Below are 57,671 nucleotides of genomic sequence, written 5' to 3'. Positions count from 1 at the left end.
GTGCCCACCGCCCGGGCCGCCGAGCCGCGGGACGGCCAACTCGCCGATCTGGTCGACCCGTTCATCGGAACGGAGAGCGGGGGCAACACCTATCCCGGTGCGGCCGTGCCGTTCGGCATGGTGCAGTTCTCGCCGGACACCGGTCACCCGACCGGCTACCACTACTCCCAGAACCACATCCGCGGCTTCTCCCTGGTGCATCTGTCGGGCGTCGGCTGCCGCCTCGGCGGCGACCTGCCCGTGCTGCCGACGGTCGGTGACGTCACTCGGACGGACTACGCCCAGTACCAGGCCGAGTTCGGCCACGACGCCGAGACGGCGAGCCCGGGCTACTACAAGGTCGGACTGAAGACCGGCATCGACGCCGAGCTGACCGCCACCGAGCGCACCGGCGTGCAGCGCTACACCTTCCCCGCCACGGACAAGGCGAATGTCCTGCTGAACGCCGGCCAGTCGCTGCACAAGACCGTCTCCACCAAGGTCGAGATCCTCGACGACCGGACCGTGCGCACGACCATCACGGGCAGCGGCTTCTGCCGGGCCACGAAGCCGTACACGGTGTACACGATCACGCGCTTCGACAGGCCCTTCACGACCTCGGGCACCTGGAACGGCGACACCGTCACCGAGGGCTCCAAGGAGTCGGTGAGCACAGGGCGCAACGGCGCCTTCGTGCGCTTCGACACCACCAAGGACCGTACGGTCGAGGCAACCACCGCCCTGTCGTACGTGGATGCCGGCGGCGCGGCCGTCAACCTCCGCTCCGAGGGCGGTCGTCCCTTCGACGCCGTCCGCGCCGCGGCCCGTGGCGCGTGGGAGGACCGGCTCGACGACGTACGGGCACAAGGCGGCAGCGACACCCTGCGCCGCGCGTTCTACTCGTCGCTCTACCGGTCCTTCCTCGCCCCCAACATCGGCAGCGACGCCGACGGCCGCTACACCGGCTGGGACCACAAGATCCACCGCGCCCAGGGCTTCACGTACTACCAGAACTGGTCGCTGTGGGACACCTACCGCACCCAGTCGCAGCTCCTGGCCCTGCTCGCGCCGCGCGAGGCACGGGACATGGCGATTTCCGTCATCAAGATCGACGAGGAGAGCGGCTGGCTGCCCAAGTGGGGCTACGGCACGGTCGAGACGAACGTCATGACCGGCGACCCGGTCACCCCGTTCCTCACCAACGCTTACCAGCAAGGGCTGCTCAAGGGGTACGAGGAGCAGGCCTACCGCGCCCTGAAGAAGAACGTCGACGGGGTGCCGCCCGCCGACTCCCCGGCGGTCGGTCGCGATGCCAACAAGGAGTACATCGCGAACGGTTTCGCGCCCTACATCAAGGGCCGCCCGCACACGAAGCAGGGCGACTCGGACTACGACCACGGCGCGTCCGCGACGCTGGAGTACGCCCTGTCGGACGCGATGCTCGGCGCGATGGCGCGGGACCTGGGCCATGACGCGGACGCGGCGCGTTATGCCGCGCGGGGCCAGAACTACCGCAAGATCTACGACAGTTCGACCGGGTTCTTCCGGGCGCGGGACGCCGCCGGGGCCTTCACCGGACCGGCGGACCCGGCCCAGAGCGAGGGCTTCCACGAGGGCACGTCCTGGCAGTACCAGTGGCTCGTGCCGCAGGACCTGCCGGGCATGGTCGACCTGATCGGCGGCAAGCAGGCCGCCAACGCCCGGCTCGACTCGTTCTTCGCGTACGAGCAGCTGCTGAAGGACCCCGCGAAGACCGCCCGTGAGGTGTGGGTCGACGGCGCCTACGCGTACTACGACGCGGACAAGTACAACCCTCGGAACGAGCCCGACCTCATCGCGCCGTACGCCTACCTCTCGACCGGCATGCCGTGGAAGACGACCGATGTGGTGCATGCCGCGTTGACGCTGTTCACGGACACGCCGAGCGGAATGACGGGCAACGACGACCTGGGCACGATGTCCGCCTGGAACGTGCTCTCGTCCATCGGGATCTTCCCGGTCCAGCCCGGCTACGACACGTGGGGCCTGTCGACGCCGGTCTTCGAGCGGGTCGACCTGACGCTCGACCGGCTCTACTACCCGCACGGCGCTCTGACGGTGACGGCGCCGGGCACCTCGGACAGTGACCGGTACATCCGGTCCGCCCGGGTGGACGGGGCTTCGTACGGTCGTACGTATCTGACGACCGAAGCGCTGCGAGGTCTGCGCTCGCTGTCCTTCACGGTCGGTACCGAGCCGTCCGAATGGGGGACTTCGGCCGGGGCCGCGCCGCCTGTCCTGAACTGACCGCGGACGGCCCGGACATACTCGGACGCACCTCGGACGCACATCGCCCGCACCTCAGGCACCCCTTGAGGCCCATGAGTCCCGCCCCTCGCACGAGGGGCGGGACTTAATCTGCTGTTAACTGTGCGTAGCTTGATCGTACTTGACCGTAATCGCTTATCCGAGGTTGACTGCTTGCCCACCCACCGTCGACGCGAGAGCAAGCCTTTGACTTCTGACCTCCTCGCACCACTCGACCTGGCGTTCTGGAACATCGAGTCCGCCCAGCACCCCATGCATCTGGGCGCTCTCGGTGTCTTCGTGGCCCACTCGCCCACCGCGGGCGCGCACGCCGCCGATCTGCTCGCGGCACGCGCGGCCGCGGTGCCGGGGCTGCGCATGCGGATCCGTGACGTGTGGGAGCCACTGGCCCCCCTCGCCTTCGGGAGCGCGACCCGGGAGCCCGCGCCCGACTTCGAGCCGCTCGACCATGTCCGGCTGCACGCGCCGACCGGGGACTTCCACGCGGTGGCGGGCCGGCTGATGGAACGCCCGCTGCAGCGCGGCCGGCCGCCGTGGGAGGCGCATGTACTGCCCGGCGAGGACGGTGTGTCCTTCGCCGTGCTCTTCAAGTTCCATCACGCGCTGGCCGACGGACTGAGGGCGCTGATGCTCGCGGCCGCCATCATGGACCCGATGGACATGCCGGAGCCCCGCCCGCGCCCGGCGGAGCCGCCCCGGGGGCTCTTCCCGGACGTGCGCAAGCTGCCGGGCCTGGTCCGCGGCACCCTCTCCGACGTGGGCCGCGCCCTCGACATCGGCACCTCCGTGGCCCGCGCGACCCTGGGCGTACGGTCCTCGCCCGCCCTCACCTCGCAGCCCACGGGCACCCGGCGCACCGCGGGCGTGATCCTGGACCTCGATGAGGTGCACCGCGTCCGCAAGGCCGTGGGCGGCACCGTCAACGACGTCCTGATCGCCGTCGTCGCGGGCGCTCTGCGCCGCTGGCTCGACGAACGCGGTGACGGCAGCCACGGGGTCGCGCCGCGCGCCCTGATCCCCGTCTCCAAGCGCCGCCCGCGCACCGCCCACCCACAGGGCAACCGGCTCTCCGGGTACTTGATACGGCTTCCCGTCGACGATCCGGACCCGCTCGGACGGCTGCGTACGGTGCGTACGGCGATGGACCGCAACAAGGACGCGGGGCCCAACAGGGGAGCGGGCGCCGTGGCGCTGCTCGCCGACCATGTGCCGCCGCTCGGGCACCGGCTCGGCGGGCCCGTCGTCGGCCAGGCGGCCCGGCTGCTGTTCGACATCCTCGTCACCAGCGTGCCGCTGCCCAGCCTCGGCCTGAAGCTCGGCGGCTGCCCACTCGCCGAGGTGTATCCGTTCGCCCCGCTGGCCCGTGGGCAGGCGCTGGCGGTGGCCGTCTCAACCTACCGAGGGCGCGTCCACTACGGGCTCGTCGCCGACGCGGAGGCCGTGCCGGACCTCGATCTGCTGGCCCGTGCGCTGTCCGAGGAGGTGGAGACACTGACCGCCGCATGCGGTTCCTGACGGCCGTTGATCATCTCGGGTTTGGTGCCGCGCACCATTGCTCCGTAAAATTCCGCCTTCGAAAGCGAGCGCGGTTCGAACGCGGCGCACAACCCGAGGAACGGCAACGGCGATGACGGTGACAGAGGACGGCCAGGCGGCTCTCGCCGTGGACACGGCAGGGGACGACCGGGCGACTTCCGCCGTCGACACGGCAGAGGTCTCCTACGGGCCCGGCATCGACCCCGAGCGGCTGGCCGTCTGCCTCGGCGTGCTCGACGAACTCGAGAAGATCGAGGTCGACCACCCCGACGCCATCGCGGTGCGCCGCGCCACCGCGGGCATCTACCGCATGGTCAAGCAGCGCCGCCGTCAGGAGCGCCGGGCCGCGAAGACCGCCCACGACAAGGCGGTCACGGAGGCCACCGCGACCGGCTCCGCGCAGCGCATCGACGACGAGACGGAGGGCATCCTGCCCTCCTCCGTGACCGAGGCGGGCGAGATCGCGGGGATACTCCAGCGCCCGCGCTCCTGCTACACCTGCAAGACGAGGTACGTCGAGGTCGACTACTTCTACCACCAGCTCTGCCAGAACTGCGCCGCCGAGAACCGGGCCCGCCGCGAAGCCCGCGCCGACCTCACCGGCAAGCGCGCACTGCTCACCGGAGGCCGCGCCAAGATCGGTATGTACATCGCGCTGCGGCTGCTGCGCGACGGCGCGCACACCACCATCACCACACGGTTCCCCAAGGACGCCATCCGCCGCTTCAAGGCCATGGACGACTCGGCGGACTGGATCCACCGTCTCGAGGTCGTCGGCATCGACCTGCGCGACCCGGCTCAGGCCGTGGCCCTCGCCGACCAGATCGCCGAGGCGGGACCGCTCGACATCCTCATCAACAACGCGACGCAGACCGTACGCCGTCTGCCCTCCGCCTACGCAGCCCTGGTCGAGGGCGAGAGCGCCCCGCTGCCTGTCGGGGAGCTGCCCGCCCACCATGTCATCGGCGCCTTCAACTCCGGCGCGGTCGACGGCCTGGCCGCGCTGCCCGTCGGCATCAGCGGTCTCGATGCCCAGCAGGTCGCCGACCTTGCCCTGGTCGCGGGCAACGCCAGCGTCGCCCGGCACCTCGACGGCACCGCCATCGACGCGGGCGGCCTGGTCCCGGACGTCGTCGACACCAACACCTGGGTGCAGACCATCGAGCAGATCTCCCCGGTGGAGCTCCTCGAGACCCAGCTGTGCAACTACACGGCGCCGTTCATCCTGATCGGCAAATTGCGGCCGGCCATGGCCGAGGCCGCCAGGAAGGCGACGAGTGGACGCGCGTACGTCGTGAACGTCTCCGCGATGGAGGGCGTCTTCGGCCGCGGCTACAAGGGCGCGGGCCACCCGAACACCAACGCCGCCAAGGCCGCCATGAACATGGTCACCCGGACCAGCGGCCAGGAGATGTTCCAGACCGACGGCATCCTCATGACCTCGGTCGACACCGGCTGGATCACCGACGAGCGCCCCCACTACGACAAGCTGCGCCTGGCCGAGGAGGGCTTCCACGCACCGCTCGACCTGGTCGACGGGGCCGCACGGGTTTACGATCCGATTGTGCGCGGAGAGCAGGGCGAGGATCTCTACGGCGTCTTCCTCAAGGACTACGCGCCCGGCAAGTGGTGATCCGCCGGCCGTGACGTGTACCCCGGCCCCCGTGGGGTGACCGGACCCTGGTGAGTACCGCGCGGGGAGTTCCGATGGGCAGTCCACACGACATAGATCCGCGGGCCTTCGAAGATCCGCGCAACCACTACCCGACCGACGAAGAGTTCTACGCGAGCGGCCGCCCGGCCCATCCCACGTTGCCCGAGGACCGGCCCCGCGGAGGCGGGGGCACGGCTCCGGTCAAGCACCGGGGGACATGGGCCACGGTCGCCCTCGTCGTCGGCATCGTCCTGCTGGTCCTGGTAGGGATCGCTCTGTTCCCGTGAGGGACATCGGGCCGCCGTCATGAGTGAGGTGGTGCGTATGACCGTAGACGGTCGCGGACGGCGTACCCGCCCGAGTACGCCGTCCTGACCTGTGTGTCGCGGTCGTGGCTGCCCTCGGCGGTGGCTCGCCCTGGTGGTGTGCCTGCCGCCGGACACTCATGGTGACCCTTCGACCCCCCCGAGGTAGCGGTTTTTGGCCCCGCGGAGCCGGTGCGTCGTGCGGGGCCCGTCGTGCGGGGCCGGCGGTGTCCGCACGTGGTTCTCCGGGGCGGGCGGGCCCCCAAGCGGCGTCCAGCGGAGCCGGAGGGGTCTCTAGACGTCCGGAGCCCGCGTCCGTAGACGCTCGTGCACGGCGTGGCCGCGAGGGGCGGTGTGCGCGGCTCTGACCCGGGTACCGCCGTCGACCAGCAGATCGGCGCCGGTGATCCACTCGGCCGCGTCCGAGGCCAGCCAGGTGACCGCCCGGGCGATGTCCTCGGGCCGGCCTATGCGGCCCAGGGGCAGTCCGGCACCCAGTTCGTCCTCGGCGTGCTCCCACACGAAGCGGGCCATCTCGGTGCGGACGAGACCGGGGGAGACGGAGTTCACCCGCACCTTCGGGGCCAGCTCACCGGCGAGCTGCTGGGTCAGGTGCAGCAGGGCGGCCTTGCTGGTGCCGTATGCGCCCACCTGCGGCCCGACGTGCCCGGCGCCCTCCGTGCAGACGTTCACCACCGCGCCACCGTGCTCGCTCATCCACGCCCGCCACGCGCACTGCACCAGCCGCAGCGGTGCCTCGACGTTGACCGTGAACGCCTCGCGCCAGCGGTCCGGGTCGGTGTCCATCAGCGGGCCGTACGGCTGGTTGGTCGCCGCGTTGTTCACCACGACGTCGATGCGCCCGAACTCCCGCAGCGCCAGCTCGGTCAGCTCCCACAGATGTGCGGGGTCGGCCACCGAACCGGCGAGCCCGACGCCGCCGAGCCGCTCGGCGGCCCGGGCCACCCCGTCGGGATCCCGGGCGGTCACGCATACACGCGCTCCGGCCTCGCTGAGCGCGGCGGCGACGGCGAGGCCGATCCCGCGCGAGGCCCCGGTGACGATGGCGGTCCTGCCTTCGAGCCCGTACGGCGACGTCATCCGCGTACGATCTCATGACGGACCGTCAGCCGACAGCCCTCGGCCGTGCCGGCCGACAGCCCTCGGCTGTGAAAGCGGGGTCCCCGCTGTGCAAGCCGACGTCCCCGGCGCCGTGGAAGCCGTCGGTCAGGCCCCCAGTCGCGAGTGCTGCGCCGCCACCAGCTCCAGCACCGTGCGCCAGTCCTCCATGACCCCGGCGTCCAGTCCGACGACCTTGCCCGCGTCGTCGGCCTGCCGCAGGGTCACCGCGTCCTCCCCGAGTGGATCGTGCTCGAACGCGGCCGCCTCCCGCGGTGTCATGGCGCCGCCCTGCACGGTCAGGGTCAGCGCACTCTGCGGAGAGAGCCCGCGGCCCGGCGACGTGGTCGCCAGATAGCGCTTCGCCGCCACGTGCAGCCGTACGAGGCGGGAGACCCGTTCGCCGAGCAGTGGACGTACCGCGTCGGCCGCGTGGTCGGCGTGTCCCGCGTCGTCGCCCGGCCTGAGCAGATGTCCTATGTCGTGCACCAGGCCCGCCACCTGGAGTTCCTTGTCGCTGGGATGGCCGCGGCGCAGTAGCGCGGCGGTCTGCAGTGCGTGGTCGTGCAGATCGACCGGGTCGCCCGACCGGTCCGGGGTGTCCCAGGCGCCCCGGCAGGCGTGCAGCAGATCCATCAGCTCCTCGACGCTGCGCAGCTCCATGCGTCAGTCCTCCCGCGAGAAAAGCCGTTGCCGGGCGTCAGCAGATCATGGCCGCCTTGCGAATCGGCCAACGGGACCTGAACTGCACACCCGTGTTCAGTGCCGGTGGTCCTGGTCCGCCGGTTCCGGTGCCCCGCCCATCATCCGCAGCATGGCCGGCCCTCCCGTACGCAGGAATCGCCACACCAGAACGGCGGCCACCAGCAGGAAGACGATGTTCAGCCAGGTCGTGTAGTTCCAGGAGACGCCCTCCATGGGGATCATCGCGTCGGCTTGATCGGGGATGAGCCCGAGGCCGCCGAAGACGAACTCCACGAGGTATCCGGCGAGCACGATGGCGGTGTAGAAGGTGACCAGCAGAAAGGCGGTCATGCGCGGCCCGTAGTACTTTCGGTAGATGTTCAGGATCGGCAGGATCAGCAGGTCCGCGAAGATGAACGCGACCACGCCGCCGAAGCTGATGCCGCCCTTCCAGAGGACCACGGCCAGCGGCACGTTTCCGATGGAGCAGACGAACGAGGCGATCGCCACCAGCGGTCCGACGAGCGGGCCGATCAGCTTCGCGGCGAGCGGATGCCCGTCCAGGAAGAGCGAGCTCCAGAATGCGTCGGGCACCCAGGCCGCGATCGCGCCCGCGATCAGCAGACCGATCACCAGGTCCCGCAGGATCGCCGCCCACTCCATGACGAAGACGTGCGAGACCGAGGTGAAGCCGTCGTCGGAGAGCAGCCGCCGCAGGAAGGACCCTTTCCGCCGGACTGACATGTCCATGGCTGCATGTCCTTCCATGGACCCGGCGATCCCGCGCTCCGCCTGCTCCCGGGCCTGCCGCAGCAGCCGCTCGCGCAGAAAGAGCCGGAACAGCGCGGCCAGCAGCACGATCATGACCGGTCCGCCGACGAACTCCGCGAGCGTGAACTGCCATCCCATCAACAGGGCGAGGATCACCCCGAGTTCGACCACCAGGTTGGTCGAGGCGATCTCGAAGGCCATGGCCGCCGTGAAGTCCGCACCCTTACGGAACAGCGAGCGCGCGAGCGCGACGGCCGCGTACGAGCAGGACGAGGACGCGGCTCCGAGCCCGGCGGCCAGCGCAAGCGTCCGGGGGCGGTCATCGCCGAGCAGCCGTACCACCGTGGTCCGCCGTACCACCGCCCGGACCACGGCGGACAGACCGAAGCCGAGGATCAGCGCCCAGGTGATCTCCCAGGTCATCGATCCCGTGAGGGACAGTGCGTGCAGGATCGCGTTCATCGGTTCGACTCTCTCCGGGGCGGTGGGATCAGGGATGACCCGGGGGCGGTTCAGTGACCCTGCCCACAGTCGGTATTGAGCCGAATGGGTGGCACCGAAGTGGGCATCGTGTTTCAAATCGCCGCAGATCGGGTCCTGATGGGCGCTGAGCGACTCGAGACAGTAACCTCTTGTTTTCAGCCCCATCGAGCGGGCACCCGCTCATTTGGTTACCCTGTACCAGACGGACAGCTTTTCCGGGTTCCACCCACGCCCACGGTCCGTCCCGGGACAAGCCGGTCATCACGGCCTGCTCTGGTACGAGTTACCGGCGCCACCGCGTCCTCTCACTGCCTTCGACTCAGACCCGAGCGGGCGTCAGGCGACCGGAGCGGACCGGCCCTGTACGTCCCGAGGGTGACCCGACACATAAGGAGTGCGCGGTGACACCGGAGAAGACGAATCGCGATCAGCGCCCCAAGGAACGCACGGAGCGTGCGGGCCGTGGGCCCGAGAAGGAACTCGGCAGCCTGGATGTGTGGGCCAGGTCAGCCCCGATCCGTCTCGCGGGCTACGAGGACGACCTCGCCGAGCCCCACATCCTGCCCAGCGTCGACTGACCGAGCAGGACCCATCGCGATCGACCCCCGGTAGGACCCATCGCGATCGCTGACAGCATGGGCGTGCCAGACTCACGCCCATGCTGATCAGAGAAGCCGCGGCCGACGACTGGCCGCGGATCTGGCCTTTCTGGCACCGGATCGTCGCCGCCCGCGAGACCTACGCCTGGGACCCGGACACCTCCGAGGAAGCCGCCCGCGCCCTGTGGATGGGCCCGGGCAAGCAGGTGTACGTCGCCGAGGACGACACCGGAGCGATCGTCGGCTCCGCCTACGTCACCCCGAACTTCGGTGGTCCCGCCGCCCGGATCGCCAACGCCGGATTCATGGTCGACCCGGACCGGTCCGGACAGGGCATCGGCCGTGCGCTCGCCGAACACATCCTCGCCGTGGCGAGGGCCGACGGCTATCGCGGCATGGTGTTCAACGCCGTCGTGGAGACCAACCCGGCCGTCACGCTGTGGACTTCGCTCGGCTTCACGATCCTGGGCACCGTGCCGGAAGCGTACGAGCACCCACGGCACGGGCTGGTGGGGTTGCACATCATGTACCGGGCGCTCTGACCGGGACGAGCGAGGCCCCCGACCGGCTCTCTTCTGCAGCGGAGGCGTTCGCTAGTCGAGCGGCGCCGTACGTGGCCACGGGCGTAGTTCCTCCAGGTGTCCCGCCACTTCCAGGAGAGTCGATTCGGACCCCGGACGGCCGACGAGCTGTACGGCGCACGGGGCGCCGCTCGGCAGCGTCCCGAACGGCACCGACATCGCGGGCCAACCGGTCAGGTTCCACGGTGGCGTCAGCGGTGAGTAGTTCGTGTTGGCCACCAGATTGCGCAGCCAGCCCCGCTCGTGCCAGGCCGCGGCGGCGGGCCCGCGTCGGGCGAGCGCCGGGGTGAGCAGCACGTCGTGCTCCGCGAAGAACGGCTCCAGGCGCCCGCGCAGCTGCTCGCGGCGGCCGCTCTTGCGGACACCGGCCAGGAAACGGCGACCGACGGCGGCGTGCACGCGGGTACGGCGGGTGAGCCGGCGCGGGTCGAGATCCTCGGCGTCCACCGCGGTGCCCGCCGTCCAGTGCGCGAGCGACGTCGTGCTCAGCCAGAGCGGGTACGGCGGCTCGGCGGGCCGCACCCGATGGCCCGCCCCGGCCAGCAGCTGAGCCGCTGCCCGGGCGACGGTCGTATACGGACGGCTGACGCTCACGCCGGCCAGCGGGCTGCGCACGGAGAGGGCGACCTTCCGGGTGACGGTCTCCGAGGGGCGTACCACCTCGGTGTCCGCGAGGACCGAGAACATCAGCCGCGCGTCCTCGACCGTGGTGGCCAGCGGACCGTTCTCCGACATCCCGAACCAGTCTCCGTGACCGATCCCGGCGGGCACCACGCCGTGGCCCGGCTTCAGGGCGACCAGACCGCAGTTGGCGGCCGGGATGCGCAGTGAGCCCATCCCGTCGTTGCCGAGCGCGATCGGCACCATGCCGGCGGCGACCGCTGCCGCGCTGCCGCCCGACGAACCGCCAGCCGTGCGAGTCAGGTCCCACGGGTTGCGGGCGGTTCCGTGCGCACCGTCCGTGGTGCCGAAGACACAGAGCTCGGGCACGTTGGTCAGGCCCACGACCACGGCGCCTGCCGCACGCAGTCGGGCCACCGTCGCGTGGTCGTGGTCGGCGGGCGTGTCCTGGGTGGCGGCGGAGCCGTTGCGGTTCGACTCGCCCCGCACCGGGAGGTTGTCCTTGACCGCCACGGGCACGCCCGCGAGGGGGAGTTCGCCGAGATCCTTCGTGGCCAGCTCGTCGGCCTCGGCGAGGGCCGCCTGTGCCCGCAGGGTGCGGAAGGCGCCTACGCGGCCGTCGAGCCGCTCGATCCGCGCGAGGTGTTCGGCCACCACTTCGCGGGGCGTGGCCCGCTTCTCGCGTACGGCTGCGGCGATCTCGGCGGCGGTCCGGCCGACCCAGGTGGTCACGGGCGCTCCTTGTCGTGCTCGGTGGTCCTCGTGGTCGTACTCGTGAGTAGTACGGGAAGCACTCTGCCCGGGGGCGGGGTGCCGCGTCGAGAGCCGTCTGCCTTGGACATTCGGTGCGGTCCTCTTGGACTTTCGTGCGGGGGCTGCCCGGTATCTCCCCAGAGCGGGAGATCATCCGATCACTTGCTCAACTTCCATGACTGCAGGCCCCATTGACACGGTTTCGCGGCAGATCAATCATCAGACATCCGATGAATGGGAGCCGCTCATGAGTTTGCATCCAAGACGTCAGGTACTGGGAGCCGCGGCCGGAGCCGCCGTCGCGGCCACTCTTCCCCTCGCCGCCCCTGCCGAAGCGCGGGCCGGTGCGGCAGCCGGGGCGCCGACCGGAGCCGCGGCCGGAGTGCGGGCCGCCGCCGGAGAGCAACAGGGCCCGTGGGTGCCCGTCCCCGACCCGATAGCCGTGCCGCTCGACGCGTACCTCGACAACGACGGCATCGACTCCGCGGCGGCGCGCGGCGGGAACTTCGACGGCTCGGGCTACACGTTCCCGGGCGAGGAACTGCCCGCCGGACGAGTGGAGGTCGACGGGATCTCCTTCCTCTTCCCGTCATCCGCCGCGGGCGCCAAGAACAACGTGGTGGCCCTTGGGCAGCGCATCGATCTGCCCAAGGGACGTTACCTTTCGGCCCTGTTCCTCACGGCGGGCAGCTACGGCAACGCCACCGGCAAGGCCACCGTCCACTACGCCGACGGCTCGACGACCAGTGCCGGGCTGGGCGGCGCGGACTGGTACTCGGCGGGCGGCTCGCTCTCGGCCCCGTACCGCTACAAGCCGGACGGCACCAAGGACGAGCACGGCGTCGGCATCGGCACGGCCGAAGTCTGGATCGATCCGCAGCGTGACGCGGTCGCCCTGACCCTGCCGGTCACCAACCCGGCCGAGGAGAACAAGGCGTCCTTGCACGTCTTCGCCCTGTCCCTCCAGCCGGCCGCCCAGGGACGGGCGCTGGCCCTGCGGGACGCGCACTCGACCTTCTCCCTGCTGGAGTCGAGCGGCGCCCAGAGCGTCGAAGCCACCGTCGTCAACGCGGGCACGGTCGTCGTCCTCGCCGATGACCTTGTGTCGGTCGGCGTCGACGTGCCGGGCGCCCGCACCGTCGAGACCGCGCCGGTGACCCGCCTCGACCCGGGCGAGCAGGCCCGCGTCCGTATCGGCATCCGCAGCCGCGTCGGCACGGCACCCGGCACCGCACAGGAGGGCAAGGTGGTCGTCAATGGACGCGGCGGGCAAGTCACCTCCAGCAGCCGCAAGCTGACCCTGGGGATCCCCGACTACCGGCCGACCGAGGAGTCCCTCTCCGGCCACCAGGCCCCCTACTGGTTCCACCGCGCCAAGTTCGGCATCTTCATCCACTGGGGCGTCTACTCCGTGCCCGCCTGGTCGCCGGTCGGCAAACAGTACGCCGAGTGGTACTGGAACCACATGCAGAGCCCGGACAACGCGGTCTACGCGTACCACCGGGAGAAGTACGGCGAGAACTTCGCCTACGACGACTTCATCCCGATGTTCACGGCGGAGAAGTTCGACCCGCGGGCGTGGGTGGAGCTGTTCCGGGACGCGGGAGCCCAGTACCACGTCCTGACCTCGAAACACCACGAGGGTTTCGCCCTCTGGGACACCAAGGTCGCCGATCGCAACGCCGTGAAGATGGGCCCGAAGCGGGACCTGATCCGTGAACTCTTCGACGCGTCGAAGCGGTTCACGCCCGAGCTGCACCGCGGGCTGTACTTCTCCATGCCCGAGTGGTTCAACCCCGACAACCCGTGGATGGGCCACGCGCCGCGTAATCCGTACACCCTGGAGCAGCTTCCGTATACCGGATACACCGCGGGCAAGGACTATGTGAAGGACTACCAGGCCCCGCAGATGCTGGAACTGATCCACGGCTACGACCCGTCCGTCCTGTGGTGCGACATCGGCGGGGCGAACGACAGCGTGCATGTGCTCGCCGAGTACTTCAACCACGGCAAGAGCCGGCCGAAGCCGTACGAGGTGACCGTCAACAACCGCTCCGGCATCGGCTTCCACGACTTCACCACCCCCGAGTACACGACATACGAGAACACCGTCGTCGCGAAGTGGGAGTCCAGCCGGGGCCTCGACCCGTTCAGCTACGGCTACAACCAGGCGACGCCCGACGCCGAGTACATGACCGCCGAGGAGGTCGTGCGCAGCCTGGTCGACATCGTGTCGAAGAACGGCAACTTCCTGCTGGACATCGGTCCGCGCGCGGACGGCACCATCGCGGAGATCATGCAGACCCGGCTGCGGGAGACAGGCCGGTGGCTGAAGACCAACGGCGAGGCGATCTACGACACCACGTACTGGTCGCGCATGGCCCAGCTCGGCGAGGACCTGCGGTTCACGGTCCGGCAGAACAAGGCCTTCTACATCCACTCGCTGACTATGCCCGGCAGCAAGCTGACCGTCGAGGCGCCTGTGCCGGTCCGCAGCGGCGACAAGGTCACGATGCTGGGCCACGACCGGCCGCTGACCTGGACGGTGAGCAACAGCTCGTTGGTGATCGACGTCCCGGAGGCGGCCCGCAAGTCCGGCCAGTACGTGTGGGTGTTCAAGGTGGAGTGGAATGCCTGAAACGCGTGGCGGACGGTCTCGGCTCATCGGTGTCGCGGCGGCGCTGCTGCTGTTCGCCGCGCCCCTGCCGGCGGCGGCCCGGACAGAGACACCCGCGCCCAGCACGGTCCCGGCGCTGTCCAACTGGGAGGCCGCACAGGGGAGTTATGCCCTGGGCCGGGATGCCCGCATAGTCGCGCCGGACAAGGCCGCACGGGAGGTCGCCGACACCCTCGCCGACGACTTGCGTGCGGCCGGGCACGGCTCGGTTCCCGTCGTGCGCGGGGGTGCCCGCCCCGGCGACGTGGTGATCGACGTCGATCCGTCGGCGGCGAAGCTCGGCACCGAGGGATACGAACTGAGCGCGGGCCAACGCCTGTCGGTGACCGGCGCCACCGGAACCGGCGCCTTCTACGGCACCCGCACGCTTCTCCAACTCCTCGCCCAGAACGACCGCGTGCCCGCCGGACACACGGTCGACGTGCCCCGGTACAAGGAGCGCGGTGTCGGCGTCTGCGCCTGTTACATCCACATCTCGACGGCCTGGCTGGAGAACCTCGTACGCGACATGGCGTACCACAAGCTCAACCAGCTGCTGCTCGAACTCAAGGTGAAGAGCGACATCCACCCCGAGGCCAACACCTGGGGCTACTACACCAAGGACGAGATACGGCGGCTCGTCGCCCTGGGCGAGAAGTACCACGTCGAGATCATCCCCGAGATCAACTCACCAGGCCATATGGACCCTTGGATCGAGAACCGGCCGGATCTGCAGCTGACCGACTCCGACGGGAACAGGCAGCCCGCCCGCCTCGACATCACCAAGCCGGAGGCCTTCGCCTACTACACAAGCCTCATCGACGAGTACGCGCAGGTGTTCAGGGCCGACTCCTGGCACATGGGTGCCGATGAGTACATGCTCGGCTCGGACTTCGCCAAGTATCCCCAGATCCTCCAGTACGCACAGGCGAAGTACGGGGCGAATGCCACGCCTCAGGACGCGTTCATCGACTTCGTCAACCGCGTGCACGCCTACGCGCGCAGCAAGGGAAAGAAGCTGCGCATCTGGAACGACGGTCTGACCGGCGCCAACACCGTGCCGGTCGCGGCCGGCACCACCGTCGAGCACTGGTTGAACGTGACCACGAAACCCAGCCGACTCATCGCCCAAGGTCACCCGTTGATGAACGCGGCCTACTCCCTCTACCTCGTACGCGGCGGCTTCCACACGAACACCGAGGCGCTGTACGACCAGAGTTGGGACCCGCGCAGCTTCGAGGGCGAGAAACTCCTCTCGCGCGACGGGATCACCGGGGCGAAGATCAGTCTCTGGCCCGACAACGGGCGCGGTGAGACCGAGAACGAGGTCGAGAGTGGCCTGACCCCGGCGCTGGGGCACATCGCCCAGGCGACCTGGGGGTCGCCGCACCCCGACCCCACCTATGCCGAGTTCGCCGCCCGGGGCACGGCCGTGGGGCACGCTCCCGGATGGCGCGGCCTGGCCCGGGTGCCGGTGGCCGACGGGAAGTACACCTTCAGCAGCGGGAAGGTGAGCGGGGCCTTCCGGGTGCGGCGGACTCCGGACGGCTACGTGACCTTGCAGTCCGTCGCGAACGGCCGTTGCCTGGAGACCCGTAGCGGCAAGCTCACGCTCAGCGTTCCGCTGGAGCCCGGAAGTTCGGTGACCGAGGAGGTCTGCGCCGCCTCGGACACCCTGCAGCGCTGGGAGGTGCAGCGCGCGGACGGTGGCTACCGACTCGTCAACGCGATCACGCGGATGGCGGTGCACGCGAACGACGACGGTCGCCTCGTCCAGTATCCGCCGGACCAACAGCAGCCCGCCCTGTGGAGGTTGACCACATTCTGACCGGAGGAGATCCACCCGCATGGCCCTCTCCAGACGCCTGTTCGTCACGGCGGCCGCCACCACCGCCGCGTCCGTCAGTACGTCCACCGCGCTCGCCGCGTCCGGCGGCCGCCCGCCGGCACCGGCCGCATCTCACTTCCCGGAAGAGCACGGCTACCGCATCCCCGTCAGTCCCGACGACAGCCAGGAGGAACTGGTCCGCAAGGCCTCACGCGTCCGCCCCACCGCCCGACAGATCGCCTGGCAGCGCCTGGAGCGCACCGCCTTCCTGCACTTCGGCGTGAACACCTTCACCGGTCTGGAGTGGGGGACCGGTGACGAGGACCCCGACGTCTTCCAGCCCGTCGGCCTCGACACCGACCAGTGGGCGCGCGCCCTGCGCGACGGCGGCTTCAAGCTCGCGATCCTCACCGTCAAGCACCACGACGGCTTCGTGCTCTACCCGTCGCGCTATACCAACCACTCGGTGGCGGCCGGCAGTTGGCGTGCCGGACGGGGCGACGTCCTGCGCTCGTTCGCCGACTCGATGCGCCGGTACGGCATCAAGGTCGGCGTCTACATCTCACCAGCCGACGAGAACCAGTACCTGCACGGAGTGTACGCCAACGGAAGCGCCCGCTCCGAGCGCACCATCCCCACGCCCGTCGCCGGGGAGAACCGCGCGGATCAGCCGTCCTTCGCGCTGCAGGCCACCGACTACGGCGCCCACATGCTCAACCAGCTCCATGAGGTGCTCACCGAGTACGGGCCCATCGACGAGGTGTGGTTCGACGGGGCCCAGGGACGCATTCCCCCCGACAAGGTGGAGAAGTACGACTGGGACAGCTGGTGCGCCCTGGTGCGGGCCCTCGCGCCGGATGCCTCGATCGCGGTGTCGGGGCCCGATGTGCGCTGGGTCGGCAACGAGGGCGGCCTGGCCCGCGAGGACGAGTGGAGTGTCATACCCGTCAAGGAGAAGGACTACGGGCGGACGGACTACGCGCTGGCCTATGACGCCCCCGACGAGGGGAGCCGCGAGGCGCTGCTCGCTGCCCGCCCGGTGGCCGACCATCTGCAGTGGTGGCCGGCCGAGTGCGATGTGTCCATCCGGGACGGCTGGTTCTACCACCCCGACCAACAGCCCAAGAGCGTCAAGCAGTTGACCGACATCTACTTCCGGTCGGTCGGGCGCAACTCGGTGCTGCTGCTCAACATTCCTCCGGACACCCAGGGGCTGCTGCACGCCGCCGATGTGGCCCGGCTGCGGGAGTTCCGCGAACGGGTCGACCGGGAGCTTCCGGAGGATCTCGCCCGCGGTCGCCTGGTCAGGGACTCCTCGACCGTCTACACCGTCGACCTCGGTGCCGAACAGGAGGTGGACCGGATACGGCTCGCGGAGGACATCCGGCACGGACAGCAGGTCGAGGGCTTCGTCGTCGAGGCCTACAGCCGCGGCACCTGGACCCGAGTGGCCGGGGCCGGGACGGTCGGGGCGAGCAGGATCCTGCTGCTGCCGGCGCCCGCGCGGGCGAGGCGATGGCGGCTTCGGGTGACGCAGACCCGAAGCGCGGCGCGGATCGCGGAGTTCGGGCTCTACCGCTCACGGGTCTGACGCCCGGGAGGAAGACCGGGACGGGCGGCGCCGGGCGCCGTCATGGGGGTGGACGTCGGACACGACGTCCACCCCTGCCGGATGACGTCCACGCCCGCCGTATTACGCCCCGCAGCGCCCGGTGCTGTCCCGCTCGATCAACCGCGGCACCGGCACCTGCACCGTCCGCGCCGGGCCGCCGTCCAGCAGCACGATCAGCTCCCGTGCCGCCGTGCGGCCGAACTCCACGGTGTCGCGGGACAGCGCGGACAGCCAGGGCTTGACCATGCGGCACAGGACGGAGTCCTCCCAGGCCACGACGGACACATCACCCGGCACGGAGAAGCCCAGTTCCGTCGCGGCGGCGACCCCGGCGACGGCCATCACGTCGTTGTCGTAGACCAGCGCGGTGGGTGGTGTGCCGCTCTCCAGGACACGGCGCGTGACGGCCGCGCCCTCCGCGTCCGAGTAGTCGGTCGGCACCGAGCGCACCTCGGTCAGACCCCGCCGCTCGGCCTCCGCGCGCAGGGTGCGGATCCGGCGCTCGGTGTGGGCGAGACCCGGCAGGCCCGCGATGTGCACGATCCGGCGGTGGCCGAGCGAGTGCAGCTCGTCCACGACCGCGGCCATCGCGCCCGCGTCGTCCGCCCAGACGATGGACAGCCCGGGATGCCGGGCGTCCGGCGCACCGCCGGTGACCACGGCGGGCAGGCCCAGCTCGTCGAGGAGATCCGGACGAGGATCGTCGACGCGCGGATCCACGACCAGCACGCCGTCCACGCGGTGCTCGGCCCACCAGCGCCGGTAGACCGCGCACTCCGCGTCCACGTCCTCGACCACCTGGAAGAGCAGCCCGAGGTGACGCTCCGCCAGCACTTCCTGGATGCCGGAGATCAGCTGGAGGAAGAACGAGTCCACGCCCAGCGTGTCGGCGGGGCGCGCGACGACCAGACCGACCGTGGCCGCACCCTCGCCGGACAGCTGGCGGGCCGCCGTACTGGGCCGCCAGCCCAGCTGCTCGGCGACCCGGCGGACCCGGTCGCGGGTGACCTCGGAGACTCCGGGCCGGTCGTTGAGCGCGAAGGAGACCGCGCTCTCGGAGACCCCGGCGCGCCGCGCGATGTCCTTCATCGTCGGCCGGCGCGCGGGAGACCGCTTGGCTGGCACGTTGGCTCCCCATTTCTCCGAGCTGAGTACTAATGCGCTTGAGTGATAGAACCCTAAAGCGCATTAGTCCTGATCTGCAAGTGTCCTTGGATACGGCGTTGACCTGCACTAATGCTAGACGGATTCAATTAGCTGGAACGAATCCATTGACTTTCCGCGAGCACGGCGGGCATGGTCGCTGGCGCCACCACTCGCCGACGCCGCAAGGGAGCCGTGTCACCGTGCCCATACCCCGCAGAGCACTAGTCGCCGCCGCCGTCGCCCTCGTCCTGCCGCTGAGCGCCTGCGGCTCCGGTGACGACGGCGGCGGTTCGACGGACGCCTCTGGCAAGGTCGAGGGTGACATCACCTTCCAGACCTGGAACCTGAGGGCCAACTTCAAGCCGTACTTCGAGGGCGTGATCGCCGACTTCGAGAAGAAGTACCCCGGCACCCATGTGAAGTGGATCGACCAGCCCGCCGAGGGCTACGCCGACAAGATCAGCGCGGACGCGGCGGGCGGCACCCTGCCGGATGTCGTCAACGTCTCCCCGGACCTGGTCGCACCGCTGGCCAAGGCAGGCCTGGCGCTCGACCTCGACAAGGCGGCCGCGCAGTACAAGAAGGAGTACCTTGACGGCGCCTGGGCAAGCCACCAGATCCCGGGCATGACGGGAACGTACGCCTTCCCCTGGTACCTCAACACCGGCCCGCTCTTCTACAACAAGTCCCTCTTCAAGCAGGCCGGACTCGACGCCTCCAAGCCGCCGACGACGTACGACGAACTCTTCGCCGACGCCCTGCAGTTGGCGAAGAAGAGCAACGGCAAGGTCGCCACGCTCGCCAATGTGCCCACCATCGAGGACTTCGGCCGCTACGGCGTCGAGCTGATGAACAAGGAGGGCACCGGCTTCGCCTTCAACGATGCCAAGGGGGTCGAACTCCTCACCAAGTACAAGGAGCTGTACGACGCCAAGGCGCTCGACCCGCAGGCGCTGACCGCGACCCCGGAGTCGTCCGGCAAGAAGTTCCTCACCGAGGCCGTCGCCATGAACCCGGGCAGCGCCCTGGACCTCGGCAACTTCAAGAAGCAGGCGCCGAACCTGTACAAGAACATCGGCATCACGGACCAGATCACCAGCACCGGCAAGGTGAACATGTATGTGATGGGCGTGATGGTCAACTCGCGCACCAAGCACACCCCGGCCGCGGTCGCCTTCGCGCACTACGTCACCGACGCGCAGAACCAGATGTCGTTCGCCAAGAAGGTGGCGATCTTCCCGAGCACCGCCGGATCACTCGACGACCCGTACTTCACCAAGGAGGACGGGACGGACGAGACGCGGGTGCGGATCGCGGCCGCGAAGTCTCTGAAGAACGCCGTCAATTACACCCCGGTCCTGTTCAGCGAGCAGATGAAGACCGCGCTGCGCAACGAGGTGGCCAAGGCGCTGCAAGGCAAGGAAAGCCCCAAGGCGGCTCTTGACAACGCTGTCAAGGCCTGCGACCGGCTCCTCCAGCAGCAGGGCTGATCCGACATGGCGAGTTCCTCCACCGCTGCCGGGGTGAAGCGTCCGTCGAGGGTGCGGCGTCCGTCGGGGGTGCGGCATCCGCAGGGGATGGGGCGCCCGTCACGGACGCCGCGTCCCCTGCGGGTGCGGCGCCACCTGCCCGCCAGCCCCTGGCTGTTCGCCGCTCCCGGGCTGGTGATCACCGGCATCTTCATCCTGTACCCGTTCGTCTCCACGCTGGTCAACGCCTTCACCGACCGCCGGACCCTGATCCCGGGCACATTCGTGGGCCTCGACAACTTCCGAGAGCTGCTGCACGACGACATGTTCTGGATCGGGCTGCGCAACAGCACGCTGTACGTCCTCGGGGTCGTCCCCGCGCTCGTCCTGCTGCCGCTGCTGCTCGCCCTGCTGGTCCAGAAGAACATCCCCGGCATCACCTTCTTCCGGTCGGCCTTCTACACCCCGGTCGTCGCGTCGATCGTCGTGGTCGGGCTCATCTGGGTGTGGCTGCTGGACGAACGCGGCCTGGTGAACTCGCTGTTGGAGACGATCGGCGTCGGCAGGGTCGGCTTCCTCAGCGACCAGTGGCTGCTTCTGCTGAGCGCCATGGCCGTCACGGTGTGGCGGGGCCTCGGCTACTACATGATCATTTATCTGGCGGCGCTGGCGAACGTGCCGCGCGAGCTGCACGAGGCCGCCATGGTGGACGGCGCCGGCGCGGTGCGTCGCTTCTTCACGGTCACCGTGCCCGCCGTGCGCTCCACGATGGTCCTGGTAGGGGCGCTCTCCTCGGTCTCCGCCTTCAAGGTGTTCTCCGAGGTCTACCTGATGGCGGGCCCGGACGGCGGCCCGGCAGGAGAGGACACCACCCTCGTGATGCTCGTCCAGCGCACCGGCACCGGCCTGACCGGCCGCGTCGGCTACGCATCCGCCATCTCGGTGGTCGTCTTCGTCGTCACCGTCGTCCTGATGCTGCTGGTGCTGCGCGCCGACCGGAAGGAGGAGGCGTGAGCGTCGCCGAGAAGACACGACCGGTGGAGCGTCCGACGGCCGCGCGGGAGCCCCGCATCGCCGACGAGCACGGCCGCCGCATCCGCGCCTGGGAACTCGCCCTGCGCTACCTGCTGTTGCTCGCCGTCCTCGCACTGACGGTCGGACCGTTCCTGTGGCAGCTGTCGACGTCCCTCAAGGGGTCGCACGAGGACATCTTCAGCTCGCCGCCCACGTTCCTGCCGGACGAGCCGACTCTGCACAACTACAAGCGAGTTGCCGACACCATTCCGGTCTGGGACTACGCCCTCAACTCGTTGAAGGTCGCCACGGCCAACGTCGTGACGAACTGCGTCGGTTCGGCGCTCGCGGGCTACGCACTGGCCCGGCTGCGCTACCGTGGCCGGCGCGTCGCGACACTCGTCTTCATCCTGGCGATGCTCGTGCCCGCAGAGAGCATCATCATCGCCCAGTTCACAACCATGCGGGAACTCGGTCTGAACAACACACTGATCGGTGTCGTGCTGCCCGCCTGCATCAGCGCCATGAACGTGCTGCTGATGCGCAACGCCTTCCTCAACCTCCCGTACGAGATCGAGGAGGCCGCCTTCGTCGACGGGGCGAATGCCTGGCAGCGTTTCCTGCGGATCGCGCTGCCATCGGTGCGGGGCACCCTCGCCGTGGTCGCGATCTTCGCCTTCATGGGTGCCTGGGACGATTTCCTGTGGCCGCTGATCGTCCTCAGTGACCCGTCGAAGTTCACTCTCACCATCGGACTCAACTATCTGCACGGGACCTTCGCCAATGACGAACGGCTCGTCGCCGCGGGCACGATCATCGCCGTGGCGCCGCTGATAGCCCTCTTCGCCTGTCTCCAGCGGTACTTCTTCCGCGGCGTGGGCGAGGGTGCCGTCAAGGGCTGACCCCTCCCCGTACTTCCGATTCGCAAGGACCCCGCATGCCCACTGCCGTGCGCTTCGGCGTCAACTACACCCCCAGCGAAGGGTGGTTCCACCACTGGCTCGACTTCGACCTCGACGCCGTGCGCGCCGATCTCGACTCGATCGCCGCGCTCGGCCTCGACCACATCCGGGTCTTCCCGCTGTGGCCCTACTTCCAGCCCAACCGCACCCTGATCCGCCCACGAGCCGTCGAGCAACTCGTCGCACTCGCCGACGCGGCCGCCGAACGCGGGCTCGACGTCAACGTGGACGGACTGCAAGGGCACTTGTCGAGCTTCGACTTCCTGCCCGCGTGGACGCAGACCTGGCACCGGCGGAACATCTTCACCGATCCGCAGGTGGTCGAGGCGGAGGCCGCGTACCTGCGCACCCTCGCCGCGGCGCTCGCCGACCGGCCGAACTTCATCGGTATGACCCTCGGGAACGAGGTCAACCAATTCGCCGCCGGGCCGCACCCCGACCCGGACCGCATCACACCGGAGCAGGCGGAGGCGTGGCTTCGGCGTCTGCTCGCCGCCTGCGAAGAGGGCGCCCCCGGCAAGCTGCATCTGCACGCCTCGTACGACGCCGCCTGGTACCAGGACGACCAGCCGTTCACGCCCGAGCACTCGGCCCGGCTCGGCGCCGTCACCGCCGTGCACTCGTGGGTGTTCAACGGGACGGCGCAGCGGCACGGCCGTACGGGCGTCGCCACCGAACACCACGCCGCGTACCTCATCGAGCTGTCCAAGGCCTGGGCGGACGACCCGCACCGCCCGGTCTGGCTCCAGGAGGTCGGCGCCCCGGCCCCCCTGATCCCGGCCGAGCACGCGGCCGCCTTCACGGAGGCGACCGTGGCGAACGCCCTCGACTGCCCCGACATGTGGGGCGTGACCTGGTGGTGCTCGCACGACGTCAGCCGTGACCTCGCGGACTTCCCCGAACTGGAGTACAGCCTCGGCCTGTTGACCAGCGACCGGCAGACCAAGCCCGCCGGGGAGGCGATCGCCCGGATCGTCAAGGAGGGCCGGCCCCACGCGCCCGCCACGCGCACCACCGCGCTGGTCGTCGACACCGGGCCGGGCCGTTCCGTCTGTGCTCCCGGCGGCACGGTCTTCGAGGCCTTCGCCCGGCTGACCGCCGAGGGGGCCCGTCCCACCACGGTTCTCGCGAGCCGCGCCGACGACAAGGAGCACCGCGAGGCCCGGGGCATCACCGAGGTCGTCACCCCTGAACAGGTCACCCAATGACCGCAGGCACCACCGAAAGCACCGTAGTCCGTCCCCCAACGATACGGAGCACACAGTGAACCTCAGCAGACGCAGCGTCCTGCTCGCCGGAGCCGGCGTCGCCGCGGGACTCGTCCCCGGCCTGTCGGGTACGGCGGCCGCGGCCACCCGTGACCTGCAGCCTTACGCCTCCTACTGGTACCCCGAATCACTGCCCTCTGGCACACCCGGCACCGGCATCACCTGGCGCAGCCTGAAGGCCTGGCGTGCCGAGAGCGACGCGGACCTCGCGTTCAACGCGGCGTCGGTGCCGCTCGCCGCGCGCTTCACGCCGACCCCCGCGAACACCACGGCCCGCTCCGGGCAGGCCCGCATCCAGTCCCTGGTCTCCTTCGGCCCCACGTCGAGCAACCCCTCGCAAGGGGCGCCCACCGCCGACTACTACGCCCTCACCCACTGGGCCTACGTGGACGAACTGGTCTTCTGGGGCGGCTCGTCCGGCGAGGGCCTGATCCTCGCGCCGAACGCGCCGATCGTGGACGCGGCCCACCGGCACGGCGTACCCGTCCTCGGCAATGTCTTCCTGCCACCCGTCGCCTACGGCGGCCGGCTCCAGTGGACCCGCGACCTGGTCCAGAAGGACTCCACCGGCCACTACCCGCTCGCCGCGCAACTCGTCGCCGTCGCCGCGGCGTACGGCTTCGACGGCTGGTTCATCAACGCCGAGACCGACGGCGGGAACACCGCGCTCGCCACCGACATGCTCGGCTTCCTGCGCACATTGAAGACGCTCGGGGCGGCGAAGGGGCAGCGCGTCACCTGGTACGACTCGATGACCGTGAACGGATCGGTGAGCTGGCAGGGGGCGCTGAACAACCGGAACAAGACCTTCTTCCAGGCCGCCGACTCCATGTTCATCGACTTCCGCTGGTCCCCGAGCAGCCTGGCCTCCTCCGGGACGACGGCCCAGCAACTCGGTCGCAGCCGCTACGAGTTGTGGGCGGGCGTCGACGTGGAGGCCAACGGCACGAACACCTCGGTCAATTGGGACGCCATCGTGCCGACCACCAAGGCTCACGTCACGTCCATCGGCTTCTACCGGCCCGAGTGGACCCGCAACCACCTCCCCGCGAACCGCACGCCCGGCGACTTCCACGCCGCCGACGACAAGTTCTGGACCGGCGCCTCGCTCGACCCCGCCAAGCCGGACACGACAACCGGTTGGCGCGCCCCCGCCGTGTCCGTCGCCGACCGCTCGACGGTCACCGCCGTGCCCTTCGCCAGCTCCTTCAACACGGGCCACGGACTGAAGTGGTACGACAAGGGCAAGGCCACCTCGGACACCGCATGGAACCACCTGGGCCTCCAGGACCGGCTGCCGTCCCGCCGCTGGGTCGTACGCACCACCGGCGGGCGCCCCTTGGTCACCTTCGACTTCGCCGACGCCTGGCGCGGCGGCAGCAGTCTCCTGGTCGACGGCGCTCTCGACGCGCCGACCACGCTGGACCTGTACGCGACGCGGCTGCCGCTCGGCGCGGAGACGGTGGTCGAGCTGACCCACCGTACCGATGCGGGCAGCGTGTCCCTGGAGCTGGCCGTCGCCACTGCCGAGCCGGGCGCCGCGGGTGGCGCGCCGCCGTACAGGTACTTCCCGGTGACCGCGACCTCCGGCAACGGCTGGCAGACCTCCACCGTCCGGCTCACGGGTCTGTCGGGGAGCGTGCGCGCGATCGGCGTCCGGCTGACCGCCACCACCGGGCCCGTGCGCTGGCGCCTCGGTGGGCTCGCCGTCCGGGACGCGGTGGTGAACCCCGCCGCCCCCACCGACCTGCGCATCACCGACGCCGACGGAGGCAACCTGCGTTTCGCGTGGCAGGGCGCCCCCGGCCCCGTACGCCACTACGAGCTGTACCGGACGCTCCCCGACGGCACACGCCGCTTCCTCGGCGGCACCTGCCAGCACGCGTTCTACGTCGGTGCTCTCGCCCCCGAACAGGGCGAGTCGGCCGCGCGGTTCGAACTGCGCGCGGTGGGGGAGCTGTTCACCGTCTCGACGCCCGCCACGACCACCCACACCTGGTAGCCCGCACCCTCACCCCACGGAGCACTCTCATGCATGACGACCGCACCCTGGTCGAAGCCCGCCTCAAGCGCGTCCTCGACGAGCGCATACGCCCCGCCGTGTACCCCGAGTCCGTACCGCTGGACGTGGCGGTGTGGCACGCGCCCGGCGAGCCCGTGCCGGTCGCCGAAGGGCTCGCGGCCGCGCCGGAGCCGATCGAGGTGGGCGCGCGCTGGGGTGCTCCGTGGGGGACCAGCTGGTTCTGCGTGACCGGGACCGTGCCGGAGGCCTGGGCGGGCAGGACCGTCGAGGCGCTGCTGGACCTCGGCTTCGACGAGAACATGCCCGGGTTCCAGTGCGAGGGGCTGGTCTACCGGCCCGACGGCACTCCGGTGAAGGGCCTCAACCCGCGCAACCAGTGGGTGCGCATCGGCGCCCCGGTGGAGGGCGGCGAGCAGGTCCGGCTGCACATCGAGGCGGCCTCCAACCCGGTGATCCTGGACTACCACCCGTTCCTGCCCACGCAGCTGGGCGACAAGGAGACGGCGGGCAGTGCGCCGCAGTACCGCTTGGAACGCATGGACCTGGCGGTCTTCGACGAGACCGTGTGGCAGCTCGTCATCGATCTGGAGGTCCTCGGCGAGCTGATGGCCGAGCTGCCGGTGGAGTCGGCGCGGCGTTGGGACATCCTGCGGGCCGTGGAGCGCGCCCTGGACGCGGTGGACCTCCAGGACGTGGGCGGCACGGCGGCCGCGGCCCGTGCGCTCCTGGCGGAGGTCCTGTCCGTGCCCGCTGTCCCCTCCGCTCACCGCATCAGCGCCGTCGGACACGCGCACATCGACTCGGCGTGGCTGTGGCCGCTGCGCGAGACCGTCCGCAAGGTGGCGCGCACGACCTCCAACATGACGGCCCTGATCGAGGACGAGCCCGACTTCGTCTTCGCCATGTCCCAGGCCCAGCAGTGGGCCTGGGTGAAGGAACACCGGCCCGAGGTGTGGGCACGGGTGAAGAAGGCGGTGACCGACGGGCGCTTCGTGCCCGCCGGTGGCATGTGGGTCGAGTCGGACACGAACATGCCGGGCTCGGAGGCGATGGCCCGTCAGTTCGTGCACGGCAAGAGGTTCTTCCTCGACGAGTTCGGCATCGAGAACGACGAGGCCTGGCTGCCCGACACCTTCGGCTTCGCCGCCGGGCTGCCCCAGATCGTCAAGGCGGCCGGCTCCAAGTGGCTGCTCACGCAGAAGATCTCGTGGTCGCAGACCAACAGGTTCCCGCACCACACCTTCCAGTGGGAAGGCATCGACGGCACCCGCATCTTCACGCACTTCCCGCCCGTCGACACCTACAACTGCTCCATGAAGGGCAGCGAAATAGCCCACGCCGCGCGCAACTTCAAGGACAAGGGCGTCGCCCGGCACTCCCTCGCGCCGACCGGCTGGGGTGACGGAGGCGGCGGCACCACGCGCGAGATGATCGCCAAGGCGGGCCGGCTCCGCGACCTCGAAGGCTCCGCGACCGTGGTGTGGGAGACCCCCGAGAGGTTCTTCGAGAAGGCGGAGGCCGAATACCCCAACGCGCCCGTGTGGGTGGGCGAGTTGTACCTGGAGCTGCACCGCGCCACGCTCACCAGCCAGGCGAAGACCAAGCAGGGCAACCGGCGCAGCGAACACCTCCTGCGCGAGGCCGAACTGTGGGCGGCGACCGCGACCGTACGAACCGGATTCCCCTATCCGTACGAGGAGTTGGACCGCATCTGGAAGACGGTCCTGCTCCACCAGTTCCACGACATCCTGCCCGGTTCGTCCATCGCCTGGGTGCACCGGGAGGCGCGCCGGACGTACGAGAAGGTCGCCGAGGAACTGGACGGCATCATCGACGCGGCCCAGCGTGCGCTGGCCGGCGAGGGCTCGGCGGCACTGCTGTTCAACTCCGCGCCGCACCGCCGGGAGGGCGTGCCCGCCGGCGGTGCCGGTACGCCCCTCGTCGAGGGCGAGGCCGCGCTCGCTCCGCGCGTGAACGGGGGCTACGTCCTCGACAACGGTCTGCTGCGCATCGAGATCGACGCGCGGGGGCTGGTCGTCTCGGCGTACGATCTCGGCGTCGGCCGCGAGACCGTTGCACCCGGACAGGCCGCCAACCTGCTGCAGATCCACCCCGACTTCCCGAACATGTGGGACGCCTGGGACGTGGACGAGTTCTACCGCAACACGGTCACCGACTTGGTCGACGCGGATGAGATCGTGCCTGGTGAGGACGGCGCGTCGGTCCGGATCGTACGGTCCTTCGGCGCGTCGCGGGTCACTCAGGTGCTGTCGCTCGCGCCGGGCGAGCGACGGCTCGGCATCGACACCGAGGTGGACTGGCACGAGACCGAGAAGTTCCTGAAGCTCGCCTTCCCGCTCGACGTGCATGCCGACCGGTACGCATCCGAGACCCAGTTCGGGCACTTCTACCGGCCGACCCACACCAACACGTCGTGGGAGGCGGCCAAGTTCGAGGCGTGCAACCACCGGTTCGTGCACATCGAGGAGCCCGGCTGGGGCGTGGCGCTGGTCAACGACTCGACGTACGGCCACGACGTCACCCGGACCGTACGCGACACCGACTCCGGTACGACCACCACGGTGCGTGTCTCGCTGCTGCGCGCCCCGCGCTTTCCCGACCCCGAGACCGACCAGGGCGTCCACCGTTTCCGGCACGCCCTGGTGCCGGGCGCGGCGATCGGCGACGCGGTGCGCGAGGGGTGGCGGATCAATCTGCCGCAACGGCGGGTGACCGGTTCGCGGGAGGTCGCCCCGCTGGTCACCGTGGACCAGGACGCGGTCGTCGTGACGGCGGTCAAGCTCGCCGACGACGGCAGCGGTGACGTGGTGGTCCGCTTCCACGAGTCCCACGGCGGCCGTACGCGGGCCGCACTCACCGCGGGCTTCGAGATCGCGGCCGTCACGGTGACCGACCTGCTGGAGCGGCCGCTCGCCGGGGCGGCGGCGCCGCTCCGGGACGGCGACCGGGTCACGGTGCCGCTGCGCCCGTTCGAACTGGTGACGCTCAGGCTGAAGCGCGCCTGAGACACGGCACGGCTGCGGGCCCGCGGCGACATGAGCCGCCGCGGGCCCTGCTGAGGCGCGGGCACCTCTGAGCCCCGAGCCATGAGCGGCTGCGGGCCCCCTACGGCGGGCGCGACCGCGAGCCCTGAACCTTGATGGCTGCGGCCCCACTATGGCGGGAGCGCCTTCGAGCCCCGAGCCATCAGCGCTGCGAGCCCCCCACGGCCGGAGGGGCTGTAGACCCAGGGCCTGGGCGGCTGCGAGCCCCCCCCCGGCTGGAGGGGTTGTGGACCCAGGGCCTGGGCGGCGGTGGTCCCGGCGCTTGGGCGGCTGTGGACGTTCCACGGCTGGGGCGGCTCTGACCCCCAGGCATGGGCGGCTGCGAGCCCACCGCGGCCGGAGTGGCCGTGGGCCCGCGGCTCGAGCGGCTGACGGCCCGCCCGCTGCGGCGGGAGCACCTACGCCTTGAGCTGGGTCCGCAGCCACTCCTCCACCTCACCCACATGCGCGGCCGCCGCCGCGCGCGCAGCCTCCGGGTCGTGGGCGACCAGCGCTCGGTGGATCGCCGCGTGCTCGCGCCGGGTGCGCTCGAAGGCGCCCTCCTCCTGGTAGCCGCGCCAGACACGGGCCCGGAAGGTGCGTGAGGAGAGGCCCTCCAGGATGGCCGCCATCGTGTCGTTGCCCGCGGCGGCCGCGATCTCGCGGTGGAAGGCCAGGTCGTGCGCGAGGATCTGCTCCGGATCGTCGGTCGCGTTCATCGCCGTCAGATGCTTCTCCACCTCGGCGAGCTGGTCGGGGGTGATCCGCGCGGCGGCCAGCGCGGTCGCCGTCGACTCCAGGATCCGGCGCAGCTCCAGCAGCTCGACCAGGCGTGGGCCACGCGAGAGATCGGCCACGACACCGAAGGTCTCAAGGAGGTCGCCGGCCTCCAGCTGTGTGACGTAGATGCCCGATCCGTGCCGCGCCTCCAGGACACCGAGGACCGTGAGCGCACGGATCGCCTCGCGCATCGAGCTGCGCGAGATGCCCAGCTGGGCCGCCAGATCGCGCTCGGTCGGCAGCCGCTGCCCCGGCTCCAGGCGGCCCTCGCCGATCATCGCCTTGATCCGCTCGATGGCGCGCTGCGTCACGGTGCCCTTCTGCGGGGCCGGCTCGTCCACGCCACTTCCTCCTGATTGTCGGGTGCGCCGCAGTCTAACGACCGGAGTGGTCGGACCACTATGGCTTGGAAGTAGGAAAATTTGGCGTCGGAGGGTGTTGTGAGGGGGAAGTGGTCTGATAAATATTCGTCCCGGTCGGAAGAGGGACCTCCGGCCACGCGTCCTGCTCGATCACGCTCAATGAGGAGCCGTCAGATGGCCGGCAGAACAGTGCGGAACAGGCGAATCTCGTCGCGGGCGGTGCGTGCGGCGGCTGCGGCCGCCTGCGTGACCCTCGTGCTCACGGCATGCGGCAGCACCAAGGACACCGTCGCCTCGGGTGGCGGGGGAGGCGGCGGTACCGGCAAGGTCGGGGTGATCCTGCCCCTGCTGACCTCGCCGTTCTGGCAGTCGTACAACGACTACGTCCCGAAGATGGCGAAGTCCGAGGGCGTGGACGCGCTGAAGACCGTCAACTCCAACAGTGACCCGTCGCAGCAGATCACCGACATCAACAACCAGCTCAACCAGGGCGTGAAGGGCCTCGTCGTGGCCCCCCTGGACAGCGCCGCGATCGCCGCGGGCCTCGACCAGGCCGAGCGCAAGGGCGTGCCCGTGGTCGCCGTCGACGTGGCGCCCGAGAAGGGCAAGGTCGCCATGGTCGTACGGGCCAACAACGTCGCGTACGGCGAGAAGGCCTGCGAGTACCTCGGCAAGCAGATCAGCTCCGGCAAGGTCGTGCAGATCATGGGCGACCTCGCGTCCGTCAACGGCCGTGAGCGCTCGGAGGCCTTCCGCTCCTGCGTGAAGAAGAACTACCCGAAGCTGAAGGTCCTGGAGATCCCGGCCAAGTGGGAGTCCGACACCGCGGCCTCCAAGCTGGACACCCTCCTGAACGCCAACCCCGACATCAAGGGCATCTACATGCAGGCGGGCGGCGTCTACCTCGCGCCCACCCTGCAGACCCTCAAGTCCAAGGGCATGCTGAAGAAGACCGGCCAGGCGGGCCACATCACCATCGTCTCGAACGACGGCATCCCGCAGGAGTTCGACGCCATCCGCAAGGGCGAGATCGACGCCACCGTCTCGCAGCCCGCCGACGCCTACGCCCAGTACGGCATGTACTACATCAAGGCCGCGATGCAGGGGAAGACGTTCAAGCCCGGCCCGACCGACCACGACTCCGAGATCGTCAAGCTGCCCAGCGGCATCCTGGAGGACCAGCTGCCCGCGCCGCTGGTGACCAAGGACAACGTGGACGACTCCAAGCTCTGGGGCAACACGGTCAAATGAGTACACCACTGGTGGAGGCGCGGGGGGTGGCCAAGCGGTACGGCCCCACCGTCGCCCTCCAAGACGGCCGGCTCACCGTCCTGCCGGGCGAGTCGCACGCCCTCGTCGGCCGCAACGGCGCGGGCAAGTCCACCCTCGTCACCATCCTCACCGGCCTCCAGGCCCCCGACGAGGGCACGGTCCGTTTCGACGGTGAGCCCGCGCCCGCGCTCACCGACCGCGACGCCTGGCGCCGCAAGGTGGCCTGCGTCTACCAGAAGCCCACCGTCGTACCGGAGCTGACGGTCGCCGAGAACCTCTTCATCAACCGGCAGCCGGTGGGCCGGGGCGGCTTCATCAGCTGGCGCCGGCTGAAGTCCGAGGCGGCCGAGGTCCTGGAGACCTGGGACGTGCGGGTCGACCCGGACGCGCGGACCGCCGACCTCAAGGTCGAGGACCGTCAAATGGTCGAGATCGCCCGGGCGTTGAGCTTCGGCGCCCGGTTCATCGTCCTCGACGAGCCGACCGCTCAGCTCGACAACCGTGAGATCGAGCGGCTCTTCACCCGGATGCGCGCGCTCCAGGAGTCCGGCGTCACCTTCCTGTTCATCTCGCACCACCTCCAGGAGGTGTACGAGGTGTGCCAGACGGTGACGGTCCTGCGCGACGCCCGCTGGATCACCACCGCCCCGGTCGCGGATCTTCCGCGCCCGGCGCTGGTGGAGGCGATGGCCGGGGAGTCGATCGCCGAGCACACGGCCACGCGCACGTCCGTGGCCGCGGACGCGCGAGTGATGCTCGACGTCGAGGGACTGACCTCGGACGCGTACGACGGCATTGACCTCACCGTCCGCAGCGGTGAGGTCGTCGGTCTCGCCGGCTCCAGCGGCAGCGGCAAGATCGAGCTGGCCGAGTCCTTCGCCGGCCTGCACACGCCGACCGGCGGAACCGCCCGACTCGACGGCGAGCGGCTCCCGTTCGGCGATGTGCAGGCCGCGCTCAAGGCCGGCGTCGGCTGTGTTCCGCGCGACCGGCACGACCAGGGTCTCGTCTCCGCGATGAGTATCGGCGACAACGCCACCATGAGCGTCCTGAACCGGCTAGGCAGCTACGGGTTCATCGGCACCGACCGCAAACGCGGCTTCGCCGCCGAGCTGATCGAGCGCCTCGACATCCACACCGAGGGCCCCGAACAGCCGGTCTCCGACCTGTCCGGAGGCAATGCCCAAAAGGTCGTCATGGCGCGCGCCCTCGCCTCCGATCCGCGCCTTCTCGTCCTCATCAACCCCACCGCGGGCGTCGACGTGAAGTCCAAGGAGTCCCTGCTCTCGCGCATGGACAGTGCCCGCGAGGACGGCACGGCCGTACTCGTCGTCTCCGACGAACTCGACGACCTGCGCCGCTGCGACCGGGTCCTCGTCCTCTTCCACGGCCGCGTCGTCGCCGAGCACCCGGCGGGCTGGCACGACCACGAGCTGATCGCCTCCATCGAAGGAGTGGACCATGGCTGACACGAAGGCCCCGTCGGCCTCGACACCCACCTCCGTGCGCGCGCCCGACGCGCGTGCCGCCAAGGCCGTGCTGCTCCGCCGCGCCCGCGAACTCGCCCTCGTGCCAGCCCTGTTGGTGCTTCTGGTGCTCGGCGCGATCGTCAACGACTCGTTCCTCACCGAGCGGAACCTGATCTCCATCCTGGGCGCCTCGGCGGCGCTCGCGATGGTGGTGCTAGCCGAGGCGCTGGTGCTGATCACCGGCAAGATCGATCTGTCGCTGGAGTCGGTGGTCGGCATCGCGCCCGCCGTCGGCGCGCTGCTGGTCCTGCCCGCCGCGCAGTCCGGCTGGGGCACGGAATGGCCGGCCGCGCTCGCCCTCCTCGCGGTCCTCGTCGTGGGCGGAGTCATCGGCGCCTTCAACGGCATCCTCGTGGTGAAGTTCAAGCTCAACGCCTTCATCGTCACCCTCGCGATGCTGATCGTGCTGCGCGGGCTGCTGGTCGGCGCCACCAAGGGCAAGACGCTCTTCGGCATGCCCGACGCGTTCTTCTCGCTGGCCACCACCACCTTCCTGCGCGTCCCGCTGTCGGTGTGGCTGGCCGCGATCGCCTTCGGTGTCGCCGGGCTGATCCTCAAGTACCACCGGATCGGCCGCGCCCTGTACGCGATCGGTGGCAACGCGGAGGCGGCCCGCGCGGCCGGCATCCGCGTCGACCGGGTGGTGCTCGGGGTGTCCGTCGTCGCGGGCGTCCTCGCCTCCGTCGGCGGGATCATGCAGACCGGTTACGTCGGCGCCATCAGCGCCAACCAGGGCAACAACATGATCTTCACGGTGATGGCGGCGGCGGTCATCGGCGGCATCAGCCTCGACGGCGGCAAGGGCACCATGTTCGGCGCCCTCACCGGCGTGCTGCTGCTCGGTGTCGTACAGAACCTGCTTACGCTCGCCCAGGTGCCGTCCTTCTGGATCCAGGCCATCTACGGCGGAATCATCCTGGTCGCCCTGATGATCGCCCGCGTGACCACCGGCCGCGCCCAGGACTGACCTCCCTTCGCTCGCGTACGGACCCTTCCGTACCCCCTGTCCCGGACCGAAAGGCCTCCCGTGTCCCCAACTGCCGCCCGTATCACCGCGGTCGACACCTACGACATCCGCTTCCCCACCTCGCGCGAGCTCGACGGCTCCGACGCGATGAACCCGGACCCCGACTATTCGGCGGCCTATGTCGTGCTGCGCACCGACGCCGCCGACTTCCCCGAGGGGCACGGCTTCACCTTCACCATCGGGCGGGGCAATGATGTCCAGGTCGCCGCGATCGCCGCGCTGCGGGGGCATGTGGTCGGACGGTCCGTCGACGAGCTGTGCGCAGACCCGGGCTCCCTCGGCCGCGACCTGATCGGCGACAGCCAGTTGCGCTGGCTCGGACCCGAGAAGGGCGTGATGCACATGGCGATCGGCGCCGTCGTCAACGCCGTGTGGGATCTGGCCGCCAAACGCGCGCACAAGCCGCTGTGGCAGCTGCTCGCCGACGCCGAGCCCGAATGGCTCGTGCGCCAGGTCGACTTCCGTTACATCACGGACGCGCTCACGCCGGACGAGGCGTTGGACCTGCTGCGGCGGGGCAAGGAGGGGGCCACCGAACGCGCCGCGATCCTGAGGGCCAAGGGCTTCCCCGCGTACACCACCTCGCCGGGCTGGCTCGGCTACAGCGACGAGAAACTCACCCGTCTGGCCGCCGAGGCCGTCGCCGACGGATTCAAGCAGATCAAGCTGAAAGTGGGCGCGGACCTGGCGGACGACGTACGCCGCTGCCGGGTCGCCCGCTCCGTGGTCGGCCCGGACATCCGCATCGCCATCGACGCCAACCAGCGCTGGAACGTCGACGAGGCCATCACCTGGACGCAGGCGCTCGCCGAGTTCCGGCCCTACTGGATCGAGGAGCCGACGAGCCCGGACGACGTCCTCGGCCACGCCACCGTCCGCAAGGCCGTCGCCCCCATCAAGGTCGCCACCGGCGAGCACGTACAGAACCGCATCATCTTCAAGCAGCTGCTCCAGGCCGGTGCCATCGACGTCCTGCAGATCGACGCGGCCCGTGTCGGCGGCGTCAACGAGAACCTCGCCATCCTGCTGCTCGCGGCCAAGTTCGGCGTGCCCGTCTGCCCGCACGCCGGCGGTGTCGGGCTGTGCGAACTCGTGCAGCACCTTTCGATGTTCGACTTCGTGGCGCTGTCCGGCGCGACCGACGACCGGGTCATCGAATACGTCGACCATCTGCACGACCACTTCCGCGACCCGGTGGTGATCCGCGAGGGTCACTACATGGCACCCTCCACACCGGGTTTCTCGTCGACCATGCGGCCCGAGTCCATCGCTGAGTTCACCTACCCCGGCGGCACCTTCTGGGCCGCTGACCTCGCCCAGCAGGCACTCGCCGACCAGAAGGGGGAGGCGGCATGACGGACGCTCAGGGCGCTCAGGACTTCGAGGGACTCAAGGCGCTGGTGACCGGCGGCGCCTCCGGCATCGGCCGGGCCACCGCCGACCTCCTCGCCGCGCGCGGCGCGCAGGTCGCCGTCCTCGACCTCGACCCCTCGTCGGTCGAGAAGCCGCTGCTCGGCTACCGTGCCGATGTCACCGACGACGCGTCCGTGCGCTCGGCGGTGGCCGCGGCGGTGGCCGACCTCGGCGGTCTCGACGTACTGATCAACAACGCGGGCATCGGCGCGCAGGGCACCGTCGAGGACAACGACGACGAGCAGTGGCACCGGGTCCTGGACGTCAACGTCCTCGGCATGGTCCGTACCGCCCGGGCCGCCCTGCCCCGGCTGCGCGAGTCCGCGCACGCGGCGATCGTGAACACGTGCTCCATCGCCGCGACCGCCGGCTTGCCCCAGCGCGCCCTGTACTCGGCTTCCAAGGGCGCGGTCCTCTCTTTGACCCTCGCCATGGCCGCCGATCACGTCCGCGAGGGCATCCGGGTGAACTGCGTCAACCCGGGCACGGTCGACACGCCCTGGGTCGGCCGCCTGCTCGACGCGGCCCCCGACCCGGCCGCCGAACGCGCCGCGCTTCAGGGCCGCCAGCCCACCGGCCGCCTCGTCTCGGCAGCCGAAGTCGCGGGCGCCATCGCCTACTTGGCGAGCCCGCTGTCCGGCTCGACCACGGGCACGGCGCTCGCCGTCGACGGCGGCATGCAGGGGCTGCGGCTGCGACCGGTGGGCCAGTGAGCACGCTGGGCAGAAGCGGTGTCGAGGTCAGCGAGCTGTCCTTCGGCGCCGCGGGCATCGGCAACCTGTTCACCGCGGTCAGCGACGAGCAGGCGTACGAGGCGCTCGACGCGGCCTGGGCCGGCGGCATCCGCTACTTCGATACCGCGCCGCACTACGGCATCGGCCTCTCCGAGCGGCGCCTCGGGGCGGCCCTGCGCGAACGGTCCCGCGCCGAGTACACCGTCTCCACCAAGGTGGGCCGCCTCCTGGAGCCCACGGACGCGGGCGGGGACGATCTGGCCGACGGCTTCGCCGTGCCCGCCACGCACCGCCGCGTCTGGGACTTCAGCGCGGACGGCGTGCGCCGTAGCCTGGACGCCAGCCTTGAACGGCTCGGCCTGGACCGGGTGGACGTCGTCTACCTGCACGACCCGGACGACCACGCCGAGCAGGCCTTCCGTGAGGGCTACCCCGCCCTGGAGAAGCTTCGCTCGCAAGGCGTGGTCGGCGCGATCGGCGCGGGCATGAACCAAGCCGAGATGCTCACCCGCTTCGTCCGCGAGACGGACGTCGACGTGGTGCTGTGCGCGGGCCGCTACACGCTGCTCGACCATCGGGCACTGACCGAGCTGCTGCCCGACGCCCAGGAACGCGGTACGTCCGTCGTCATCGGCGGCGCCTTCAACTCCGGGCTGCTGGCGGACCCGCGGCCCGGAGCGACGTACAACTACGCCGCCGCACCGACCGAGTTGCTCGACCGGGCCCTGCGTCTGAAGGCTGTCGCCGAGCGGCACGGCACCACGCTGCGCGCCGCCGCCCTGGCCTTCCCGGCCGCCCACCCGGCCGTCGCGAGCGTGCTGGTGGGTTCCCGCTCGGCGGACGAGGTCCGCGACTGTGTACAGCAGTTCGCCACACCGGTGCCCTCGGAGTTCTGGGTGGAACTGCTCGCGGAAGGACTGCTGCCCGCCACTGCCCCCGTACCCGTACAGGAGCCCTCATGAGAGTCGCGCTGCACACCAAGGTCCGCGCGGACCGAGTCGCGGCGTACGAGGCCGCGCACCGCGAGGTCCCGGCCGAGCTGACCGCTGCGATCCGCGCGGCCGGAGCCACCTCTTGGACCATCTGGCGCAGCGGCACCGATCTCTTCCACGTCCTGGAGTGCGAGGACTACGGGCGGATGCTCGCCGAACTGGAGAAGCTGCCGGTCAACATCGCCTGGCAGGCCCGCATGGCCGAACTCCTCGACGTCGTCCACGACTACTCCGACGAGGGCGCGGACGCCGGCCTGCCGGTCGTGTGGGAGCTGCCGTGAGCGTGGACGCGCACCACCATGTGTGGGACCTCTCCGTCCGCGACCAGGACTGGATCACCGGGCCCGAACTGCGGCCCCTGCGACGGAACTTCACCCTCGCGGATCTCGCACCGCGAGCGCGGGAGGCCGGGGTGGACCGGACGATCCTGGTGCAGACGATCACCGTCCCGGAGGAGACCCCCGAGTTCCTCGCTCTCGCGACGGAGAGCGAGCTGGTGGCGGGAGTCGTGGGGTGGACCGATCTGACCCGCGCGGAGGTGGCCGACGAGCTGGCGCGGCTGCGGGAGCTGCCGGGTGGCGAGTACCTCAAGGGCATCCGCCACCAGGTCCAGGGCGAGACCGACCCCGAGTGGCTGCTGCGCCCGGACGTACGCCGGGGGCTGGCCGCCGTGGCCGAGGCAGGGCTCGTCTACGACCTGGTCGTCGTGCCGCACCAGCTCCCGGCCTGTGCCAAGGCGGCCGCCGTCCTGCCCGAACTCACCTTTGTCCTGGACCACCTGGGCAAGCCGCCGGTCGCCTCGGGCGAACTCGAACCGTGGGCGTCGGACGTCCGGGCGCTCGCCGCACTGCCCAACGCCGTGTGCAAACTCTCGGGCCTGGTCACCGAGGCCGACCTCGCCGCATGGACGACCGACACACTGCGCCCGTACGCCGACACGGTCCTGGAGGCCTTCGGCCCCGACCGGCTGATGTTCGGGTCCGACTGGCCGGTGTGCACGCTGGCGGCTGCGTACGGGCAAGTCGTCAGCACCACTGAGGAGTTGACGGCCGGTCTCGGTGACACCGCCAGGGAGGCCGTCTTCTCCGGCACCGCCACCCGCGTCTACGGCCTCTGACACACGCGGCTCCCTGCCACGGCTCCGGCGCCTCGGGGACCGTCTAGTGCCGCGTCAGCAAAGGTTTGGACGGGGCGAACGTCGCCTGCTCGGGCACTAGTACGGAATGCGACGCTCGTCCGCCGTCTCCAGCCGCGTCGGCGGCAGGAAGTCGCGTACGTACGTCCGGTGCCAGCACGCGCCCGTCTCCCGCAGCTCGTGCCAGGTCGTGTACCGGTAGTGGAAGAGACGCGCGCGGACGTAGTGCGGCGGGGCGTCGGCGGGGAACGGGGAGCGGCGCAGCAGCCGCAGCGTGTCGCGGTCGTTCTCCAGGAGCCGCTCCACCAGACTCGTGAACCACGTGCCGGCGTACGCCGGGGAGAGTGCCACGAACCACATCAGCCAGTCGAGTCGCAGATGGTACGGAGCGAACTGGCGCGGCCAGTACCGTGGATCGCCCGGTTTGCCCTTGAACTCGTACTCCCGCCACTCCGATTCCTCGTAGGGCATGGCGTCCGCCGTGCCCTCGAGGACCACCTCGTAGCGCACGCGGCTGACGCTGCCGAACGCTCCGTAGGTGTTCACCAGGTGGAGCGGGTCGAAGGAGCGGTTCATGACCTGGCGCCGGGAGAGCAGATTGCGCGCCGGGCGGTAACTGAGGGCCAGTAGGCCCGTGCCCACGGCGAGGACCACGACCTCGTACCAGAGCGGTGGGCCGGCCACGTGCGGGGGAGCGGTCGGGATCTCGACAGCCGACAGGGCCAGCACGATGGTGATCCAGTTCAGCCATGAGAAGTTGCCGGACAGCACCAGCCACAGCTGGGTGAGGATCATCAACGACGCGGCGGCCGTCGCGATCGGCTGCGGGGTGAACAGCAGGATCGGCACGACGAGTTGGGTGACGTGGTTGGCGGCCACCTCCATGCGGTGGAACGGCTTCGGGAGGTGGTGGAAGAACCAGCTCAGCGGGCCCGGCATCGGCTGTGTCTCGTGGTGGTAGTACAGGCAGGTCAGCTTCCGCCAGCACGCGTCGCCCCGCATCTTGATCATCCCGGCGCCGAACTCGACGCGGAACAGCACCCAGCGCAGCAGGAAGAGGACGACGATCGGCGGGGCCACCTCGTCGTTGCCGAGGAAGACCGCGAGGAAGCCCACTTCCAGGAGCAGGGACTCCCAGCCGAACGAATACCAGGTCTGGCCGACGTTGACGATCGACAGATAGAGCGCCCATGGAACGAGCCACAGCAACATTCCGCCCCAGAGCGGCAGTAGCGAGTCCAGGCCGGCGATCAGCGCCACCGACACCGCGCAGCCCGTCCAGGCCCAGGCGGCGAAGAAGCGGTCCGAGTAGCGCAGATGGAACACGCTCGGCGCGTGGCGGAACGCAACGCGCTCCACGAAGCGGGGGACCGGCAGCATCCCGCGCTCCCCGATCAACGCGCGGAACTGCAGCGCCGCGCCCAGGAACGCGAAGAGGTACACGACGGCCAGCGCCCGTTGGAAGACCAACCGGCTCAGCCAGTACTCGGGGGCGGTGAACCAGTCCACAGCAGTGCTCCTCTCCCTCCCATTGTGACGTTGGGTGACCGCCTCCGCTTGCGTAAGCCAACTGGGCGACGCAGACAATAGTGGACGAATTGCCCGGGATGAACGGGAGAACGTGGTGCGCAAAACCGCCAGAACAGTGGTGCAGATACCCACCAGAACCTTCGTCATGGCCTGCGTGCTCTCGGCGGCGCTCCTCGTCGCCGGGTGCGTCGGCGACCACCAGAAGGGTCAGGTGGCGTCCGGCGGATCGGGCGGCGAGGTCTTGCTCCAGCCCGTCGCGGCGCAGGGGCCCGACCCCTTCACCGACTCCACGGCGACCCCGCCGACCGTCACCCGAATGCCGCAGCCGCAGTCCACCGGGAGCCGCTCCGCCGCGCAGGGACTGCGTGCCATCTCGGGTTCCACGCCGGGCCTCTACGGCGGCACCCAGAACGTCGGCAGTTGTGATAGCGAGAAGCAGATCCGGTTTCTGGCCGCGGACCGGGGCAAGGCTCGTGCCTTCGCCCAGACCGTGGGCATCTCCCAGGCCTCCATCCCGGACTACCTGCATGGTCTGACCTCGGTCGTCCTGCGTGCCGACACGCTGGTCACGAACCACGGGTTCAGCAACGGCCGGGCGTCCGGCTATCAGTCCGTGCTCCAGGCGGGCACCGCCGTCCTCGTCGACAACCTGGGCATGCCCCGTGTCCGCTGCGCCTGCGGCAACCCACTGAGCCCGCCCGCCGCGCTCCAGGGGAACTCGGGTACTCAGGGCCGGCCCTGGTCGGGATATCAGCCCTCCCAGGTCGTCGTGGTGACCCCGGCGCCCACCGTGATCACCGACATCACGCTCATCGACATCGTCGACAACACCTGGCTCGAGCGCAGGATCGGCGACGACGGCCACCACGACCACGCCGTGCCGCCGTCCGACGACTGGACGCGGCCCCGGAAACCGGACCACCCGTTGCCCAGCGCCTCGACGACCATGAAGAGCCCGCGGCCCCACGCATCGGAGCCCGACTGTGTGACGCCCACGCAGACGGTGCCCGTCACGCCGGGAGCGACCGAGACCGCCCCGGGAGCGACCGACGACTCCGGGGCCCCGCGGTTCGACGCGGCGAGGCTCGGGCAGCCGACCGACGCTTCGGGGGACCCGGCGGCAGAGCACTCGCGGTGCCCCACGGACACGGCCACGGCCCCGCCGACGACGACGCCCGTGAGCACGCCGGCCCCCTCGGACGGGACCGCGTCGGGCGAGAGCACCGCTCCACAGCCGCGTACGACCGCACCTGACCGGTCCGCGTCCCAGGAGCCCACGTCTCCGCTCGCTCCGCCCAGCGGGTCGAGCGGCACGGGGAACGAGGACATCGGCCCCGACACCGTCCCGGACAGCCCCGACGTACCCGATGGCGCCGGTCTGATCCCCGACGAGTCGCCGGCCCCCGACAGCATCTTCGACGCCCCGACCGACGTCTTCGACAGTTGAGCCACGGCACGGAGGGGGGAGCCCGGAGACGGGCTCCCCAGTCGAATAGTCAGGCAAATCCTGGCAAGGTGGCTCCATGGTTGATCGGGGACCAAGCGCCCTGTCACTCCCGGACGACTGGCCGGCCCACCCGGATCCGATCCTGGCGCTCAATCGCATGGGCAGCTTCGACTGGGACCTGAACACCGGTCTGTTCCACATGGACGCCCAGGCCCACGAGATCTTCGACCTGCGCCCCGAGGAATACGACGGCTACCCCGAGAGCCTGACCGTACGGGTGCCCCGGGCGGAGGGCTACCGACTCGACGCCGTGGTGTCCCAGGCCATGAAGGACGGCAGCGAGAACTACGGAGCGTACTTCCGCGTCCGCCGCCGCGACGGCTCCCTGCGCTGGACCCACACCCAGGGCTACATCCGGCGCGACGAGACCGGCAAGCCGCGCCGGATCATCGGCATAGTCCGCGATGCCACGGACGAGCTGAGCGAGAGTGCGGCGCGCCGCCAGCAGGCCGCCCAGGACGAGGCCCGGCGCCAGCAGACGAACGTCGTCCAGATGACCACGGCGGCGCTCGCGCACGCCCGCACCGTCCAGGACGTCATCGACGTCCTGGAGGACACCCACGGCCTCACCCACCTGGGAGCGACGAGCCTCGTCATGGGGCTGGTGGAGGCAGGCCGCATCCGCATGATCGCCACGGGCCCGGCAGACAGCTACGTACCCGGCACCCGGGTCACCCGCCTCGACGCGAAGTACCCGATGAACGAGGTCGTACGGGCCCTCGCGCCGCACTTCATCGAGTCGCCGGAGGAGTTCGCGGCGTCGTACCCCCTGCTGTGGCCCAACATCACCGATCTGAACATCACCTCGGCCGCGTATATGCCGCTCATCGTGCAGGCCCGACCCATCGGCGCGATAGGCCTGCTCTACAACGACCGGCGGGGCTTCTCGGCGGAGGAGCGCAATGTCCTCGTGGCGCTCGGCAGCAGCATCGCGCAGAGCCTTCAGCGAGCCATGTTCTACGAGCAGGAGAAGGATCTCGCCCAGGGCCTCCAGCAGGCCATGCTGCCGCGCTCCATCCCCAGCGTTCCCGATGCCGACATCGCCGTCCGCTATCGCTCCGCCTCTCTAGGGCGGGACATCGGCGGCGACTGGTACGACGTGATACCGCTGCCCGGCGGCCGGGTCGGCGCCGTCATCGGCGACGTCCAGGGCCACGACACGCACGCCGCAGCCGTCATGGGCCAGCTGCGCATCGTGCTGCGCGCCTACGCCGCCGAGGGCCACACCCCGGCCACCGTGATGGCCCGCGCCTCGGTGTTCCTCGACGAACTCGACACGGACCGCTTCGCGACCTGCCTGTACGCGGAGGCCGACCTGTCCACCGGAGTGGTCCAGCTGGTCCGCGCCGGCCATATCGACCCACTGATCCGGCAGACCGACGGAACCTGCCGTCGACTCGCCGTCGAGGGAGGTCTGCCGCTCGGGCTGTCCGCCGAGTTCGGCCGCCTCGAATACCCGGTCGACACCGTCGAGCTCGATCCGGGCCAGACCCTGCTGCTGTTCACCGACGGGCTCGTCGAACAGCCCGGCATCGACCTGGACGAGGGCATGCACACCCTCAAGGGGCTCATCCGCTCGGGCCCCGAGGACGTCCGCGACCTCGCCGCCCGGCTCATCGACGTGGCCGAGGAGCGCGGCGGAGACGACGACGTGGCGCTGCTGCTCCTGCGCCGCCAGGGCCCCACCACCCGGCAGGCCGGCGGACGGCTCCAGCAGCACGTCGCCCCCGGCGACCCCGAGGCGCTCACCGAGGCCCGCCACATGATCCGCGCCGCGGTCCGTGCCTGGGGCGCCGGCGGGCGCGCGGACGAGATCGAGCTGGTCGCCGACGAACTGATCACCAACGCCCTGATGCACACCGAGGGCTCCGCCATCGTCACCCTGCGCGTCCTCGCCGGCTCCGACCGCAGACTGCGCGCCGAGGTCGAGGACTCCTCCAGCGCCCTGCCGCGCCGCCGCGAGGCGGGCGAGTCCGGGGTGTCCGGCCGCGGCCTCCTCCTCGTCGACCGGCTGACCGACGTCTGGGGCGTGGAGGCCCGCGGCGGCGGCAAGTGCGTGTGGTGCGAGTTCATCGTTCCGGAACGGATGTGACCGGCGGTGCCTCGCAGACCTTCGGGCTCCGCATGGTGTTGTCGGTGCCGGGTGGCACTCTGGACCCATGCCGGAACTGCCCGAGGTCGAAGCGCTCAAGGACTTCCTGGCCGACCATCTCGTCGGACGCGAGGTCGTGCGCGTGTTGCCCGTCGCCATCAGTGTCCTGAAGACCTACGACCCGCCCGTCACCGCCTTCGAGGGGCGCCAGGTCACGGCCGTGCGCCGGTACGGCAAGTTCCTCGACATCGAGGCGGACGGCCTGCACTTCGTGACGCACCTGGCCCGCGCGGGCTGGCTGCACTGGAAGGACATGCTGCCCGACGGGCCGCCGCGCCCCGGCAAGGGCCCGCTCGCACTGCGTGTCGCGCTGGAGACCGGGGAGGGCTTCGACCTCACCGAGGCGGGCACCCAGAAGCGGCTCGCGGTGTACGTGGTGCGGGACCCGGCCGAGATCCCCGGCGTGGCCCGGCTGGGCCCCGACCCGCTCGCCGACGACTTCGACGAGGTGCGGTTCGCCAAGCTGCTGGCGGGCGAGCGGCGTCAGCTGAAGGGCGCCCTGCGCGACCAGAGCCTGATCGCGGGCGTGGGGAACGCCTACAGCGACGAGATCCTGCACGCCGCCAAGATGTCGCCCTTCAAGCTCGCCTCCTCGCTGACACCCGAGGAAACACGACGCCTGTACGAGGCGCTGCGCTCCACGCTCACCGAGGCCGTCGAGCGCTCCCACGGGCTGGCCGCCGGACGTCTGAAGGCGGAAAAGAAGAGCGGACTGCGGGTGCACGGCAGAGCGGGCGAGCCCTGCCCGGTCTGCGGCGACACCATCCGCGAGGTCTCCTTCAGCGACTCCGCGCTGCAGTACTGCCCGACCTGCCAGACGGGCGGTAAGCCACTGGCGGACCGCCGGATGTCCCGGCTGCTCAAATAGACGGTGCTCACCGAGCCGTCAGACGGTGCTCACCGAGCCGTGCTCAAGGAGCGGAAGAGCGGTTGATCAGCGGGCCTTGAGTGGTCGGTGGGCCCCGACTCCATGCCGGCCCCGACCACTCGGCGGGACCGCGGTGCTCACCGGGACCAGGGTGCTCACCGGCACCACAGTGCTCACCGGCACCACAGTGCTCACCGGCACCACAGTGCTCACCGGGACTTGAGCGTCACCAGATGCTTGCCGTCCATCGTGCGCACCTCGTACCGGCTGATCTCCTCGGTCTGGAGCGCCGCGCCGCCCTGCATGCTGGTGGCCTTGCCGTGGTGCGGCGGCACCATCCAGCTCGTCACCGTCTGCTCGGAGCCGTCCTTGCCGATGGCCACGAGCTGACAGGGTCGAGGGCCCCCGGCGTCCTTGACCTCGACCTCGACCTGGCTGCCCCAGACCCGGTCCTCGGACGTGACCTGGGCCCACACCCCGGTCTCGGCATCCGTCGCGGCGACCTGAGTCGACTGCGGATCGTGCGCGGTGACGATCGCGATCGCGGGCCCGCCCGCGGCGAACACCACGGAGGCCGCCACCGCGTACAGCCAGCGCCGGCGCCCGGCCCGGTGCCGCGACGCCACCTCACTGAGCAGCCGGTCGAGAAGCCGGGGCCCGGGGGCCGCGAACGGGTGTACGGAGCGCGGTGTGGCCCGTCGGTACAGCATCAACTGCCGCGCGGCGGGCCGGAACTCACTCACGTGCGCCGTGCAGCTTGGGCACTCCATGAGGTGATCCTCGAAGCGGAAGGCGTCCGCCTCGTCCAGCACGCCGAGCGCGTAGGCGCCGACGTCGCGATGCCGTTCCAGGGACCTCATACCGAATACCGAATCCTTGTGGCGATGGTGCGGGGTGGGGGTGGTGTTGCTGTTGCCCACCGGTACGCACCAGACCGTCGAATCACTCAAGACTCGTCCGGAATAACGGCCAAGACATTCGGAGCGGGAGGGCCCGCGGATTGGTGCGAGCGAAAAAAAGTTGCTCGCAAGCGTGGTCGGAGCCGGCGGTCAGAACAGGTGGATCGCCAGGTGCCCCAGCGGCAGCCCCAGCCGCCAGGCCGGCGTCCACACCTTCGGACCGTCGTCCTCGACCGGAACCGGGCCGCCACCGGGCACCGCGTCCAGGTCGGGAGCGAGCAGCTCGGTCTCCTCCAGCCAGCGCCAGGCCGCCGACGCCAGCTCCAAGTCCGGAGCGGGAGCGCCGGATGCCGCCGCCTCGGCCGCGAGCCGTGCCATGTGCTCGCGCACCCAGTCCTGCCACGGCTGGTCGTACGCCGTCAGCGAAAGCCAGGTCTCCAGCTGAGTGACGACCCGGATCCCGGAGAGCTCACCACCGCTGTCGGAGAGGAAGATGGTCAGCGCCAACGCGTCGCGCCCAGCGCGGAACTCGAAGGACGTGGGCGGCATCAGGTCGCCGGTCCGCAGCAGTTCGTCGGCGATGTACTCGGCATACAACCACGCCATGGGGACGGTGAGTTCGCCACCGCCGGTGCCATCCGTGCTCTCTTGACCTCTGTGCAGCATCCCTTCCTGCCTTCCTCCGGTTCGCGTGCGCGTCGCCCGACCCCGGGCCCCCAGTCCGGAACACGGATGAGGCAAGCTGATTGCTCAACCATGGTCCTCAGCAAGGCGCTTTACGGAGGTTTGACTCGGCCTTCGGTTTCACCGCAGGTCGGTCGCGTATCCCGGAAGAACCCGGCGCAGGGCGCGCAGCGCGTAGTACGCGCGAGACTTCACCGTACCGGGCGGAATTCCGAGGGCTGCGGCGGCCTCCGCCACACTCGCCCCCTGGAAGTACACCTGCACCAGGACTTCGCGGTGCTCGGGAGTGAGTGTCTTCACAGCGTCCCGTACATCGAGCATCGCCGCGGACCGTTCTGCGTGATCGGCACAGACACGCGCACTCTCCAGCACCGCGTCGCCGACCTCCGCCGGTCGCGCCTGACGGGCCCGCCGCGCGTCGATCGCGAGCCGTCGTCCGACAGTGAGGAGCCAGGGGCGTACGGAGTCGAAGTCGTCGGCGCGCAGCGCCTCGGGGTGCTGCCAGGCGCGTACGAACGTCTCCTGCACCAGATCCTCGGCGCGCTGCCGATCGCCGTCGGACAGTCGCAGCAGCAGCGCGAAGAGGGGCCGGCCGTGCTCGCGCTGCAGCGCGGCCAGCTCGTGCTCGGCGGTCGTCCCGTGTGTGATGGTGGTGGTTCCGGCCGTCATGGGGTGTATGCCAGCGGGTGCCGCTCCGCGGGGACAGGGGCGGAGCGAGGGTCTGCGGTGGGCGGTCGAAGCCGTCGGTGAACGGTGCGATGAACGGTCCACCGGGGTGGGTCCTCCGTCGCCGGGGGTTCCACACCCGGACTCCCATTCGCCCTGACGGGCTCGTCCTCGAACGCCGGACGGGTGAATGGTGTCGTTGCTCCTTGACTCTTGGGGCCCCTTGTATGTGGATTCCTACTCATTAATGGGAAAATCAGACCACATTGGGGCCCGTCGATGACCACACGCAGGCGACAGACCATCATGGCCCTCGCGGCCGTACTCATCGCGGCCACCGCAGGCTGCCAGGCCCAGGACCCGCCGACGGCGCGGCCCAGCGGAACCGGCGGACAGCCCGCCGCCCCCGCGCCTTCCTTCAAGCCCGGCTTCACCTTCGTCGCCTCGGGCGCCGTGCTGCCGCGCGGCACGATCACCGAGCAGGCGAAGACCTACGCGGGAGGCAGCGGGTACGACTTCCGGCCGATGCTCGCGGCGGTCCAACCCGTCGTGGCCGGTGCCGACCTGGCGATCTGTCACATGGAGACCGTGTACGGCGCGGACGGCGACGACTACACCGGATACCCGAGCTTCAACTCCCCGCCGCAGGTGGCCGAGGGGCTCGCCGCGACCGGCTACGACGCCTGCTCCACCGCCTCGAACCACACCCTGGACGACGGCGCCGCCGGTATTCGGCGCACCCTGGACGCGCTCGACCGCGCGGGTGTACGGCACGCGGGATCGGCGCGCACGGCGGACGAGGCGAGCAGCGTCACGGTGATGCGCGCGGGCGCCGCCAAGGTCGCACATCTCGCCTACACCAACGGCACCAACGGGTTTCCGCTCCCGCAGGGGCAGCCCTGGGCCGTGAACCTGATCGACCCCGACAGGATCGTCGCCGACGCCCGCGCCGCCCGGGCAGCGGGCGCCGACGTGGTCGTCGTCTCCCTGCACTGGGGCACCGAATGGCAGGACGCGCCGGACGATCAGCAGATGTGGCTGAGCAGGCAGCTGACCGCCTCCGGGATCAACGGGCGGCCCGACGTCGACCTGATCCTCGGCACCCACGCGCATGTCCCGCAGGCATACGAGAAGGTCAACGGCACCTGGGTCGTCTACGGCCTGGGCGACCAGATCGCCGACGGGATGGTCGACCAGCGGGGCGTGCGGGACCCACGCGGCAACGAGAGCACGATCGGGCGGTTCACCTTCGCCCCGCCCGTCCACCCGGGCGGGCGCTGGGAGGTCACGAAGGCCGAGTTCATCCCGCAGTCCTTCGATCTCGGCTCCGGTCGTCTGGTCAACCTCGACGCCGCCCTCGACCAGGGGGCCTCGGGCGGCGGCGTACGCAACCGGATCAGGGACGTCGTCCTGAGCCGGGGCGCGGCCCAGGACGGGCTGCTCATGGGGAAGTAGCCGTGGTGTCCCTGGCCAGCTCCGAGCGCTTGTACGAGTACCCGAAGTAGATGACGCAACCGATGACGAACCACAGAGCGAACCGCACCCAGGTCTGCCACTGCAGGAACGTGATCAGCCACAGGGAGAAGATCACTCCCAGTGCGGGTACGAACGGCATCCACGGGGTGCGGAAGGTACGCGGCAGGTCCGGCTGCCGGTAGCGCAGCACGATCACCGCCACGCACACCACGACGAACGCCAACAGGATCCCGATGTTGGTGAGTTCGGCCGCCTCGGCGATCGGCAGGAACCCGGCGACGGCGGCCGACGCGAACCCCACGATCCACGTCACGCGCGTCGGTACATGGCGCGTCGGGTGCGTCTTGGCGAACCACTTGGGGAGGAGCCCGTCCCGGCTCATGCTGAACCAGACGCGGGTGACGCCCAGCATGAACGTGAACATGACCGTGAGGATGCCGATGATCGCTCCCACCGCGATGACATCCGCGAGACCGCTCAGGCCCACCGACTTGAACGCCGTCGAGAAGCCGCTCTCCTTGTCGATGTCCTTGTAGTTCTGCATGCCCGTCAGGACCAGACAGGCGGCCACGTACAGCACCATCGAGATCGCCAGGGAGTAGAGGATCGCCTTCGGCATGTGGCGCTGGGCGTCCTTCGACTCCTCGGCCGCCGTCGACATGGCGTCGTACCCGAAGACCGCGAAGAAGACGGTCGCCGCGCCCGTGAACGCCCCGCTGATCCCGTAGGGGAAGAAGGGGGTGTAGTTGTCGGTGTTGATGTGGAAGACACCGACACCGATGACGAGCAGTACGACCAGCACCTTCAGGACGACGATGACCGTCTCGAAGCGGGCCGCGTTCTTGATGCCCAGGTTCAGCAGGCCGGCGATGAGCAGGCACAGCACCGCGGCGAACAGATCGACCCGGTGGCCGTCGCCGGTGCCTGGCGCCCCCAGCATCCAGTTCGGCAGGTTGGCGCCCATCTCGCCGATCAGGAAGCCGAAGTACCCGGAGATGCCGATCGCGACCACCGCCACGATCGCCGTGTACTCCAGGAGCAGGTCCCAGCCGATGAACCAGCCCGCGAACTCGCCGAGCACCGCATAGCCATACGTGTAGGCCGAGCCGGCCTTCGGGATGAGGCCGGCGAATTCCGCGTACGACAGCGCGGCCGCGGCGCTCGCGAAGCCCGCGATGAGGAACGACACGACGACCGAGGGCCCGGCCGTGCCGTTCGCGACCGTGCCGGCGAGCGTGAAGATGCCCGCACCGATGATGCCGCCGACACCGATGGCGGTCAGCTGCCACAGACCGAGCGTCCGCTCGAGTTTCGGGCCCACCCCGATTTCGGTGTCCTCGATGTGTTCGATGGGTTTGCGGCGGAGAATCCCTTCACCCATTCGGAGCCCGGCCATGAGCCTCACCTCTTCGCAGACGGCAATCGGCTGACGGCGGATCATGATGGCCCAGCGGCGGCCGCGACGAAAGATGCCACGCGAGCCGCGGAGGGCCTGAAGAGATCTACGGCACGACCGTGACCGGCCAGCGCCCGGCCTTCACCAGCCGGATCGCCACCGACCCGATGATCCTGTGTCCCGCCTGCTCGGAGGCGCCGACCACCACGGCGTCCGCCTTGAGCTCGTCCGCGGCCTTCACCAGGCCGTTGTACGGGTCGCCGCGGAAGGTGTGGAACTCCCAGCGCACGTCGAATATCCCCTTGACCCGCTCGGCCGCGTCCCGGATCTGCGCGACGAGGTCCTCGGCGATCTCGTCGGTCGTCTCGGCGACCGGAACCCCGAGGGCCGCCCCCGCCGCCATCACGGGCTGGACGTACACGACGGCGAGCAGCGCGTGCTGCCGCCGGGCCAGGCCACCGGCATATGCCGCGGCGCGCAGTGAGGAGTCGGAGCCGTCCACCCCCGCGACGATGACCTTGGGACCGTCCGTGCCCCGCTCGAACCGATGCGAGTGCTGCTGTTCCGTCACGGCTGTGAGGCTATCGGAAACCGCAGGTCCCGCCCTGCTGGGGGAGACGGGACCTCCCTCGACGGGCGGTCACGGGCCGCGCTTCCTACAGTCGGACCATGAGTGCCACCGTGGAGGCCCGTGCGCCGAAGGACGCCACAGGCCCGATACGGCCGTCCCGGAGCGGCTTCCTCAGCAAGGTGCCCGAGGGCTTCGCGGCGTTCTTCGGCGCGCTCGGAGCGCTCTGCGTCCTGCTGGCCTTCATCGAGCCCCTGCGGCTGCTGCTGCGCCCCGTCGTGCGCTTCCTGGACCTGCTGACCTTCCCGGTCAGCGCCAACCTCGCGTACGCCGTGTTCCTCTTCCTGCTCGCCGGCGCGACCGCCGCCCGCAAGAAGGTCGCCTGGTGGCTGGTCGTCGTCTACCTCGGTCTCCTCGTCCTCGGCGACGTCCTGGGCGTCGCGCTGGGGCTGTACGCCGAGTCGATTCCCTCCCTCGTCGTCTGCGCGCTCGCGCTGGTGCTGCTGATCGTGGCCCGCGAGGAGTTCTACGCGGCCCACCGGCGCGGCGCGGTCTGGCGGGCCCTGGCTGTGCTCCTGGCCGGGCTGGGCGTGGCGATCCTGGTCGGCTGGGGGCTGGTGGCACTGTTCCCCGGCACGCTGCCGGAGGGCCAGCGACTGCTGTGGGCGACCAACCGGGTCTGCGGCGGCCTGGTCTCCGGGCGCTCCTTCGGCGGGCGCCCGCCGCGCGCCCTGTCCTTCGTCCTCGGCCTGTTCGGCGCCCTCGCCCTGCTCAGCGCCGCCGCCACGCTCTTCCGCTCCCAGCGCATGGAGTCGGCCCTGCACGGCGACGAGGAGCCGCGCATCCGCGCCCTGCTCCAGGCGTACGGCGCCGAGGACTCCCTCGGCTACTTCGCTACCCGCCGCGACAAGGCCGTCGTCTTCTCGCCCAGCGGCAAGGCCGCCGTCACCTACCGTGTCGAGGCCGGTGTCTGCCTGGCCAGCGGCGACCCGGTCGGCGACCGCGAGGCCTGGCCGCACGCCATTGCCGCCTGGCTGGACGTGGCCCGTCACTACGCATGGGCGCCCGCTGCGATGGGGGCCTCCGAGGACGGCGCGAAGGCGTTCGCGCGCGCCGGGCTCGGCGCGCTCCAGCTCGGCGACGAGGCGATCCTGTACGTCGCCGACTTCGACCTCGACGGCCGCGACATGCGCGTCACACGCCAGGCCGTCAACCGCGTGAGACGCACCGGCGCCACCTGCCGCGTTCGCCGCCACTCCACTCTCAGCGACGAGGAGATGGAGGAGATCGTCGACCGGGCGGACGCCTGGCGCGACACCGAGACCGAGCGCGGCTTCTCGATGGCCCTCGACCGGCTCGGTGACCCCGCGGACGGCGACTGCCTCCTCGTCGAGGCGATGGGAGGCGACGGCAAGCTGCTCGCGCTGCTCTCCTTCGTGCCCTGGGGCCGCGACGGCATCTCGCTGGACCTCATGCGCCGTGACCGCAGCGCCCCCAACGGGGTCATGGAGTTCATGGTCGCGGAGCTGTGCGCGGGCGCCGGGAAGTTCGGCGTGCGGCGCATCTCGCTCAACTTCGCGGTGTTCCGCTCGGTCTTCGAGGAGGGCGCCCGCATCGGTGCCGGGCCGGTGCTCAGGCTCTGGCGCCGACTGCTGCTGTTCTTCTCCCGGTGGTGGCAGCTGGAGGCGCTGTACCGGTCCAACGCCAAGTACCACCCCGAGTGGTACCCGCGCTTCATCTGTTACGGCGAGACCGGCTCCCTCGCCCGCATCGGCCTCGCGTCCGGGATCGCCGAGGGCTTCGTCTCCGTGCCCTCGCTGCGCAAGCTCTGGGGCAAGGGGCACGCGAAGAGCGGCCCCAAGCCCGCCGGGATCGAGCGCCTGCCGTCGCTGTCGGCCCTCGGCCTCGACGGGGGGGACGAGACAGGGGCCGCCGATCCGACAGCCGGTCTGCCCGAACAGGTCCGCATCCGGCACCGCAAACTCGACCGGCTCCGCGCCCAGGGCACCGATCCCTACCCGGTGGGCATCCCCCCGCGCACCCACGCCCTCGCCGAGGTCCGCGAGGGCGCTCACGTGACCGTCGCCGGGCGCGTCATCCTCGTACGCGACTTCGGCGGCATCCTCTTCGCCGTGCTGCGCGACTGGTCCGGCGACCTCCAACTCGCCCTCACCCGCGAGGAGTCGGGGGCCGCGCTCGACCGGTTCCGCAGGGACGTCGACATCGGGGACCACATCACCGCTGACGGTGTCGCAGGCGTCAGCGACAAGGGCGAGCGCACCGTCTTCATCACCTCCTGGCAACTCACCGGCAAGTGCCTGCGCCCGCTGCCCGACAAACGTCGGGGCCTCGCCGACCCCGAGGCGAAGGTGCGCCGCCGCTATCTCGACCTGGTGTCCAGCCCCGACGCCCGGCAGGTCGTACGTGCCCGCTCCACCGCCGTACAGGCGCTGCGCCAGGGCCTCCTGGACCGCGGCTATCTGGAGGTCGAGACCCCGATGCTCCAGCAGATCCACGGCGGCGCCAACGCCCGGCCCTTCACGACCCACATCAACGCCTACGACCTGGACCTCTATCTGCGCATCGCACCCGAGCTCTACCTCAAGCGGCTGTGCGTCGGCGGCCTGGAGAAGGTCTTCGAAATGGGCCGTACCTTCCGCAACGAGGGCGTCTCCTACAAGCACAACCCCGAGTTCACGATGCTGGAGGCCTACCAGGCCTTCGCCGACTACGACGTGATGCTCGACCTCACCCGCGAACTGATCCAGGGCGCCGCGACCGCCGCCTTCGGAGCGCCGATCGCGCGCAAGGACGGCACCGAGTACGACATCTCGGGTCCCTGGTCCGTCAAGACGGTGCACGAGGCGATCTCGGCTGCCCTGGGGGAGGAGGTGGACGCCGACACGCCGCTGGAGTCGCTGCTGCGGCTGTGCGACCGCGCGGGTGTGCCGTACACGGCGGACGACGGTCGCGGCGATGTCGTACTGGAAATGTACGAACGACTGGTCGAGGAGAAGACCCGGCTGCCCACGTTCTACAAGGACTTCCCGACCGACGTCTCCCCGCTGACCCGGCAGCACCGCACCGACCCGCGGCTCGCCGAGCGCTGGGACCTCGTCGCCTTCGGCACCGAACTGGGCACCGCCTACTCGGAGTTGACCGACCCCGTCGAGCAGCGCCGACGGCTGACCGCGCAGTCGCTGCTCGCCGCCGGAGGAGACCCCGAGGCGATGGAGCTCGACGAGGACTTCCTCGACGCCCTGGAGTACGCGATGCCGCCCACCGGAGGCCTCGGTATCGGCGTCGACCGGCTGGTCATGTTCCTCACCGGCCTGACGATCCGTGAGACGTTGCCGTTCCCCCTCGTGCGCCGCCGCTGAGCTGGTCCGAGCGGGTGCTTTCGTGAGCGCGCACCGGTGTTGCTCAGTTGCACCGTACTTCCACGGGGTGACTGATAAGTCATGAAAAAGGATCAGCTGCTCACCCGGCGCCGGGCGTTGATCGCCGGCGCCGCCGTCCTGGGCGCGGCCGGGGCGGCGGGCACGGCCCGCGTCCTGACCGCGAATCCGGCCGCCGAGCCGGTAAGGAGTCTCCCTCCGGTCTCGGGCTCGCAGGCGCTCCGCGCCCTCAAGCCCTCCGCCTACCGCCTCGAGCCGATGGCCGGATACGGACCCCCGCGCCGCATGCCCGTGCGGACCGTGGTCCGGCACGAGCCGTTTCTGCGCATGTCCGGGGGTGGCCGCACCATGGTGCTGACCTTCGACGACGGCCCCGACCCGCGCTACACCCCCAGCATCCTGCGCACCCTGCGCAAGTACGACGTGCGCGCCATGTTCTTCGTGTGCGGGGAGATGGCCGTCGACAACAAGGACCTCCTCGGCGAGATGGCCGACGACGGACACATCGTCGGCAACCACACCTGGACCCACCCACTGCTGACCCAGCTCTCGCGCTCCGCGATCCATTCCGAGATCGAGCGCACCTGCGAGGTCATCGACGACGCGTACGGCGAGCCGCCCGTCTGGTTCCGCGCGCCGTACGGGGCCTGGAACCGGGCGACCTTCCAGATCGGCGCCGAACTGGGTATGGAACCGCTGGCCTGGACGGTCGATTCGCTCGACTGGACGACGCCGGGCACCAAGACCATCGTCCACCGGGTCGAAAGCGGTGCCGCGCCGGGTGTCGTGATCCTCTCGCACGACGCGGGCGGCGACCGCTCGCAGAGCGTCCGGGCGCTGCGCAGCTATCTGCCGCACCTGCTGGATTCCGGCTATCACATCACCGTGCCGCGCCGGAAATTCACGTAGGTCCGTGGGCGGAACTTCGAAAGTTCCGCCCACGGGCTTTCGCCCGCCCGGTCGGGGAACGCTCAGCGAACCTCGGCCAGGCGGGCGAATACGACGACGTTTCCGTCATAGCCGTGCTGCTTGGAGAAACCGCCCCCGCAGGTGAGGACCCGCAATTCGGGAGCGCCCTTGCTGCCGTAGACGCGATCGCCGGGGAAGTTGTTTTTCGCGAAGACCTCGATGCCGTAGACCTCGAACGACGCGGTCTTCCCGTCCTTGCGCAGGACGTCGATCCGGCTTCCTTTCTTGAGCGCTCCGAGTCCGTAGAAGACGGCCGGGCCCTGCATGTTGTCCACATGCCCCACGATCACGGCCGTGCCCTTTTCGCCGGGCGAGACCGCGCCGGTGAACCAGCCCGCGAGATTCGGGTTGTCCGGGGGCGGCGCGGCGACCCAGCCGTCGATGTCCAGGCCCACCGGCATGACCGGGGCATCGACCTGGATCCCCGGGATCCTGACCCGGTCCACTCCGGAGTACGGCAACGCGACCGGCGCGTGCGAAAAGGTGCCGCCGGGGGTGCGGCTGTCCGCTGCCGCCGCCGAGGCAGGTTGCGGGGGGCCCACGTCGAACTCACCGGACCCATTCCGAATGAGTGCGAGGCCGGTCAGCAGAACAAGCGCTATCACACCCCACGGGGCTCGCTTCTTCTGCGGCGCCTCCTCTTCGGCCAGCACGGACGCAAACATTCACAATCCCCTCTCGACGTGGCCGTCGCCGCGTCACTCGCGCATATGAGAACGCTAAGTGCAGCATGCCCGAAGGGCGACGGGGGGCGGGCGAACGGGTGGCGGCGTACATCCGCGTGAGCCATCCGAGTCGCCACAGGCCAGGAATTTTCTGACGGACCGTGACCTGCGGCAATATCCGATTGTGTGGAATTCTCTCGGCGTGTCCTCTCACCAGGACGGACCATTCTCGAAATGCGGCCCTGTGCATGGCATCTGAGGGTCTGTCTGGGAGGCGCTTTCTCGCCGATCGACCGGGGACGGTTCCCGGGGCGTCTTCCGCGGAGGATCACATGCGAAACTCACGTGCCCTGGCGGCCGCGGCCACTGTGGTCGCCGTCCTCGGGCCCGCCGCCCCCGCGGCCGTCGCGGACGGTATGGGCGGCGGCGGTCAGAGCGACACTGTTGTGGGTGGCAACAACGGGATCGGGTCCGGCAACATCGGGATCGGGGGGATCGGGGGCAATATCGGGATCGGGGGGATCGGGGGCAATATCGGGATCGGTCCGGGCAATATCGGGATCGGGGGTAACAACGGGTTCGTGCCGGGCAAGGGCAACGAGTCCGGGCCGGGCAACAACAACGGGTTCGGGCCGGGCAACAACAACGGGTTCGGGCCGGGCAACAACAACGGGTTCGGGCCGGGCAACAACAACGGGTTCAGGCCGGGCAACGACAACGGGTTCGGGCCGGGCAACGGGAGTTCGAGGAACATCGTCGTCACGCCCAACGTCATCGCCGCCGGCGGCCGGCTCACGGTATCGGTCGACGGGTGCCGCAACGGTGGCACGATGACGTCGACCGTGTTCCGGCGCGCGACCCTCTCGCGGATCGGGGGCAACAACAACACGGCGACCGGAACGGCGATCGTCGAACGTAACACGAGCCCCGGTTCGTACCCGATCACGGTCAACTGCGTCGGGGTGGGCGGCCTGGACCGCCCCAACGCCTTCACTGTCATCGGCGTCATCGGCACTTCGCCCGACGGCCCCCACCCTCCAATCGGCGGCTCCCGCGCCGGTCTCGGCGGCAGCAGTTCCACGGGCGCCACGCCCACCGACATGGCGATCGGCGGCGGTCTGGTGGCCGCGGCCGTCATCGGCGGCGGTGCGTTCTGGTTGCGCCGCAGGTCCGAGAAGAGGATCTGACCGCCCCCCTTGGGAGACCGGCCCTCCTTCACGGACCGGAGCTCCCCGACGGAAACCGCACGGGACAACCCTTCGCCCCCGACCCTCTCGAAAGGCCCGGGGCGAAGGGGCCTGTCGCTCCATCAGGAATCGTCGGCCGTGCCGCGGCGGCGCGCCATGTACCAGGCCGCGCCGACGGAGCCTGTGATGAGCGCGGTTCCCAGGCCGATCTCCTTGAGGTCGAAGCCGCCGGCGCTGCCGCCGACACCGGCCCTGACACCCCGTTCCACGGGGACCGCGTCAGGCGTCGGGTCGTCGCCTTGACGTCCGGTGCCGATGGTGAGCTCCGTATGACCGCTCACTCCGTCGCACCTGAAGGTCACCTCGTACACGGCACCCGGTTTTGCGTCCCGGTCGACCGTGGCCGTGGCCGAGGACTGACCCGGCCGGATGGTGACGGTGTCGAAGACGCCGGAGGAGACCGTCGCGCCGCCCTTGCACCCCCCGTCGCCGTTCAGCAGCAGCCCGACCCGGCCGCCCGCGGAGATGGTCGACGGCTGGACGCTGAAACCGAACGGGGTGACGTTGTGGTCGTCCCCGTCATCGGCGACGGCGACGGGTGCCAAGAAGGTCAGGGCGGTCACGCTCAGCAGTGCGGCCGAAGCGACGCGTATCGCGTGCATGGTGAGCCTCCGGGTAACCGAGGAGCCTTGGCGCGGACCTGTTCCGCTGTGCGTCGGACATGCGCCTCGTTGGTCGAAACGCTAGGAAAGGGCGCGCGGGGGCGCGATCGCAGTCGCGCGAATGGGGCAATTCTGTGGGCCGTACAGGGGACGCTGTGCGTGCAATCGGGGGACGGGTGCGGCGTGGCGCCCGTCCCCCGGCCGCCGGGTGTCCGATAAGGGTCCGTCACCCGGGGAGGTGCGGGAACAGCGCGGTGAACGGTTCCGCCGAGGCGGCGATCCCCCGGCTGTAGGGCGCGTCGAAGTCCCAGATCAGGAAGAGCAGGAAGGCGATCAGGGCGGAGAACAGCCCGGCGAGAATCAGCTCGCGGGTGGTGCGCCGGATCTGCAGCGCGAAGACCATCCCGACGGTGACCACGGCGCCGGTGATCAGCCCGAACCACACCACGCCCGGCATGGTCGCCCCTGTCGAGTCGGCGCGGGCGCCGCGCGCGGTGTCCGCCGCCGTCACCTGGTCGAGAAGCGGCTGGTACGCCTGCGCCTCGAAGTCCGTCTTCGGCTGGTAGTCCGTGACGTCCTGGCGGATGCGGTCGAAGAGCCGGCCGCCCCGGGCCGTGACATGGCCGTCCTCCGCCATGGTCTTCCATTCCTTCGTGACGACGTGGCCGACATACGCGTTGACGTCGCCGCGGACGCGGTCGCGTACGTCGGGTGGGTACACGCGGACCCGCTCCGAGATCTCGTGCAGGGCCTGGGCCTCCGCCTGCACATGGTCCTGGGCGCCGCTGCGGGCTTCCCAGACACCGGCGATGGCCAGGCCCAGAACGATGGCGTATACCACGCCAATCATCATGGTCATGTACTCGATCACGTCCGGGGTCTCGGACGGATCCTCGTCCTCCGGGGCCCTGCGATGACGTGCGAGGACCACGATGAGGACGACTACACACGCCGCCGCCATCGCGAGGGCGAGAACAAGCCAATCCGACAAAGATGCCTCCATGGGTCAGCGCGGGCGCAGCGCCGCGACGGCAAGCACCGCGGGCGCGGTGATGAGCAGGGTGAACGAGACCAGCGACGGGCCGCCGCGGGGCGGGTGCTTGTGCGGTGGCGTGCGGTACGCCGGATAACTCACCGGGGTCGGCGACGGTTCGGGACGCTTCTTCGGGTGCTCGGGGTGGGCCCTCGGCGTCGGTGTCGGCGTGGGGGTGGGCCGTGGGGGCGGCGGGGGGGGGGGCGGCCCCCGGGGGGGGGGGGGGGGGGGGGGGTGGGGGTTGGGGGGGGGGCGGGGGGGGGGGGGGGGGGGGGGGGGGGTTTTTTTTGGGGGGGGGGGGGATTCCTGGGGGGTCTTGTGGCGGGTGGGCTCGTCGTGGGCGAGGGCCGCGT

The 57,671-nt window shown here is 70.2% G+C and carries 45 protein-coding genes and 1 pseudogene (1 of these 46 running past the window's edge); 30 read left to right on the top strand and 16 right to left on the bottom strand.

Going from position 1 to position 57,671, the window contains the following annotated elements; genetic code table 11:
* The 4 genes from ACIBK0_RS14530 to ACIBK0_RS14515 all read left to right on the top strand — a co-directional run.
* Positions 1–2,265: the 3' portion of a GH92 family glycosyl hydrolase gene (locus tag ACIBK0_RS14530; RefSeq protein ID WP_399079389.1), read on the top strand. Its footprint begins 66 nt before the window's first position; 2,265 of the gene's 2,331 nt are visible here — the last part of the coding sequence; its start codon lies off the left edge, out of view; the stop codon is at positions 2,263–2,265.
* Positions 2,266–2,472: 207 nt separating this feature from the next.
* On the top strand, positions 2,473–3,801 hold the full coding sequence (locus ACIBK0_RS14525) for a wax ester/triacylglycerol synthase family O-acyltransferase (RefSeq protein WP_399079387.1): 1,329 nt from the start codon (positions 2,473–2,475) through the stop codon (positions 3,799–3,801).
* A 112-nt stretch (positions 3,802–3,913) separates the two neighbouring features.
* Entirely contained in the window at positions 3,914–5,455 is a 1,542-nt protein-coding gene (locus ACIBK0_RS14520; RefSeq protein WP_399079385.1) for an SDR family NAD(P)-dependent oxidoreductase, read from the top strand.
* A gap of 74 nt (positions 5,456–5,529) precedes the next feature.
* A complete protein-coding gene (locus ACIBK0_RS14515) occupies positions 5,530–5,763 on the top strand; it encodes a hypothetical protein (protein WP_399079383.1) in 234 nt (77 codons plus the stop codon).
* Positions 5,764–6,075: 312 nt separating this feature from the next.
* Here ACIBK0_RS14515 and ACIBK0_RS14510 read toward each other — a convergent pair whose 3' ends face one another.
* From ACIBK0_RS14510 to ACIBK0_RS14500, 3 genes are all read right to left on the bottom strand, one after another.
* Positions 6,076–6,882, bottom strand: a complete 807-nt coding sequence (locus ACIBK0_RS14510; protein ID WP_399079381.1) for an SDR family oxidoreductase — start codon at positions 6,880–6,882, stop codon at positions 6,076–6,078.
* A gap of 126 nt (positions 6,883–7,008) precedes the next feature.
* Positions 7,009–7,563: an inositol oxygenase family protein gene (locus ACIBK0_RS14505; RefSeq protein WP_399079378.1), complete on the bottom strand. Its 555-nt coding sequence runs from the start codon at positions 7,561–7,563 to the stop codon at positions 7,009–7,011.
* Between the two features lie 96 nt (positions 7,564–7,659).
* Positions 7,660–8,817 (bottom strand): permease, encoded by a 1,158-nt coding sequence (locus ACIBK0_RS14500; RefSeq protein ID WP_399079376.1) that lies wholly within the window; start codon positions 8,815–8,817, stop codon positions 7,660–7,662.
* Positions 8,818–9,239: 422 nt separating this feature from the next.
* On the opposite strand from ACIBK0_RS14500, the gene ACIBK0_RS14495 reads away from it, so the two are divergent.
* On the top strand, positions 9,240–9,416 hold the full coding sequence (locus tag ACIBK0_RS14495; protein ID WP_189185670.1) for a hypothetical protein: 177 nt from the start codon (positions 9,240–9,242) through the stop codon (positions 9,414–9,416).
* A gap of 80 nt (positions 9,417–9,496) precedes the next feature.
* Positions 9,497–9,979, top strand: a complete 483-nt coding sequence (locus tag ACIBK0_RS14490; RefSeq protein WP_399079373.1) for a GNAT family N-acetyltransferase — start codon at positions 9,497–9,499, stop codon at positions 9,977–9,979.
* 51 nt (positions 9,980–10,030) lie between these two features.
* Here the strand turns inward: ACIBK0_RS14490 and ACIBK0_RS14485 are convergent, their stop codons facing one another.
* Positions 10,031–11,371 (bottom strand): amidase, encoded by a 1,341-nt coding sequence (locus ACIBK0_RS14485; RefSeq protein ID WP_399079371.1) that lies wholly within the window; start codon positions 11,369–11,371, stop codon positions 10,031–10,033.
* Positions 11,372–11,639: 268 nt separating this feature from the next.
* Between ACIBK0_RS14485 and ACIBK0_RS14480 the strand changes: the two genes are divergently transcribed.
* From ACIBK0_RS14480 to ACIBK0_RS14470, 3 genes are read left to right on the top strand one after another with little or no spacing between them, the layout of a single operon-like run.
* A complete protein-coding gene (locus tag ACIBK0_RS14480) occupies positions 11,640–14,030 on the top strand; it encodes an alpha-L-fucosidase (RefSeq protein WP_399079369.1) in 2,391 nt (796 codons plus the stop codon).
* The gene (locus ACIBK0_RS14475) at positions 14,023–15,876 is read left to right on the top strand and encodes a family 20 glycosylhydrolase (RefSeq protein ID WP_399079367.1); all 1,854 of its coding nucleotides are present in this window, start codon (positions 14,023–14,025) and stop codon (positions 15,874–15,876) included. The genes ACIBK0_RS14480 and ACIBK0_RS14475 overlap by 8 nt, the downstream gene beginning before the upstream one ends.
* 19 nt (positions 15,877–15,895) lie before the next feature.
* A complete protein-coding gene (locus ACIBK0_RS14470; protein WP_399079365.1) occupies positions 15,896–17,467 on the top strand; it encodes an alpha-L-fucosidase in 1,572 nt (523 codons plus the stop codon).
* Positions 17,468–17,569: 102 nt separating this feature from the next.
* Here the strand turns inward: ACIBK0_RS14470 and ACIBK0_RS14465 are convergent, their stop codons facing one another.
* Positions 17,570–18,613 carry a LacI family DNA-binding transcriptional regulator gene (locus ACIBK0_RS14465; protein ID WP_399079362.1) on the bottom strand — a complete coding sequence of 348 codons (1,044 nt, stop codon included), beginning with the start codon at positions 18,611–18,613 and terminating at the stop codon, positions 17,570–17,572.
* Between the two features lie 221 nt (positions 18,614–18,834).
* Here ACIBK0_RS14465 and ACIBK0_RS14460 point away from each other — a divergent pair, with 221 nt between their 5' ends.
* The 6 genes from ACIBK0_RS14460 (at position 18,835) to ACIBK0_RS14435 (ending at position 28,396) form a co-directional block, all read left to right on the top strand.
* Positions 18,835–20,124 carry an ABC transporter substrate-binding protein gene (locus tag ACIBK0_RS14460; protein ID WP_399079360.1) on the top strand — a complete coding sequence of 430 codons (1,290 nt, stop codon included), beginning with the start codon at positions 18,835–18,837 and terminating at the stop codon, positions 20,122–20,124.
* Between the two features lie 87 nt (positions 20,125–20,211).
* On the top strand, positions 20,212–21,117 hold the full coding sequence (locus ACIBK0_RS14455; protein ID WP_399079358.1) for a carbohydrate ABC transporter permease: 906 nt from the start codon (positions 20,212–20,214) through the stop codon (positions 21,115–21,117).
* On the top strand, positions 21,114–22,019 hold the full coding sequence (locus ACIBK0_RS14450; RefSeq protein ID WP_399079356.1) for a carbohydrate ABC transporter permease: 906 nt from the start codon (positions 21,114–21,116) through the stop codon (positions 22,017–22,019). The genes ACIBK0_RS14455 and ACIBK0_RS14450 overlap by 4 nt, the downstream gene beginning before the upstream one ends.
* Positions 22,020–22,054: 35 nt before the next feature.
* Positions 22,055–23,287 (top strand): glycosyl hydrolase, encoded by a 1,233-nt coding sequence (locus ACIBK0_RS14445; protein ID WP_399079354.1) that lies wholly within the window; start codon positions 22,055–22,057, stop codon positions 23,285–23,287.
* Positions 23,288–23,342: 55 nt separating this feature from the next.
* Entirely contained in the window at positions 23,343–25,349 is a 2,007-nt protein-coding gene (locus ACIBK0_RS14440; RefSeq protein WP_399079352.1) for an endo-beta-N-acetylglucosaminidase, read from the top strand.
* Between the two features lie 29 nt (positions 25,350–25,378).
* Entirely contained in the window at positions 25,379–28,396 is a 3,018-nt protein-coding gene (locus ACIBK0_RS14435; protein ID WP_399079350.1) for an alpha-mannosidase, read from the top strand.
* A gap of 437 nt (positions 28,397–28,833) precedes the next feature.
* Here ACIBK0_RS14435 and ACIBK0_RS14430 read toward each other — a convergent pair whose 3' ends face one another.
* Positions 28,834–29,535: a FadR/GntR family transcriptional regulator gene (locus ACIBK0_RS14430; protein WP_399079347.1), complete on the bottom strand. Its 702-nt coding sequence runs from the start codon at positions 29,533–29,535 to the stop codon at positions 28,834–28,836.
* A gap of 195 nt (positions 29,536–29,730) precedes the next feature.
* On the opposite strand from ACIBK0_RS14430, the gene ACIBK0_RS14425 reads away from it, so the two are divergent.
* From ACIBK0_RS14425 to ACIBK0_RS14390, 8 genes are read left to right on the top strand one after another with little or no spacing between them, the layout of a single operon-like run.
* Positions 29,731–30,807, top strand: coding sequence for a sugar ABC transporter substrate-binding protein (locus tag ACIBK0_RS14425; RefSeq protein ID WP_399079345.1), 1,077 nt, complete (start codon positions 29,731–29,733; stop codon positions 30,805–30,807).
* On the top strand, positions 30,804–32,297 hold the full coding sequence (locus tag ACIBK0_RS14420) for a sugar ABC transporter ATP-binding protein (protein ID WP_399079343.1): 1,494 nt from the start codon (positions 30,804–30,806) through the stop codon (positions 32,295–32,297). Before ACIBK0_RS14425 ends, ACIBK0_RS14420 begins: the two co-directional genes overlap by 4 nt.
* Positions 32,290–33,324, top strand: coding sequence for an ABC transporter permease (locus ACIBK0_RS14415; RefSeq protein WP_399079341.1), 1,035 nt, complete (start codon positions 32,290–32,292; stop codon positions 33,322–33,324). Before ACIBK0_RS14420 ends, ACIBK0_RS14415 begins: the two co-directional genes overlap by 8 nt.
* A gap of 60 nt (positions 33,325–33,384) precedes the next feature.
* Positions 33,385–34,740 (top strand): L-fuconate dehydratase, encoded by a 1,356-nt coding sequence (locus tag ACIBK0_RS14410; protein WP_399079339.1) that lies wholly within the window; start codon positions 33,385–33,387, stop codon positions 34,738–34,740.
* Complete coding sequence (locus ACIBK0_RS14405; RefSeq protein WP_399079337.1) at positions 34,737–35,510, top strand: SDR family NAD(P)-dependent oxidoreductase; 774 nt, start codon at positions 34,737–34,739, stop codon at positions 35,508–35,510. Before ACIBK0_RS14410 ends, ACIBK0_RS14405 begins: the two co-directional genes overlap by 4 nt.
* Positions 35,507–36,493: an aldo/keto reductase gene (locus ACIBK0_RS14400; protein ID WP_399079335.1), complete on the top strand. Its 987-nt coding sequence runs from the start codon at positions 35,507–35,509 to the stop codon at positions 36,491–36,493. Before ACIBK0_RS14405 ends, ACIBK0_RS14400 begins: the two co-directional genes overlap by 4 nt.
* A complete protein-coding gene (locus tag ACIBK0_RS14395) occupies positions 36,490–36,804 on the top strand; it encodes an L-rhamnose mutarotase (RefSeq protein WP_399079333.1) in 315 nt (104 codons plus the stop codon). The genes ACIBK0_RS14400 and ACIBK0_RS14395 overlap by 4 nt, the downstream gene beginning before the upstream one ends.
* Positions 36,801–37,640, top strand: a complete 840-nt coding sequence (locus tag ACIBK0_RS14390; RefSeq protein ID WP_399079331.1) for an amidohydrolase family protein — start codon at positions 36,801–36,803, stop codon at positions 37,638–37,640. The genes ACIBK0_RS14395 and ACIBK0_RS14390 overlap by 4 nt, the downstream gene beginning before the upstream one ends.
* Before the next feature lie 96 nt (positions 37,641–37,736).
* Here the strand turns inward: ACIBK0_RS14390 and ACIBK0_RS14385 are convergent, their stop codons facing one another.
* Positions 37,737–39,167 carry a lipase maturation factor family protein gene (locus tag ACIBK0_RS14385; protein ID WP_399079329.1) on the bottom strand — a complete coding sequence of 477 codons (1,431 nt, stop codon included), beginning with the start codon at positions 39,165–39,167 and terminating at the stop codon, positions 37,737–37,739.
* Between the two features lie 115 nt (positions 39,168–39,282).
* Between ACIBK0_RS14385 and ACIBK0_RS14380 the strand changes: the two genes are divergently transcribed.
* From ACIBK0_RS14380 to ACIBK0_RS14370, 3 genes are all read left to right on the top strand, one after another.
* Positions 39,283–40,635: a DUF6777 domain-containing protein gene (locus tag ACIBK0_RS14380; protein ID WP_399079327.1), complete on the top strand. Its 1,353-nt coding sequence runs from the start codon at positions 39,283–39,285 to the stop codon at positions 40,633–40,635.
* A 76-nt stretch (positions 40,636–40,711) separates the two neighbouring features.
* The gene (locus ACIBK0_RS14375) at positions 40,712–42,787 is read left to right on the top strand and encodes a SpoIIE family protein phosphatase (RefSeq protein ID WP_399079325.1); all 2,076 of its coding nucleotides are present in this window, start codon (positions 40,712–40,714) and stop codon (positions 42,785–42,787) included.
* Positions 42,788–42,854: 67 nt separating this feature from the next.
* Positions 42,855–43,715 (top strand): Fpg/Nei family DNA glycosylase, encoded by an 861-nt coding sequence (locus ACIBK0_RS14370; protein WP_399079323.1) that lies wholly within the window; start codon positions 42,855–42,857, stop codon positions 43,713–43,715.
* Between the two features lie 209 nt (positions 43,716–43,924).
* Here ACIBK0_RS14370 and ACIBK0_RS14365 read toward each other — a convergent pair whose 3' ends face one another.
* The 3 genes from ACIBK0_RS14365 to ACIBK0_RS14355 form a co-directional block, all read right to left on the bottom strand.
* A complete protein-coding gene (locus tag ACIBK0_RS14365) occupies positions 43,925–44,575 on the bottom strand; it encodes a zf-HC2 domain-containing protein (protein WP_399079849.1) in 651 nt (216 codons plus the stop codon).
* A gap of 189 nt (positions 44,576–44,764) precedes the next feature.
* A complete protein-coding gene (locus tag ACIBK0_RS14360; protein ID WP_399079321.1) occupies positions 44,765–45,280 on the bottom strand; it encodes a hypothetical protein in 516 nt (171 codons plus the stop codon).
* Positions 45,281–45,418: 138 nt separating this feature from the next.
* Entirely contained in the window at positions 45,419–45,967 is a 549-nt protein-coding gene (locus ACIBK0_RS14355) for a sigma-70 family RNA polymerase sigma factor (RefSeq protein ID WP_399079319.1), read from the bottom strand.
* Positions 45,968–46,243: 276 nt separating this feature from the next.
* Here ACIBK0_RS14355 and ACIBK0_RS14350 point away from each other — a divergent pair, with 276 nt between their 5' ends.
* Positions 46,244–47,419 (top strand): CapA family protein, encoded by a 1,176-nt coding sequence (locus ACIBK0_RS14350; RefSeq protein WP_399079317.1) that lies wholly within the window; start codon positions 46,244–46,246, stop codon positions 47,417–47,419.
* Here the strand turns inward: ACIBK0_RS14350 and ACIBK0_RS14345 are convergent.
* Together ACIBK0_RS14345 and ACIBK0_RS14340 are read right to left on the bottom strand one after the other, a co-directional pair.
* Complete coding sequence (locus ACIBK0_RS14345; RefSeq protein ID WP_399079315.1) at positions 47,406–48,836, bottom strand: amino acid permease; 1,431 nt, start codon at positions 48,834–48,836, stop codon at positions 47,406–47,408. The two genes, ACIBK0_RS14350 and ACIBK0_RS14345, sit on opposite strands and share 14 nt — an antisense overlap.
* A 106-nt stretch (positions 48,837–48,942) precedes the next feature.
* Positions 48,943–49,407 (bottom strand): universal stress protein, encoded by a 465-nt coding sequence (locus ACIBK0_RS14340; protein ID WP_399079313.1) that lies wholly within the window; start codon positions 49,405–49,407, stop codon positions 48,943–48,945.
* Between the two features lie 98 nt (positions 49,408–49,505).
* On the opposite strand from ACIBK0_RS14340, the gene lysX reads away from it, so the two are divergent.
* Both lysX and ACIBK0_RS14330 read left to right on the top strand, forming a co-directional pair.
* Entirely contained in the window at positions 49,506–52,784 is a 3,279-nt protein-coding gene (lysX, locus tag ACIBK0_RS14335) for a bifunctional lysylphosphatidylglycerol synthetase/lysine--tRNA ligase LysX (RefSeq protein WP_399079311.1), read from the top strand.
* Between the two features lie 81 nt (positions 52,785–52,865).
* Positions 52,866–53,711: a polysaccharide deacetylase family protein gene (locus tag ACIBK0_RS14330; RefSeq protein WP_399079309.1), complete on the top strand. Its 846-nt coding sequence runs from the start codon at positions 52,866–52,868 to the stop codon at positions 53,709–53,711.
* Positions 53,712–53,773: 62 nt separating this feature from the next.
* On the opposite strand, the gene ACIBK0_RS14325 is transcribed toward ACIBK0_RS14330, so the two are convergent.
* On the bottom strand, positions 53,774–54,436 hold the full coding sequence (locus ACIBK0_RS14325; RefSeq protein ID WP_399079307.1) for a class F sortase: 663 nt from the start codon (positions 54,434–54,436) through the stop codon (positions 53,774–53,776).
* A gap of 749 nt (positions 54,437–55,185) precedes the next feature.
* On the opposite strand from ACIBK0_RS14325, the pseudogene ACIBK0_RS14320 reads away from it, so the two are divergent.
* Positions 55,186–55,623: pseudogene (locus ACIBK0_RS14320) on the top strand (hypothetical protein); the annotation flags it as partial.
* 122 nt (positions 55,624–55,745) lie between these two features.
* On the opposite strand, the gene ACIBK0_RS14315 reads toward ACIBK0_RS14320, so the two are convergent.
* The 3 genes from ACIBK0_RS14315 to ACIBK0_RS14305 form a co-directional block, all read right to left on the bottom strand.
* Complete coding sequence (locus ACIBK0_RS14315) at positions 55,746–56,285, bottom strand: hypothetical protein (protein ID WP_399079305.1); 540 nt, start codon at positions 56,283–56,285, stop codon at positions 55,746–55,748.
* Positions 56,286–56,511: 226 nt separating this feature from the next.
* Entirely contained in the window at positions 56,512–57,276 is a 765-nt protein-coding gene (locus ACIBK0_RS14310) for a hypothetical protein (protein ID WP_399079303.1), read from the bottom strand.
* Between the two features lie 15 nt (positions 57,277–57,291).
* The gene (locus tag ACIBK0_RS14305; protein WP_399079301.1) at positions 57,292–57,420 is read right to left on the bottom strand and encodes a hypothetical protein; all 129 of its coding nucleotides are present in this window, start codon (positions 57,418–57,420) and stop codon (positions 57,292–57,294) included.
* Positions 57,421–57,671: the final 251 nt, after the last annotated feature.

The organism is Streptomyces sp. NPDC050564 (assembly GCF_044457265.1).
GTDB lineage: Bacteria > Actinomycetota > Actinomycetes > Streptomycetales > Streptomycetaceae > Streptomyces.
This window is presented reverse-complemented; position numbering and strand designations above follow the sequence as displayed.

Bases quoted from the DNA above. Each gene is read 5' to 3' on its own strand.
- ACIBK0_RS14520 (WP_399079385.1), top strand. From the start codon at position 3,914: ATGACGGTGACAGAGGACGGCCAGGCGGCTCTCGCCGTGGACACGGCA.
- ACIBK0_RS14515 (WP_399079383.1), top strand. From the start codon at position 5,530: ATGGGCAGTCCACACGACATAGATCCGCGGGCCTTCGAAGATCCGCGC.
- ACIBK0_RS14510 (WP_399079381.1), bottom strand. From the start codon at position 6,882: ATGACGTCGCCGTACGGGCTCGAAGGCAGGACCGCCATCGTCACCGGG.
- ACIBK0_RS14505 (WP_399079378.1), bottom strand. From the start codon at position 7,563: ATGGAGCTGCGCAGCGTCGAGGAGCTGATGGATCTGCTGCACGCCTGC.
- ACIBK0_RS14500 (WP_399079376.1), bottom strand. From the start codon at position 8,817: ATGAACGCGATCCTGCACGCACTGTCCCTCACGGGATCGATGACCTGG.
- ACIBK0_RS14490 (WP_399079373.1), top strand. From the start codon at position 9,497: ATGCTGATCAGAGAAGCCGCGGCCGACGACTGGCCGCGGATCTGGCCT.
- ACIBK0_RS14480 (WP_399079369.1), top strand. From the start codon at position 11,640: ATGAGTTTGCATCCAAGACGTCAGGTACTGGGAGCCGCGGCCGGAGCC.
- ACIBK0_RS14475 (WP_399079367.1), top strand. From the start codon at position 14,023: ATGCCTGAAACGCGTGGCGGACGGTCTCGGCTCATCGGTGTCGCGGCG.
- ACIBK0_RS14470 (WP_399079365.1), top strand. From the start codon at position 15,896: ATGGCCCTCTCCAGACGCCTGTTCGTCACGGCGGCCGCCACCACCGCC.
- ACIBK0_RS14455 (WP_399079358.1), top strand. From the start codon at position 20,212: ATGGGGCGCCCGTCACGGACGCCGCGTCCCCTGCGGGTGCGGCGCCAC.
- ACIBK0_RS14445 (WP_399079354.1), top strand. From the start codon at position 22,055: ATGCCCACTGCCGTGCGCTTCGGCGTCAACTACACCCCCAGCGAAGGG.
- ACIBK0_RS14435 (WP_399079350.1), top strand. From the start codon at position 25,379: ATGCATGACGACCGCACCCTGGTCGAAGCCCGCCTCAAGCGCGTCCTC.
- ACIBK0_RS14425 (WP_399079345.1), top strand. From the start codon at position 29,731: ATGGCCGGCAGAACAGTGCGGAACAGGCGAATCTCGTCGCGGGCGGTG.
- ACIBK0_RS14420 (WP_399079343.1), top strand. From the start codon at position 30,804: ATGAGTACACCACTGGTGGAGGCGCGGGGGGTGGCCAAGCGGTACGGC.
- ACIBK0_RS14415 (WP_399079341.1), top strand. From the start codon at position 32,290: ATGGCTGACACGAAGGCCCCGTCGGCCTCGACACCCACCTCCGTGCGC.
- ACIBK0_RS14405 (WP_399079337.1), top strand. From the start codon at position 34,737: ATGACGGACGCTCAGGGCGCTCAGGACTTCGAGGGACTCAAGGCGCTG.
- ACIBK0_RS14395 (WP_399079333.1), top strand. From the start codon at position 36,490: ATGAGAGTCGCGCTGCACACCAAGGTCCGCGCGGACCGAGTCGCGGCG.
- ACIBK0_RS14375 (WP_399079325.1), top strand. From the start codon at position 40,712: ATGGTTGATCGGGGACCAAGCGCCCTGTCACTCCCGGACGACTGGCCG.
- ACIBK0_RS14370 (WP_399079323.1), top strand. From the start codon at position 42,855: ATGCCGGAACTGCCCGAGGTCGAAGCGCTCAAGGACTTCCTGGCCGAC.
- ACIBK0_RS14365 (WP_399079849.1), bottom strand. From the start codon at position 44,575: ATGAGGTCCCTGGAACGGCATCGCGACGTCGGCGCCTACGCGCTCGGC.
- ACIBK0_RS14360 (WP_399079321.1), bottom strand. From the start codon at position 45,280: ATGCTGCACAGAGGTCAAGAGAGCACGGATGGCACCGGCGGTGGCGAA.
- ACIBK0_RS14355 (WP_399079319.1), bottom strand. From the start codon at position 45,967: ATGACGGCCGGAACCACCACCATCACACACGGGACGACCGCCGAGCAC.
- ACIBK0_RS14350 (WP_399079317.1), top strand. From the start codon at position 46,244: ATGACCACACGCAGGCGACAGACCATCATGGCCCTCGCGGCCGTACTC.
- ACIBK0_RS14345 (WP_399079315.1), bottom strand. From the start codon at position 48,836: ATGGCCGGGCTCCGAATGGGTGAAGGGATTCTCCGCCGCAAACCCATC.
- lysX (WP_399079311.1), top strand. From the start codon at position 49,506: ATGAGTGCCACCGTGGAGGCCCGTGCGCCGAAGGACGCCACAGGCCCG.
- ACIBK0_RS14330 (WP_399079309.1), top strand. From the start codon at position 52,866: ATGAAAAAGGATCAGCTGCTCACCCGGCGCCGGGCGTTGATCGCCGGC.
- ACIBK0_RS14325 (WP_399079307.1), bottom strand. From the start codon at position 54,436: ATGTTTGCGTCCGTGCTGGCCGAAGAGGAGGCGCCGCAGAAGAAGCGA.
- ACIBK0_RS14315 (WP_399079305.1), bottom strand. From the start codon at position 56,285: ATGCACGCGATACGCGTCGCTTCGGCCGCACTGCTGAGCGTGACCGCC.